Annotated in this window: 60 protein-coding genes (1 of these 60 running past the window's edge); 25 read left to right on the forward strand and 35 right to left on the reverse strand. The window is 74.4% G+C overall.

Annotated elements, in window-relative coordinates:
• Window positions 1-101: 101 nt before the first annotated feature.
• Genes ACYVG5_RS16570 through ACYVG5_RS16585 form a run of 4 tightly spaced genes read right to left on the reverse strand, consistent with a single transcriptional unit; the run spans window position 102 to window position 1,701 of the window.
• Window positions 102-686 (reverse strand): nitrile hydratase subunit alpha, encoded by a 585-nt coding sequence (locus tag ACYVG5_RS16570; protein WP_222046139.1) that lies wholly within the window; start codon window positions 684-686, stop codon window positions 102-104.
• Window positions 683-970 (reverse strand): SH3-like domain-containing protein, encoded by a 288-nt coding sequence (locus ACYVG5_RS16575; RefSeq protein ID WP_222046141.1) that lies wholly within the window; start codon window positions 968-970, stop codon window positions 683-685. The genes ACYVG5_RS16570 and ACYVG5_RS16575 overlap by 4 nt, the downstream gene beginning before the upstream one ends.
• Window positions 954-1,253, reverse strand: a complete 300-nt coding sequence (locus ACYVG5_RS16580; RefSeq protein ID WP_222046143.1) for an SH3-like domain-containing protein — start codon at window positions 1,251-1,253, stop codon at window positions 954-956. Before ACYVG5_RS16580 ends, ACYVG5_RS16575 begins: the two co-directional genes overlap by 17 nt.
• A gap of 28 nt (window positions 1,254-1,281) precedes the next feature.
• Window positions 1,282-1,701, reverse strand: a complete 420-nt coding sequence (locus ACYVG5_RS16585; protein ID WP_222046145.1) for a DUF350 domain-containing protein — start codon at window positions 1,699-1,701, stop codon at window positions 1,282-1,284.
• Window positions 1,702-1,798: 97 nt separating this feature from the next.
• On the opposite strand from ACYVG5_RS16585, the gene ACYVG5_RS16590 reads away from it, so the two are divergent.
• Complete coding sequence (locus tag ACYVG5_RS16590) at window positions 1,799-2,929, forward strand: spore photoproduct lyase family protein (protein ID WP_460683361.1); 1,131 nt, start codon at window positions 1,799-1,801, stop codon at window positions 2,927-2,929.
• Complete coding sequence (locus ACYVG5_RS16595) at window positions 2,902-3,981, forward strand: MsnO8 family LLM class oxidoreductase (RefSeq protein WP_460683362.1); 1,080 nt, start codon at window positions 2,902-2,904, stop codon at window positions 3,979-3,981. Before ACYVG5_RS16590 ends, ACYVG5_RS16595 begins: the two co-directional genes overlap by 28 nt.
• Here ACYVG5_RS16595 and ACYVG5_RS16600 read toward each other — a convergent pair.
• Window positions 3,930-5,138 (reverse strand): App1 family protein, encoded by a 1,209-nt coding sequence (locus ACYVG5_RS16600; protein ID WP_460683363.1) that lies wholly within the window; start codon window positions 5,136-5,138, stop codon window positions 3,930-3,932. The two genes, ACYVG5_RS16595 and ACYVG5_RS16600, sit on opposite strands and share 52 nt — an antisense overlap.
• A 36-nt stretch (window positions 5,139-5,174) precedes the next feature.
• Between ACYVG5_RS16600 and ACYVG5_RS16605 the strand changes: the two genes are divergently transcribed.
• From ACYVG5_RS16605 to ACYVG5_RS16620, 4 genes are all read left to right on the forward strand, one after another.
• Window positions 5,175-6,089, forward strand: coding sequence for an ABC transporter ATP-binding protein (locus ACYVG5_RS16605; RefSeq protein ID WP_222046147.1), 915 nt, complete (start codon window positions 5,175-5,177; stop codon window positions 6,087-6,089).
• Window positions 6,086-7,141 carry an ABC transporter permease subunit gene (locus tag ACYVG5_RS16610; RefSeq protein ID WP_222046149.1) on the forward strand — a complete coding sequence of 352 codons (1,056 nt, stop codon included), beginning with the start codon at window positions 6,086-6,088 and terminating at the stop codon, window positions 7,139-7,141. The genes ACYVG5_RS16605 and ACYVG5_RS16610 overlap by 4 nt, the downstream gene beginning before the upstream one ends.
• Window positions 7,142-7,233: 92 nt before the next feature.
• Complete coding sequence (locus ACYVG5_RS16615; protein WP_246629643.1) at window positions 7,234-8,772, forward strand: DUF2252 family protein; 1,539 nt, start codon at window positions 7,234-7,236, stop codon at window positions 8,770-8,772.
• A gap of 31 nt (window positions 8,773-8,803) precedes the next feature.
• On the forward strand, window positions 8,804-10,300 hold the full coding sequence (locus tag ACYVG5_RS16620) for a phytoene desaturase family protein (RefSeq protein ID WP_222046151.1): 1,497 nt from the start codon (window positions 8,804-8,806) through the stop codon (window positions 10,298-10,300).
• A 185-nt stretch (window positions 10,301-10,485) separates the two neighbouring features.
• Here the strand turns inward: ACYVG5_RS16620 and ACYVG5_RS16625 are convergent, their stop codons facing one another.
• From ACYVG5_RS16625 to ACYVG5_RS16655, 7 genes are all read right to left on the reverse strand, one after another.
• A complete protein-coding gene (locus ACYVG5_RS16625) occupies window positions 10,486-11,310 on the reverse strand; it encodes an ABC transporter permease subunit (protein WP_222046153.1) in 825 nt (274 codons plus the stop codon).
• A complete protein-coding gene (locus tag ACYVG5_RS16630) occupies window positions 11,307-12,224 on the reverse strand; it encodes an ABC transporter ATP-binding protein (protein WP_222046155.1) in 918 nt (305 codons plus the stop codon). The genes ACYVG5_RS16625 and ACYVG5_RS16630 overlap by 4 nt, the downstream gene beginning before the upstream one ends.
• A 229-nt stretch (window positions 12,225-12,453) precedes the next feature.
• Window positions 12,454-13,929 carry a hypothetical protein gene (locus ACYVG5_RS16635; RefSeq protein ID WP_222046157.1) on the reverse strand — a complete coding sequence of 492 codons (1,476 nt, stop codon included), beginning with the start codon at window positions 13,927-13,929 and terminating at the stop codon, window positions 12,454-12,456.
• A 73-nt stretch (window positions 13,930-14,002) separates the two neighbouring features.
• The gene (locus ACYVG5_RS16640) at window positions 14,003-14,221 is read right to left on the reverse strand and encodes an antitoxin (RefSeq protein WP_460683364.1); all 219 of its coding nucleotides are present in this window, start codon (window positions 14,219-14,221) and stop codon (window positions 14,003-14,005) included.
• A 7-nt stretch (window positions 14,222-14,228) separates the two neighbouring features.
• Entirely contained in the window at window positions 14,229-15,740 is a 1,512-nt protein-coding gene (locus ACYVG5_RS16645) for a leucyl aminopeptidase family protein (protein WP_222046159.1), read from the reverse strand.
• Between the two features lie 149 nt (window positions 15,741-15,889).
• A complete protein-coding gene (locus ACYVG5_RS16650) occupies window positions 15,890-16,057 on the reverse strand; it encodes a DUF3117 domain-containing protein (RefSeq protein ID WP_081807929.1) in 168 nt (55 codons plus the stop codon).
• Window positions 16,058-16,183: 126 nt separating this feature from the next.
• Window positions 16,184-16,771 carry a DNA-3-methyladenine glycosylase I gene (locus ACYVG5_RS16655; RefSeq protein WP_460683365.1) on the reverse strand — a complete coding sequence of 196 codons (588 nt, stop codon included), beginning with the start codon at window positions 16,769-16,771 and terminating at the stop codon, window positions 16,184-16,186.
• A 26-nt stretch (window positions 16,772-16,797) separates the two neighbouring features.
• Between ACYVG5_RS16655 and ACYVG5_RS16660 the strand changes: the two genes are divergently transcribed.
• Window positions 16,798-17,856 carry an NAD-dependent epimerase/dehydratase family protein gene (locus ACYVG5_RS16660; protein ID WP_222046160.1) on the forward strand — a complete coding sequence of 353 codons (1,059 nt, stop codon included), beginning with the start codon at window positions 16,798-16,800 and terminating at the stop codon, window positions 17,854-17,856.
• A gap of 55 nt (window positions 17,857-17,911) precedes the next feature.
• Window positions 17,912-19,417 carry a glycosyltransferase family 39 protein gene (locus ACYVG5_RS16665; RefSeq protein ID WP_222046162.1) on the forward strand — a complete coding sequence of 502 codons (1,506 nt, stop codon included), beginning with the start codon at window positions 17,912-17,914 and terminating at the stop codon, window positions 19,415-19,417.
• Window positions 19,418-19,424: 7 nt separating this feature from the next.
• Here the strand turns inward: ACYVG5_RS16665 and ACYVG5_RS16670 are convergent, their stop codons facing one another.
• The 3 genes from ACYVG5_RS16670 to ACYVG5_RS16680 all read right to left on the reverse strand — a co-directional run bounded on the left by ACYVG5_RS16670 (window position 19,425) and on the right by ACYVG5_RS16680 (window position 22,488).
• On the reverse strand, window positions 19,425-19,817 hold the full coding sequence (locus ACYVG5_RS16670; protein WP_246629644.1) for an EAL domain-containing protein: 393 nt from the start codon (window positions 19,815-19,817) through the stop codon (window positions 19,425-19,427).
• A gap of 155 nt (window positions 19,818-19,972) precedes the next feature.
• Entirely contained in the window at window positions 19,973-20,878 is a 906-nt protein-coding gene (locus ACYVG5_RS16675) for a DMT family transporter (protein ID WP_222046166.1), read from the reverse strand.
• A gap of 260 nt (window positions 20,879-21,138) precedes the next feature.
• Complete coding sequence (locus ACYVG5_RS16680) at window positions 21,139-22,488, reverse strand: hypothetical protein (protein WP_222046168.1); 1,350 nt, start codon at window positions 22,486-22,488, stop codon at window positions 21,139-21,141.
• 105 nt (window positions 22,489-22,593) lie between these two features.
• On the opposite strand from ACYVG5_RS16680, the gene ACYVG5_RS16685 reads away from it, so the two are divergent.
• From ACYVG5_RS16685 to ACYVG5_RS16700, 4 genes are read left to right on the forward strand one after another with little or no spacing between them, the layout of a single operon-like run.
• A complete protein-coding gene (locus tag ACYVG5_RS16685; RefSeq protein ID WP_460683366.1) occupies window positions 22,594-23,247 on the forward strand; it encodes a glycosyltransferase family 2 protein in 654 nt (217 codons plus the stop codon).
• Window positions 23,244-23,909, forward strand: a complete 666-nt coding sequence (locus ACYVG5_RS16690) for a TIGR04282 family arsenosugar biosynthesis glycosyltransferase (protein WP_222046172.1) — start codon at window positions 23,244-23,246, stop codon at window positions 23,907-23,909. The genes ACYVG5_RS16685 and ACYVG5_RS16690 overlap by 4 nt, the downstream gene beginning before the upstream one ends.
• Window positions 23,906-25,144: a molybdopterin-dependent oxidoreductase gene (locus ACYVG5_RS16695; protein ID WP_222046174.1), complete on the forward strand. Its 1,239-nt coding sequence runs from the start codon at window positions 23,906-23,908 to the stop codon at window positions 25,142-25,144. Before ACYVG5_RS16690 ends, ACYVG5_RS16695 begins: the two co-directional genes overlap by 4 nt.
• A complete protein-coding gene (locus ACYVG5_RS16700; RefSeq protein ID WP_222046176.1) occupies window positions 25,141-25,617 on the forward strand; it encodes a hypothetical protein in 477 nt (158 codons plus the stop codon). Before ACYVG5_RS16695 ends, ACYVG5_RS16700 begins: the two co-directional genes overlap by 4 nt.
• Before the next feature lie 123 nt (window positions 25,618-25,740).
• Here ACYVG5_RS16700 and ACYVG5_RS16705 read toward each other — a convergent pair whose 3' ends face one another.
• Genes ACYVG5_RS16705 through dapE form a run of 4 tightly spaced genes read right to left on the reverse strand, consistent with a single transcriptional unit; the run spans window position 25,741 to window position 28,560 of the window.
• Window positions 25,741-26,217 carry an SRPBCC family protein gene (locus ACYVG5_RS16705; RefSeq protein ID WP_222046178.1) on the reverse strand — a complete coding sequence of 159 codons (477 nt, stop codon included), beginning with the start codon at window positions 26,215-26,217 and terminating at the stop codon, window positions 25,741-25,743.
• Entirely contained in the window at window positions 26,210-26,599 is a 390-nt protein-coding gene (locus ACYVG5_RS16710; RefSeq protein WP_222046179.1) for a DivIVA domain-containing protein, read from the reverse strand. Before ACYVG5_RS16710 ends, ACYVG5_RS16705 begins: the two co-directional genes overlap by 8 nt.
• Window positions 26,600-26,605: 6 nt before the next feature.
• Window positions 26,606-27,430 carry an LOG family protein gene (locus tag ACYVG5_RS16715; RefSeq protein ID WP_222046181.1) on the reverse strand — a complete coding sequence of 275 codons (825 nt, stop codon included), beginning with the start codon at window positions 27,428-27,430 and terminating at the stop codon, window positions 26,606-26,608.
• Entirely contained in the window at window positions 27,427-28,560 is a 1,134-nt protein-coding gene (gene dapE / locus ACYVG5_RS16720; RefSeq protein WP_460683367.1) for a succinyl-diaminopimelate desuccinylase, read from the reverse strand. The genes ACYVG5_RS16715 and dapE overlap by 4 nt, the downstream gene beginning before the upstream one ends.
• Before the next feature lie 57 nt (window positions 28,561-28,617).
• Here dapE and dapD point away from each other — a divergent pair, with 57 nt between their 5' ends.
• From dapD to ACYVG5_RS16735, 3 genes are all read left to right on the forward strand, one after another.
• A complete protein-coding gene (dapD, locus tag ACYVG5_RS16725; protein WP_222046183.1) occupies window positions 28,618-29,598 on the forward strand; it encodes a 2,3,4,5-tetrahydropyridine-2,6-dicarboxylate N-succinyltransferase in 981 nt (326 codons plus the stop codon).
• Between the two features lie 125 nt (window positions 29,599-29,723).
• Window positions 29,724-30,659, forward strand: a complete 936-nt coding sequence (locus tag ACYVG5_RS16730) for a hypothetical protein (protein WP_222046185.1) — start codon at window positions 29,724-29,726, stop codon at window positions 30,657-30,659.
• Window positions 30,660-30,698: 39 nt separating this feature from the next.
• The gene (locus tag ACYVG5_RS16735) at window positions 30,699-32,312 is read left to right on the forward strand and encodes a zinc-ribbon domain-containing protein (protein WP_222046187.1); all 1,614 of its coding nucleotides are present in this window, start codon (window positions 30,699-30,701) and stop codon (window positions 32,310-32,312) included.
• 133 nt (window positions 32,313-32,445) lie between these two features.
• Here the strand turns inward: ACYVG5_RS16735 and dapC are convergent, their stop codons facing one another.
• From dapC to ACYVG5_RS16780, 9 genes are all read right to left on the reverse strand, one after another.
• On the reverse strand, window positions 32,446-33,570 hold the full coding sequence (gene dapC, locus ACYVG5_RS16740; RefSeq protein WP_222046189.1) for a succinyldiaminopimelate transaminase: 1,125 nt from the start codon (window positions 33,568-33,570) through the stop codon (window positions 32,446-32,448).
• Window positions 33,567-33,887 (reverse strand): ferredoxin, encoded by a 321-nt coding sequence (gene fdxA, locus ACYVG5_RS16745; protein ID WP_222046191.1) that lies wholly within the window; start codon window positions 33,885-33,887, stop codon window positions 33,567-33,569. The genes dapC and fdxA overlap by 4 nt, the downstream gene beginning before the upstream one ends.
• Window positions 33,888-34,364: 477 nt before the next feature.
• On the reverse strand, window positions 34,365-34,814 hold the full coding sequence (locus tag ACYVG5_RS16750; RefSeq protein WP_460683368.1) for a hypothetical protein: 450 nt from the start codon (window positions 34,812-34,814) through the stop codon (window positions 34,365-34,367).
• Window positions 34,811-35,701 carry an N-acetyl-1-D-myo-inositol-2-amino-2-deoxy-alpha-D-glucopyranoside deacetylase gene (mshB, locus tag ACYVG5_RS16755; RefSeq protein ID WP_460683369.1) on the reverse strand — a complete coding sequence of 297 codons (891 nt, stop codon included), beginning with the start codon at window positions 35,699-35,701 and terminating at the stop codon, window positions 34,811-34,813. The genes ACYVG5_RS16750 and mshB overlap by 4 nt, the downstream gene beginning before the upstream one ends.
• 143 nt (window positions 35,702-35,844) lie before the next feature.
• Complete coding sequence (locus ACYVG5_RS16760; RefSeq protein ID WP_222046195.1) at window positions 35,845-36,909, reverse strand: ABC transporter ATP-binding protein; 1,065 nt, start codon at window positions 36,907-36,909, stop codon at window positions 35,845-35,847.
• A complete protein-coding gene (locus ACYVG5_RS16765) occupies window positions 36,906-38,111 on the reverse strand; it encodes an ABC transporter ATP-binding protein (RefSeq protein WP_222046197.1) in 1,206 nt (401 codons plus the stop codon). The genes ACYVG5_RS16760 and ACYVG5_RS16765 overlap by 4 nt, the downstream gene beginning before the upstream one ends.
• A gap of 11 nt (window positions 38,112-38,122) precedes the next feature.
• A complete protein-coding gene (locus ACYVG5_RS16770) occupies window positions 38,123-39,079 on the reverse strand; it encodes an ABC transporter permease (RefSeq protein ID WP_222046199.1) in 957 nt (318 codons plus the stop codon).
• 32 nt (window positions 39,080-39,111) lie between these two features.
• Window positions 39,112-40,101, reverse strand: a complete 990-nt coding sequence (locus tag ACYVG5_RS16775) for an ABC transporter permease (RefSeq protein WP_222046201.1) — start codon at window positions 40,099-40,101, stop codon at window positions 39,112-39,114.
• Window positions 40,102-40,339: 238 nt separating this feature from the next.
• The gene (locus ACYVG5_RS16780; RefSeq protein ID WP_222046203.1) at window positions 40,340-42,079 is read right to left on the reverse strand and encodes an ABC transporter family substrate-binding protein; all 1,740 of its coding nucleotides are present in this window, start codon (window positions 42,077-42,079) and stop codon (window positions 40,340-40,342) included.
• A gap of 398 nt (window positions 42,080-42,477) precedes the next feature.
• On the opposite strand from ACYVG5_RS16780, the gene ACYVG5_RS16785 reads away from it, so the two are divergent.
• A complete protein-coding gene (locus tag ACYVG5_RS16785; protein ID WP_246629797.1) occupies window positions 42,478-42,639 on the forward strand; it encodes a CsbD family protein in 162 nt (53 codons plus the stop codon).
• A gap of 1 nt (window position 42,640) precedes the next feature.
• Here the strand turns inward: ACYVG5_RS16785 and ACYVG5_RS16790 are convergent, their stop codons facing one another.
• Both ACYVG5_RS16790 and ACYVG5_RS16795 read right to left on the reverse strand, forming a co-directional pair.
• Window positions 42,641-43,006 (reverse strand): hypothetical protein, encoded by a 366-nt coding sequence (locus ACYVG5_RS16790; RefSeq protein WP_460683370.1) that lies wholly within the window; start codon window positions 43,004-43,006, stop codon window positions 42,641-42,643.
• Between the two features lie 111 nt (window positions 43,007-43,117).
• On the reverse strand, window positions 43,118-43,876 hold the full coding sequence (locus ACYVG5_RS16795) for a (deoxy)nucleoside triphosphate pyrophosphohydrolase (RefSeq protein ID WP_222046206.1): 759 nt from the start codon (window positions 43,874-43,876) through the stop codon (window positions 43,118-43,120).
• 34 nt (window positions 43,877-43,910) lie between these two features.
• Here ACYVG5_RS16795 and ACYVG5_RS16800 point away from each other — a divergent pair, with 34 nt between their 5' ends.
• The 6 genes from ACYVG5_RS16800 to ACYVG5_RS16825 all read left to right on the forward strand — a co-directional run bounded on the left by ACYVG5_RS16800 (window position 43,911) and on the right by ACYVG5_RS16825 (window position 47,605).
• Window positions 43,911-44,429: an RrF2 family transcriptional regulator gene (locus ACYVG5_RS16800; RefSeq protein WP_222046208.1), complete on the forward strand. Its 519-nt coding sequence runs from the start codon at window positions 43,911-43,913 to the stop codon at window positions 44,427-44,429.
• Between the two features lie 38 nt (window positions 44,430-44,467).
• Window positions 44,468-44,572 (forward strand): putative leader peptide, encoded by a 105-nt coding sequence (locus ACYVG5_RS16805; protein ID WP_460683371.1) that lies wholly within the window; start codon window positions 44,468-44,470, stop codon window positions 44,570-44,572.
• Between the two features lie 99 nt (window positions 44,573-44,671).
• A complete protein-coding gene (locus ACYVG5_RS16810) occupies window positions 44,672-46,345 on the forward strand; it encodes a nitrite/sulfite reductase (protein ID WP_222046210.1) in 1,674 nt (557 codons plus the stop codon).
• A 5-nt stretch (window positions 46,346-46,350) separates the two neighbouring features.
• Entirely contained in the window at window positions 46,351-46,521 is a 171-nt protein-coding gene (locus ACYVG5_RS16815; RefSeq protein WP_222046212.1) for a hypothetical protein, read from the forward strand.
• Window positions 46,518-47,231, forward strand: a complete 714-nt coding sequence (locus tag ACYVG5_RS16820) for a phosphoadenylyl-sulfate reductase (protein ID WP_222046214.1) — start codon at window positions 46,518-46,520, stop codon at window positions 47,229-47,231. The genes ACYVG5_RS16815 and ACYVG5_RS16820 overlap by 4 nt, the downstream gene beginning before the upstream one ends.
• An 80-nt stretch (window positions 47,232-47,311) precedes the next feature.
• Window positions 47,312-47,605 (forward strand): 4a-hydroxytetrahydrobiopterin dehydratase, encoded by a 294-nt coding sequence (locus ACYVG5_RS16825; protein ID WP_222046217.1) that lies wholly within the window; start codon window positions 47,312-47,314, stop codon window positions 47,603-47,605.
• A gap of 95 nt (window positions 47,606-47,700) precedes the next feature.
• Here the strand turns inward: ACYVG5_RS16825 and ACYVG5_RS16830 are convergent, their stop codons facing one another.
• Both ACYVG5_RS16830 and ACYVG5_RS16835 read right to left on the reverse strand, forming a co-directional pair.
• Window positions 47,701-48,111: a DUF3037 domain-containing protein gene (locus ACYVG5_RS16830; RefSeq protein WP_222046219.1), complete on the reverse strand. Its 411-nt coding sequence runs from the start codon at window positions 48,109-48,111 to the stop codon at window positions 47,701-47,703.
• On the reverse strand, window positions 48,108-48,965 hold the full coding sequence (locus tag ACYVG5_RS16835) for a HipA family kinase (protein WP_222046221.1): 858 nt from the start codon (window positions 48,963-48,965) through the stop codon (window positions 48,108-48,110). Before ACYVG5_RS16835 ends, ACYVG5_RS16830 begins: the two co-directional genes overlap by 4 nt.
• A 156-nt stretch (window positions 48,966-49,121) precedes the next feature.
• Here ACYVG5_RS16835 and ACYVG5_RS16840 point away from each other — a divergent pair, with 156 nt between their 5' ends.
• The gene (locus ACYVG5_RS16840; RefSeq protein WP_222046222.1) at window positions 49,122-50,714 is read left to right on the forward strand and encodes a putative bifunctional diguanylate cyclase/phosphodiesterase; all 1,593 of its coding nucleotides are present in this window, start codon (window positions 49,122-49,124) and stop codon (window positions 50,712-50,714) included.
• Window positions 50,715-50,718: 4 nt separating this feature from the next.
• Complete coding sequence (locus tag ACYVG5_RS16845; protein ID WP_222046224.1) at window positions 50,719-51,267, forward strand: DUF1990 family protein; 549 nt, start codon at window positions 50,719-50,721, stop codon at window positions 51,265-51,267.
• Window positions 51,268-51,270: 3 nt separating this feature from the next.
• On the opposite strand, the gene ACYVG5_RS16850 is transcribed toward ACYVG5_RS16845, so the two are convergent.
• The 3 genes from ACYVG5_RS16850 to ACYVG5_RS16860 all read right to left on the reverse strand — a co-directional run bounded on the left by ACYVG5_RS16850 (window position 51,271) and on the right by ACYVG5_RS16860 (window position 53,848).
• Window positions 51,271-52,110, reverse strand: coding sequence for a formate/nitrite transporter family protein (locus ACYVG5_RS16850; protein ID WP_222046226.1), 840 nt, complete (start codon window positions 52,108-52,110; stop codon window positions 51,271-51,273).
• 107 nt (window positions 52,111-52,217) lie between these two features.
• Entirely contained in the window at window positions 52,218-52,949 is a 732-nt protein-coding gene (locus tag ACYVG5_RS16855) for a hypothetical protein (RefSeq protein WP_222046228.1), read from the reverse strand.
• Window positions 52,946-53,848, reverse strand: a complete 903-nt coding sequence (locus tag ACYVG5_RS16860; RefSeq protein ID WP_222046230.1) for an ABC transporter ATP-binding protein — start codon at window positions 53,846-53,848, stop codon at window positions 52,946-52,948. Before ACYVG5_RS16860 ends, ACYVG5_RS16855 begins: the two co-directional genes overlap by 4 nt.
• A 172-nt stretch (window positions 53,849-54,020) precedes the next feature.
• Between ACYVG5_RS16860 and ACYVG5_RS16865 the strand changes: the two genes are divergently transcribed.
• Window positions 54,021-55,379: the 5' portion of a M1 family metallopeptidase gene (locus ACYVG5_RS16865; protein ID WP_222046232.1), read on the forward strand. It continues 84 nt past the right edge of the window; 1,359 of the gene's 1,443 nt are visible here — the first part of the coding sequence; its start codon is at window positions 54,021-54,023; its stop codon lies off the right edge, out of view.

Consider the following 55,379-nt stretch of genomic DNA (forward strand, 5'->3'; position numbering starts at 1 on the left):
GGCCGGCGATCGCCGCGCAGACGGTGGAGGTCTACCGCTCGGTGCTGGCCGCCCGCGCCTGAGCCACCCGCGGACCACCGTCCTCACGGTGCGGTCGGCGGTCAGACCGCGGCGGTGCCGATCAGCCCCTTGCGGGTGACCAGGGCGGCGAGCTCGTCCTCGGCCAGCCCCTCCGTGCCCTCGGGACGGCGCGGCAGCACCAGGTAGCGCGACTCCGCGCTGGCGTCCCAGACCGACACCTGCGTGCCGGCGGGCAGCTCCACGCCGAACTCCCGCAGCACCCCGCGGGGGTCGCGGACCACCCGGGAGCGGTAGGCCTCGCTCTTGTACCAGCCGGGCGAGGGCCCCAGTAGCGCGATCGGGTAGCAGGAGCACAGCGTGCACACGACGACGTTGTGCTCGCCGTCGGTGTTGGCGACGACCTTCAGCCGCTGCTCCTGCAGGCCACCGGCCATCGAGAGCCCGATCTCGCGGATCGCCCCGTTGGCGTCGGCCAGCAACCGGGACGCGAAGCCGGGGTCCACCCAGGCCCGGGCGACGATCCGTGCGCCGTTGGCCGGCGTGCCGCCGGCGAGGAACTCGTCGATGCGGGTGTCGATCTCCCCGGCGTCCAGCAGGCCGCGCTGCTCCAGCAGCGCCTCGACGTGCCGCACCTGCGCCGAGATCAGCGAACTGTCGTGGCTCACGGGCCCTCCACCGGTGTCAGGTAGTCGTTCCACAGCTCCACGGTCACCGTGTGGTCGCCGGCGCCGAAGAGGTCGGCAGCGGCGAACCGCACGTGGTAGACGGTCTGCGGCGGGCCGGACACCCCGCGGGCCCGGTCGTCGGCCAGCGGGTGCACTCCGGCCGGTTGCACCACCACGCCCACCGCGCCGCGCGCGTAGCGAGGCAGCCGGGTGTGCCCGTCGACGTCCACGGTCCGGGTGCGCACCCGGTCGCCGACGGCGAACCGGTCAGTGCGCGGAGTCATCGCCCACCGCCAGGTCGTCCGCCGACGCGACGCCCTTCTCGGCCAGCAGGGTCGTGATCGCGGCGAACCAGCGCTCGTAGTACGAGGCGGCCAGGTACTGCTCGACGGGCAGCCGCTCCTGCGCGTCGCGGAACTCGTCGAGGTTGTAGACGCCCCGCTTGATCAGCGCGCCGTTGAGAGCGAAGACGTGCGCTTCCCAGTCGGCGTGGAACCGTGGTTCGTCGGCCTCCTCGACGATCGCCGGGAACCCGGCCATCCCACCGACGTCGTTGATCCGGCTCATGGCAGCGATCCTGCCCTGCGCGGTCGGGTCAGGGCCAGATCGAGGCCACGATGATCGCCGCGACGGCCAGCTGCGAGGCCGCAGTCACCAGGCTGGCCGGGTGGAAGGGCACCTGCATCAGCATCTCGCCGAGCTTGCCGGGGGTGAGCAGGTCCAGGATCAGGAAGGCAACCGCCTGCAGGAGCACGCCGAGCAGACCGAACACCACGGTGTAGAGCAGCGCCCGGCCGAAGCCGCTGGTCGCATTCGTCCAGATGGTCGTGAACGCGATCGCGCCCTGGCCGAGGAAGCCGGCCGCCAGCGCGATGCCGGCGTTGACCGAGCGTTCCTCGTAGATGTGCCGCGCCAGGTGGCCGGGGGTCAGCAGGTCGAGGGCGAGGGCACCCACCACCAGCAGCAGGAGGCCGACGCCGGTGTAGGCGACGGCGTAACCGATGTTGGCCAGCACGGGGAGACCTCCGGTCGCAGACGGGAACGCGGGAAGCCTAGGGCCACGCCACCGCGGGTTCCGGAATGACGGCCCACTGCGCGGTGCTGCACCCGGCGTGACCGCTGTGGACACGCCGCTCACCCTCTTCGACGACGTCGACGGGGTGGCGCCGGCCGAGACACCGGTGGCCAACCGGCTCTTCGACGTCGCCCGCATCTACGCCGAGCCGGCCGCCGCCACCTCGCCCCGCGGCCGGCAGGTGCTGGCCCGCTTCCCCGCCGCCGAGGTGGTCGAGGTGCCCTCGCACTGGCAGGTCCCCGACCTGCACGGCAACGCCGGCAACATCGACCGGTGGGTGCGGGTGAAGTCCGAGACGCTGGTGCTGGGCGTGAAGAAGTCCCTCGCCGCCCGCCCCAACGGCCGCTCGGCCGACTTCATCGCCCCCTCGACGGCCAACGGCTGCGCCATGGCCTGCGCCTACTGCTACGTGCCGCGGCGCAAGGGCTACGCCAACCCGATCACCGTGTTCACCAACATCGAGCAGATCACCGGGTACCTGCGCCGGCACGTGGCCCGGCAGGGACGCAAGGCCGAGCCGGACCAGGTCGACCGCGACTCCTGGGTCTACGACATCGGCGAGAACGGCGACTGCTCGGTCGACGCGCTGGTCAGCGACAACGTGGCCGACCTGGTGGCCACCTTCCGCGACCTGCCGACCGCGAAGGCCTCGTTCGCCACCAAGTACGTCAACCGCGAGCTGCTCGACCTCGAGCCGGCCGGTCGCACCCGCGTCCGGTTCTCGGTGCTGCCCGAGCGCGACGCCCACCTGCTGGACGTGCGCACCAGCCGGGTGGCCGAGCGGATCGCCGCCGTCGACGACTTCGTCGCCGCCGGGTACGAGGTGCACCTCAACCTCTCGCCGGTGGTGCTCCGCGAGGGCTGGGAGGCCGACTGGGCGGAATTGCTGCGGCAGCTGGACGACGTCCTCTCCCCCGCGGCCAAGGAGCAGGCCGCCGCCGAGGTGATCCTGCTGACCCACAACGCCGGGCTGCACGAGGTGAACCTCGGCTGGCACCCGCGCGCCGAGGAGGTGCTCTGGCGACCGGAGCTGCAGGAACCCAAGCGCTCGCAGAACGGGCAGGACAACGTGCGCTACCGGGCCGGCGTCAAGCGGGCCGGGGTCGCGCGGCTGCGCGAGCTGATCGGCACCCACGCGCCGTGGCTGACCGTCCGGTACGCGTTCTGAGCACCGTGCTGAGCGCCGGGCTGTCCCTGCTCGACCGCTCGCGCACCCGCGCGGGTTCCGATGACGCCACCGCGCTGCGGGCCACCGCCGACCGGGCCCGGCAGGCCGAGCGGCTGGGCTACGACCGGTTCTGGGTCGCCGAGCACCACGGCGTGCCCGGGGTGGCCGGAGCGAGCCCGGCGGTGCTGCTGGCCGCCGTCGCCGCCCGGACGACGTCGATCCGGATCGGCTCGGCCGGCGTGATGCTGCCGCACCACCAGCCGCTGGTGGTCGCCGAGCAGTTCGCCACGCTCACCGCGTTCGCCCCCGACCGGGTCGACCTGGGGGTCGGCCGCTCCCCCGGCTTCACCGCGCCGGTGCGGCGGGCGCTGCGCTCCGACCGCATCCGCGACTTCGGTGCCGACCTGGCAGAGTTGCGCGACCACCTGGCCGGCACCGCCGCGATCACCGCCCACCCCCGGCCGGACGGCGACGTCCCGCTGTACGTGCTGGCCACCGCCCGCGGCCTGACCGTGGCCGCCGAGCTGGGCCTGCCGGTCGTCGTCGGCGGGCCGCTGCTCGGCGTGGCCGACGACCCGGCGCCGGGCCTGGCGGCGCTGGCCGCCTACCGCGACACCTACCGGCCCTCCGCAGCCGCCCCGGAGCCGGAGGTGGCGGTGAGCCTCGACGTGCTGATCGCCGACACGCCGGCCCGGGCCGAGGAGCTGCTGCTGCCCGAGGCCTGGGCGATGGCGCAGGCCCGCACCACCGGGGTCTTCCCGCCGCTGGAGCCGGTGGCCGCCATCCGGTCCCGCGCGATGACGGCCGCCCAGCGGCGCTATGTCGAGGAGACGGCCTCGGCGGGCATCGCCGGCACCACCGAGCAGGTCGGTGCCCGGCTGGCCGAGTTGCTGGAACGGACCGGCGCGGCGGAGCTGGTCACGTCCAGCAGCACCTTCGACCGGTCGGCGCTGGCCGACTCCGACGCGGCGCTGGCCGCGCTGTTCGGGCGCCGGCCGGATCAGTCCAGCTCGGCGAGCGCTGCGGCCAGGCTCGCGCCGTCGGGGGCGTAGACGACCGGCACGGCCCCGACCCGCTCCACCCGCGCCGCCCCGTCCGGAGCGGGAACACCGGTCGCCTCCGCGGTCGCTCCGCTCCTCGCTCGCTGGCGCTCGCTGCGATGCTCACTTCCTGTCGGCGAGGCGGGAACACCGGTCGCCTCCGCGGTCGCTCCGCTCCTCGCTCGCTGGCGCTCGCTGCGATGCTCACTTCCTATCGGCGACTGGACGTCGCGCAGCAGCACCGCCCGCACCCGGTCGGGCCGGGCGGCGACGAAGGCCCGGTAGAGGGCCGGGTCGTGCTCGGAGGTGTCGCCCACCAGCGTCCAGCCCACACCGGGCAGGTCGTCGGCGAGCCGGTGCAGCGCGGACCGCTTGTGCGCCCGGCCGTCCCGGAACCAGCGGGTCGGCCGGGGGCCCCAGTCGGTGAGCAGCAGGGCGCCGGCCGGGAAGCCGGCCCGCTCGAGGAAGCCGGCCAGCGGGCCGGCCAGGTTCCACGGCCCGTTGCTCAGGTACACGACCGGCACGTGCGGGGCACCGGCGGTGAGCTGCCGGAGCAGTGCGGCCATGCCGGGGACGGCCCGCCGGGTGGCCATCGGCTGGACGAACGTGCGCCAGGCCGCCCGCAGCGGGGTGGCGATGCCGGTGACCAGCACGGTGTCGTCGATGTCGCAGACGATGCCGCGGGCGGCGCCGGGTGAGGACAGGTGGACCGGCGCGGTGGCCGACCGGCTGCCGGCCGACAACACGGCGGGCACCTGCCCGCGGTCGCCCAGCAGGCCGGCCGGCACCTCGAGGGTGACGTCGACGAGCCCGTCGGCGTCGCTGCGGACCGTGCGGACGACGCCGGCCACCTCGACGGTGACCTCGGCGTGCGGCGCCTCCAGGGTGAGGAACCGCTGCCACCCGGGCAACGCGCGCCGGTCCTGCGGAGAGGCACCGGGCGGGGCCAGCAGCACCCGGCCGAGCACCCGGATCCGCCCGCCGCTGCCGTAGCCGGGGTAGGCCAGCACCGCCGGCGTCCAGCCGCGGCGGCGGGCCGCCCGGGACAGCACCTCCCGCAGCGCGGAGTCCCCGCGTCGGGCCAGTCCGGACAGCGAGCGCACCGGGGCAGCCTGCCACTGCGACGACGCGCGGCGCAGGTGGTGTCCCCCGGTCTGGCGTTGTGCCACCGTCGTTTCCCGTCCCCGCCCGACCGAGGAGGACCCGTGCCCGCGGTGGAACTGCACGCGGTGACCAAGACCTACACCCGCCTGGGCCGTCCCCCGCGGCGGGCGCTGGACGACCTCCACCTGGTCGTCGGAACCGGTGGTGTACACGGCTTCCTGGGGCCCAACGGCTCGGGCAAGACGACGACGATCCGGGTGCTGCTGGGGCTGGTCCGGCCCGACGCCGGCGAGGTGCGGCTGCTCGACCGTCCGGTGCCGGCCGAGCTGCCGCAGGTGATCGGGAGCGTGGGGGCCCTGGTGGAGACGCCGCTGTTCTTCCCCGGCTTCTCCGGCCGGCAGAACCTCCAGCTGCTCGCCGCGACCGCGGGGATCCCCCGCAGCCGGGTCGAGGAGGTGCTGAAGACCGTCGACCTGCGGAACCGGGCGACCGACCGGTTCCGGGGCTACTCGCTCGGGATGAAGCAGCGGCTGGGCATCGCCGCCGCGCTGCTGAAGTCGCCGCGGCTGCTGCTCCTCGACGAGCCCAGCAACGGCCTGGACCCGGCCGGCATCCGCGACGTCCGCGAGCTGATCCGCCGGCTGGGCTCCGACGGGTCGACGACGGTGCTGCTCTCCTCCCACCTGCTGGCCGAGATCGAGCAGGTCGCCGACTCCGTCTCGATCATGGCGCAGGGCCGGTGCATCGCCTCCGGACCCGTCGCCGAAGTGCTGGCCGGCCGCTCGACGGGCGACGTGCGGATCCGGGTGCCGGCGCTCGCCGAGGCCACCGCGGTGCTGACCGCAGCCGGGTTCGCGGTGACCCCTGCCCCCGACGGGTTGCTGGTGCACGGCGTCGCCGACCCGGGCGCGGTCACCCGGCTCCTCGCCGAGCACGGGCACTACCTGGAGGAGCTGACACCGGTGTCCGCGGACCTGGAGAGCACCTTCCTCGCACTGACCGCGCCGCCGGCATGAGCACCGCCGTCGACACCGCGTCGCCGACCGCACCGGAGCCGCCGACCCGGCCGGCCGGCCGGTTCAGCGAGCTGCTGCGCGCCGAGGTGCACCGGCTGCTGGCCCGCAGCTTCATCCGGGTGGTGCTGGCGCTGGCCGTGCTCGGCTGGCTGGGCGCCGTCGTCCTCGCGCTGACCCAGTTCTCCTCCCCCACGCCCGAGCGGCTGGCCGAGGCCCGGACGGCGATGCAGCAGTCCGTCGCGCTCAGCGAGCGGTTCCGGCAGGACTGCCTGGACGACCCGGCCCGGCCGGCCGAGATCTCCGGCGACGACTGGTGCGGGCCCGCGCAGACGGTCGCGGACCTCCGGGCCGCGGACTTCCTCGACCCGCCGGCCTTCTCGCTGGCGGCGGCCGGGGTGGAGGGGGCGATCGCCGTGGGTGTGCTGTCGGCGATGCTCGCCTTCCTGCTCGGCGCCACCTTCGTCGGCGCGGAGTGGTCGAGCCGGTCGATCGTCGCGCAGCTGTTCTGGGAGCCGCGCCGCGCCCGGGTGATGGGCGCCAAGCTGCTGGTGGCCGCCGCGGCGAGCGTCGTCCTCGGGGTGCTGGCCCAGCTGGCCTGGCCGGCGACCGCCGGGCTGCTGCAGGCCCTGGTCGGCGACGGCGCCCCGCTGCCGGACGACTTCTGGCCCGAGCTCGCCGCGGCCGCCGGTCGCGGAGTCCTGCTGACCCTGCTGGCCGGGCTGCTGGGCCTGGGGCTGACCAATCTGGTGCGCAACACCGGGGCCGCGCTGGGCATCGGCTTCGTGTACTTCGCCGTGCTGGAGACGGCGGTGAACGTGCTCCGCCCGGCGTGGCAGCCGTGGCTGCTCACGAACAACGCCGCGGCGCTCGCGCTCCCCGGTGGGCTGGAGCTCTCCCGCCCGGTCGAGACCGTCGACGCCGCGGGCCGGCCGGTGCTCGAGTCCGCGGTCTACGTGCTGGGCAGCGTGCAGGCCGGGGTCTACCTGGGCCTGGTCACCGCCGCGATCACCGGGCTGGGCGTCGTCCTGTTCGCCCGGCGGGACGTGCACTGAGCCGACGCGCACCGCCGGCCGGGAATGTGACGATTGGTCGACGCCTCGCGCCGGGTGGTGCTCCGGCCGCGGCCCGCGGGTAGCGCGGGATGATGGAGAACGTCACCTCGCTCGAGACCGCAACCCGCCCCGCCCTGCTGCGCCACGCCCGGGAGCAGGAGATCCCCGGTGCGGCCGGCATGACCAAGCGGCAGCTGGTCGCCCGGCTGCGGGAGGAGTCGACCGGGTCGGGCAGTTCGGACGGAGGTGCGGGCTCCCGCCACGGGGACGGGCGGCAGGTCGGCTCCCGGGTGGACGCCTTCCGGGAGCTGGCCGAGGCGCGGGCCAGGGGTTCCATGGTGGCCATCCCCCGGATGCTGCGCGGCAACGACCGCCGGCTGCACGTGCGCGAGACCGTGCGGGAGGACCACGAGACCCGCATCGCCAGCCACGACCTGGAGGCACGGGCCAAGTTCGACAAGCTGGCGGGGTCGGTCTTCCACTTCTTCCGCGGCACCAACCTGCTGTTCTACCGGGACCTCGTCGGGGAGGACGCCCGGATGCCCACCGTCCTGGCTCTCGGTGACGTGCACCCGGGCAACTTCGGGGTGATGCCCAGCGCCGACAACGTGCCGACCTTCGGGGTCAACGACTTCGACGACGCGTACTACGCACCCTTCACGTGGGACCTCAAGCGCGGCGCCGTCGGCTTCCTCCTCGGCGCCGCGGAGAAGGGCGGGTACGGCGCCACGAAGCAGCGGGCCATCGCCCGCCGCTTCGTGCAGGGGTACATCGCGGGCATCGCGTCCTACGCCGCCGACGGGACGGAGCAGGACGAGCAGCTCCGGCTGGACAACGCCCCGCCCCTGATCGCCGATCTCATCGCCAGCAGCCTGGCGCGCAGCCGCGCCGACTGGCTGGCCGGTCTGCTCGACGAGTCGCGCAGCGGTTTCCGGGCCGACGAGGAACTGGTGCCGGTCAGCAGCCGGCGGTCGGAGTTCCAGGAGATCGTCGACCGGTTCGTCGCCGAGAACGAGATCCCGGTGCCCGAACGGGCCGGCCGGATGCAGGTCAGGGACGTCGCGGAACGCAAGGGCGCCGGGACGGCGTCGCTGGGGCTGACCCGGTACTTCGTGCTGATCGCCGGCCCCTCCGCCGACGGGACCGACGACCTGCTCCTGGAGTTCAAGCGGGCCCGCCGGTCGGCCCTGGCCGGGCTGGTGCCGCCCTCGGACTACGAGGTCGACGGCCAGGCCGACCGGATCCGGCACGCGCAGCGGGTGCACCTGGTCAACGGGGACGTGTTCTACGGCAGCGTCGACATCGACGGACACAGCTTCCTGGTGCGGGAACGGGCCCCGTTCCGCGACGACATCAGCCTCGGCTCCCTGTCGGGGAGCCAGTGGAAGGACTACGCCGAGATCTGCGGGCGGGTGCTGGCGCACACCCACGCCATGTCCGACGACACCGGGAACGTCGACTACGACGTCGAGCCGGCCATCCTGGAGGCCATCGGCGGACGGGAGCTGTTCGTCGACGATGTGCTGCGGTTCGCCGGGGAGGCCGCCGACCGGGTACGGCAGGACCACGGGTACTTCGTCGCCGACCACGAGCTGGGCGCCTTCCGCACCGTCGACGTCGTCTTCCGCTGAGTGCCGGCGGCGCCCCGGCTACCGTGGCGGCGTGGCCCGGGTCGTCGTCATCGGCGCCGGGCTCGGTGGCCTGGCAGCCGCTGCCCGGCTGGGCGCCGCCGGCCACGCCGTCACCGTGCTGGAGCAGGCGCCGCAGGTCGGCGGGAAGCTCGGCTGGTACGCCCGCGACGGGCACGGCTTCGACACCGGCCCGAGCCTGGTCACGCTGCCGCAGGTGCTCGAGGAGCTCTTCGCCGCCACCGGCGCACCCCTGTCCGACGTGCTCGACCTGCAGCGGCTGGACCCAGCGGTCGGCTACCGGTTCGCCGACGGCACGCCGCTGGCCATGCCCGGCCGGCTCGACGCCGTTCCCGCCGCGCTGGACGAGGCCCTCGGGGCGGGCACCGGCGCCCAGTGGTCGGCCTTCCTCGACCGGGCAGCCGCCATGTGGGCGGTGACCGAGCAGCCGTTCCTCCGTTCCCCGCTCGCCGGGCCGGCCACGCTGCTGCGGCTCGCCCGGCGCACCGGCGACCTGGCCACCATCGCGCCGTGGCGGTCGCTGCGCGGGCTGGGCGGGCAGTACCTCACCGACCCGCGGCTGCGGGCGCTGCTGGACCGGTACGCCACCTACTCCGGCTCCGACCCCCGGCGCGCGCCGGCCGCGCTGGCCACCGTGCCGTGGGCCGAGCAGGCGTACGGCTCCTGGTACGTGCGCGGCGGGCTGCGCCGGCTGGTCGAGGCGGTGGCCCTCCGGGCGGCGGACCACCGCGTCATCGTCCGCACCGGGACGCCGGTGGCCGAGGTGCTGGTCGACGGCGGGCGCGCGGCCGGGGTCCGGCTGGCCGACGGCGAGCGGGTGCCGGCCGACGTCGTCGTCTGCAACGCCGACGCCACCGCGCTCTACCGGGATCTGCTGCCCGCGCAGGCCCCCGCGCGGCGCGCCCAGGCGGCGCTGCGCCGGGTGACCCCGTCGTCCTCGGGATTCGTGCTGCTGCTGGCGCTGCGCGGCCGCACCCCGGGCCTGGCCCACCACACGGTGCTGTTCCCCGCCGATTACGACGCCGAGTTCGACGCCCTCTTCGGCGTGCAGGGCCCGAAGCGGCCGGTCGAGGACCCCACCGTCTACGTCAGCGCACCCGACGACCCGGCCACCCGGCCCGACGCCGCCAGCGAGTCGTGGTTCGTGCTGGTCAACGCCCCGCGGCACGAACCCGGGGACGGCGTCGACTGGGACGCCCCCGGCCTGGCCGACTCCTACGCCGACCGGGTGCTCGCCACGATGGCCCGCCGGGGCCTGGACGTGCGCGACCGGGTCCGGTGGCGGGTGGTGCGCACCCCGGCGGACCTGGCCCGGGAGACCGGCAGCGTCGGCGGCTCGATCTACGGGACGTCCAGCAACGGCGCCCGGGCGGCGTTCCTTCGCCCGGGCAACGCCGCGGCGCTGCCCGGGCTGTTCCTGGTCGGCGGCTCGGCGCATCCCGGCGGCGGGCTGCCGCTGGTCACCCTGTCGGCCGAGATCGTGGCCAGCCTGGTGGGGCCGGCCTGCTGAAGGACCCCGCTGCCCCCCCCCATCACTCGCAAGCTCGCGCCGGGCCCCTGCAGCGGGGCCGCCTTGCACGCGCCGAGGTCGCGTTGCACGCGGGGCAGGGCGTGCAACGCGACGGATGGGCGTGCATGGCCCCCTTCAGGGTCCCGCCCCGAGCTTGCGAGGGGTGGGGGGAAGGAGGTCCTTCTTCAGGCGTCGCGCCGCTGGAAGACCAGCCATCCGACCAGCAGCAGCGCCGCCACCTCGGCGGAGAACACCGCGAAGCCGATCCACGGGTCCAGCAGGAGCGGGTTGAACGGAACCGGGGTGGCAACCGGCGAGCCCGCGTTGCCGGGCAGCAGCTTCGCCGTCCACTCGCCCCAGCTGCCCGGCAGCAGGAAGGCCATGTTGCCGACGACGAACACCAGCGCCAGCACCAGCGACAGGGCGGCGGCGGTGTGCCGGAGCAGCAACCCGGCCGCGGCGGCGAACAGGCCCAGCCCGGCCATGTACAGCCCGCTACCGACCAGTGAGCGCAGCACTCCCTCGTCACCGAGGTCGACGCCGATCCCGGCGGCGGCCAGGAACGCGTTGCCGCCGAGGTAGCCGGCCACGGCGGTGACGACGCCGGCCACGAAGAGGGTGCCCGTGAGCACCAGCGCCTTGGTGGCGAGCACGGCTCCGCGCCGCGGGGTGGCGGCCAGCGTGGCCCGGATCATCCCGGTGCCGTACTCGCTGGTCACCGTCAGGGCGCCGAGCACCACGGCGGCGATCTGGGCGAACATCATCCCGAAGGTGACGAACGACCCCGGCGACTCGCCCTCCCGGCCGCTGGCGAGCCCGTCGGCGCTGGTGGCGCAGACCAGCACGGTCAGGCCGGCGCCGAGCACGAACATCGCGCCGAACGACCAGGTCGTCGACCGGACGGTCCAGAACTTCACCCACTCGGCATGCAGCGTCGACCCGAAGCCAGGGGTGGCGGCACGGTGCTCCGCGGGTCGGGAGGTGGCCCGGTCGGTGGTCACGGCGGTCATCGGGAGGCTCCTGCGGTGTGCGCCGCGAACTCCACGCTGTCGGCGGTCAGGGTCATGAAGGCGTCCTCCAGGGAGGACCGCACCAGGGTCAGCTCGTGCAGCACCAGGCCGCGGGCGCCGACCAGGTCGCCGATGCCGGCGGCGTCCAGGCCCTGCACGTGCAGCTCCTCGCCGGCGGCGGTGACCTCCAGGCCGTGCCCCCGCAGCAGGTCGGCGACCTGGCCGCGGTGCGGGCTGCGCACCCGCACGAAGGAGGCGGCGTGCCGGCCGATGAAGTCCGCCGTCGAGCAGTCGGCCAGCACCTTGCCGCGGCCGATGACGACGAGGTGCTCGGCGGTCAGCGCCATCTCCGACATCAGGTGGCTGGAGACGAACACCGTGCGGCCCTGCCGGGCCAGGTCCTGGGCCAGCGTGCGCACCCAGCGGATGCCCTCGGGGTCCAGGCCGTTGACCGGCTCGTCGAGGACGACGACCGGCGGGTCGCCGATCAGCGCCGCGGCGATGCCCAGCCGCTGTCCCATGCCGAGGGAGAAGCGGCCGACCCGCTGGTCGGCCACCGAGGTGAGGCCGACCAGGTCGAGCACCTCGTCGACCCGCGCCCTCGGGATGCCATTGCTGGCGGCCATCCAGCGGAGGTGGTCGCGCGCCGACCGGCCGGGGTGGACGGCCCGGGCCTCGAGCAGCGCGCCGACCTCGCGCAGGGGTGCCGGGAAGTCGCCGTAGCGGTGGCCGTTGACGGTCACGCTGCCGGCGGTGGGCCGGTCCAGGCCCAGGATCATCCGCATGGTGGTGGACTTGCCGGCCCCGTTGGGGCCGAGGAAGCCGGTGACCCGGCCGGGCTCGACGGTGAAGCTGATCCCATCGACCGCGGTCCGGCCGGCATAGGTCTTGGTGAGCTGCTGCGCGACGATCACGTGGTCGCCCCGGGGCAGGAGGTGGGGTGGGGAGTCATGGCAGGAAGCCTCGCCGCCACCGGCCTCCCGCCGCATCGGGGAGAGCCCTGAACCCGTCCCTGACGCGACCCTGACCTCGACCCTGAGCCGGGTAGCCGAAACCGGCGTCCTCCCGCACCGTGGCGCCTCCTACCTCGTGGCGCGCCGTGAGGTAGGAGCCCGGGGACCAGGCGGCCTGGCCCCAGGGAGCTCAGCCGCGGGCCGCACCGAGGCCGAGGGCCGCGGCCAGCCCCAGCACGCTGCGCGGGGCGTAGGGCGTACGCCAGAGGCCACCGTGGGCGGCGGCGTACGCCTCGTCCTGCCAGGGGTGCTCGTGCGCCGGACCGCCCCCGGTGTGCAGATCGTGCACCAGCAACGCGGCCATCAGCACGTTGGACGTCGCGGGTTCGAACACCTCCACCCCGAACCGGTGCGCGCCGGCGTAGGCAGCGGCGAGCGCCCGGTTCTTGACCACCGAGCGCGTCCGGGTCGGCGGAGCGACGTTCATCGACACCGTGCGCCCCTCCGCCCGGGCGACCGAGGCCCGCCACCGCTGCAGCCGTTTGGCCAGCGCGTAGTTGGGGCCCTGCTGCGGCACCAGGCTGTCGGCGATCCCGGGGTCGGCGCCGGGCAGGTAGGCGCGCCGGAGCAGCCGGCCGGCCGACAGCGTGCGCAGCGGCCGGGCCAGCAGCTTGGCGGACCGGGAGCGCTGCGCGTAGCCGGTCACCGATGCCTGCACCGCCTCGGCGGGAACGGCGAACACGTCGGTGGGGGTGGCCAGGAAGGCCAGCGTGGTCTCGGGGCGCCACCCGGCCACCCGCTCGGTGAGCGCATCGACGGCCACCGACACCCGGACGTTGGTGGCACCGTCGGCGTAGACGTAGTTGCCCAGCACGGGGGCGCCGGGCAGCCCGGCCACCCAGTCGGCGACCGCCGGCACCTCGCCGATCAGGTCGGCTCCGGCGCGCGCGGTCAGGTCCCGGCCGCCGTCGCCGACGGGGATCAGCAGCGTGCCCGCGCCGCGCCGGGCGGTGTCCAGCACCCGCGACCACAGCTCCGGCCGGGGCAGGTCGACCGCGGCGACCGTGGCCCCCCAGCGCAGCAGCGCGGGCAGCGGCCCCATTTCCGCGCCGGCGCCCAGCACGGTCACCGTGCTGCCGGGCAGCGACAGCCACTCGGGGTGGGCCGCCACCGTGCGCACCGCCTCGGCGCAGGAGGGCTCCACGACGCCGCCGTCGACCCAGGCGTCCAGCCGGCGGAACAGGTCGTCCCCACGCAGCCGCTGCCCCCGGTAGGGCAGGGAGAACTCCTCCTCCGGGGCCGCGGTGCCGGGAATCGCCTCGGTGGCCAGCGACCGCCCCGCCGGCGCGCTGCGCAGCACAGCGAGCTCCTGCTCGCCGTCGGGGCCGGCCACCCGCATGCGGTCGGACAGCGACTGCAGTCCGGCACCGGCGATCGACAACGCCGCCTCCCGGGATGCCAGCCCGGCCTCGACGGTGCGGCGGACGTGGCCGAGGTAGCCCGCCCGCCAGTTGGTCTCCTGCTCCGCGGCGCGGGCCCCGGGCCGGTCGGCCGGACGCAGCGCGTCGGCCACCACCGCCCGGCCCAGCGCGGCGGTGCTCCGCCGGCCGTCGGGGCCGGCCGGGAACACGACCCCACTGGTGTGGTCGTCGTAGGAGTCAGCCATCGGGTGGATCCTGCCCGATGCGGCCGCCCGACGGCGGCTGAGGTCGGCCGACCCCAGCCGCCGGCGCGGTCGGCTACTGGTTGCCGAGCTTGCCGTCGGCCAGACCGCGGCCCTTGTCGACCTGCGCGTCGTGCGTGCCGCCGGTCTTCTTGTCGGCCAGCTGCTCGCCCTTGTCCAGGCCCTTGTCGCTGACCTGCTCACCCTTGTCGCTGTTCAGGGCGTCCTTGGCCTTGTCCGCCATCCCCACGGTGTGTCCCCCTCGGGTCGTGTCGCGCCGGGCGGCGCGGCTCACCTGGCTCTCATGCCCACGACAGGCCGACGGGACACCCTCGGTCGAGATCGACGTCGCCGGGCCGCTCCACCGGCGCCCCGGCTTCCAGCCAGCGCAGCAGGGTGCGGGCGGCGAAGCCCGTGCCGCCCTTGACGACCTCGGCGTCGTCGCTGCCGGCCCGGGCGGGACCGGCGACGTCCAGGTGCGCCCACGGCAGGTCGCCGGCGAACGGCTGGAGGAACAGCGCGGCGGTCGTGGCGCCGGGGTTGCCCGGGGCGTTGTTGGCGTCGGCCACCGGGGAGTCCAGCAACGGGCGCAGGTGCCCGACGTGCTCCTCGGTCAGCGGCATCCGCCAGAACCGCTCACCGGTGTGCGCCCCGGCGGTCAGCAGCGCGTCGGCCAGCCCGTCGGCGGTGGCGTAGAGCCCCGCGGTCCGCGCCCCCAGCGCGGTCCGCATCGCGCCGGTGAGGGTGGCGACGTCGACCAGCACGGTGGCGCCCAGCCGCAGGCGCGCGTGTGCCAGTGCGTCGGCGAGCACCAGCCGGCCCTCGGCGTCGGTGTTGCGCACCTCCGTCGTCCGGCCGCCGACGTGCCGCACGATGTCGGCGGGCCGGTAGCCGGCCCCGGAGACGGCGTTCTCCGCGGCGGCGACCACGGCGGTCACGGCGCCGGGCAGCCCCAGCCGCGCGGCGGCGTCGACCGCGGCCAGCACGGCGGCGCCGCCGGCCATGTCGGTCTTCATCTTGCGCATACCGGCGTTGGTCTTGATCGACAGGCCACCGGTGTCGAAGGTGATGCCCTTGCCGACGAGGACCGGGTGCGCGGAACCGGCGGCCGGCGGCCGGTAGGTGGCGACGACGACCCGCGGCGGGGACGCCGATGCCGCACCGACGGCCAGCACGCCGCCGAAGCCGCCGGCGCGCAGCTCGTCGGCGCCCAGCACGGTGACCGTGACGTGCGGGAGACCGCCGAGCCGGTCGACGGCCTGGTCGGCCAGCCAGGCCGGGTTCTTGGTGCTGCTCGGGGTGTTGACCAGGTCGCGGGCCCAGGCGACCGATCCGGCGGTGACCCGGCCGGCCTCGGCGGCGGCGGCCACGGCCGGGTCGTCGGCGTCGACCGCGACGACCGTGACCCCGGTCAGCCGCGGCGGGTGGGCGGTGGAGGTGTGGCGGAAGCGGTAGCCGGCGAGCAGCGCGGTCTCGACGGCGGCCCGCACCTCGTCGGCGCCGGCCGGGGCGGCCGCGGTGTCGAGCGGCAGCACCAGGCGGCGGGCGCCGTGCTCGGCGAGCGTCTGTGCCCGGCGGACGGCGACGGCGGCGTAGGAGCGCAGCTCGGGCAGGGTGGCGTCACCCACGCCGACCGCGACGACGCTGCGCGGCCGACGGCCGGCGACCGGCACGTCGGTGAGGCCGCCGGGCTTGCCGCCGTTGCCGGTGTCGGTGAGCGCACCGGCGAGGAACCCGGCGTTCACCGCTGGCCGGGTGCCCGGCGCCGGGTCGGTCAGCCAGGCGGGCAGGGCGCCCGAGGCGCCGACCGGCACGGCGAGGACGTCGTCCTCGGCCAGCGGCGGCAGCGCGGCGCTGACCTCGACCCGCGGAGACGGCGCGGCCCCGGTCGCCGGCGGGTTGCCGGCGGCCGGGGCCGTGTCGTCGTGCGCGGGGCTGCCCGGAGGCAGGCTCGCCGCGGTGTTCAGCTGGTCGCGCCCTTCAGGGCTTCGGAGAGGGCGGTCGCCTCGTCGGGGGACAGCTCGACGACCAGCCGCCCGCCACCTTCCAGGGGGACGCGCATGACCAGGCCGCGGCCCTCCTTGGTGACCTCGAGGGGACCTTCACCCGTGCGCGGCTTCATGGCCGCCATGCGTGCCTCCTTCACCGGCCACCCACGCGCCTGCTGGCCCGTGGTGTGGCGACTGTTCGTGCAGAGCTCGCACCAATGATCCCGTATCGCGCAGCGTTCGACCAACCTGACCCCCCGCCGAACCCGTTAGAGGTGCTCAGCAGAACTCGCGCGGAAGCAGCCGGCCACGTGGTCGTCGACCATGCCGGTGGCCTGCATGAGGGCATAGGCGGTGGTCGGACCCACGAACGCGAAGCCCCGCCGCTTGAGCTCCCTGGCCATCGCGACCGACTCCGGAGTGGTCGCCGGCACCTCGGCCAGGGTCCGCGGACGCGGCGGCCGCGCCGCCGGCGCGAACGACCACAGCAGGTCCGACAGGCCCTCGGGCAGCTGCTGCGCGGCGCGCGCGTTGCCGATCGCCGCGCGGATCTTGGCCCGGTTGCGGACGATGGCGGCGTCGGCCATCAGCCGCTCGACGTCGGGTGGCGTGAATGCGGCGACCGCGTCGATCTCGAAACCGGCGAACGCGGCGCGGAAGGCCGGCCGCTTGCGCAGGATGGTGATCCAGGACAGCCCGGACTGGAACGCCTCCAGGCAGACCCGCTCGAACAGGGCGTCGTCGCCGGTGAGCGGTCTCCCCCACTCCTCGTCGTGGTAGCGGACGTACTCGGGTGCGCTGTTCGCCCACGCGCACCGCTCGACGTGCCCTGCTCCGTCGTCCACCGGGTCGGCCACGGCCGACGAGGCTAGCGTCCTTCCTCGTGCGCGTGCTGATCACCGGAGGGGCGGGCTTCATCGGCTCGCACGTCGTCGCTGCCTGCGCCACCGCCGGGCACGAGGTGCGCGTGCTCGACGCGCTGCTGCCCGCCGTCCACCCGGCGTACCCCGGCGGGGTCCCGAACCTGACCGGCGTGGATCTGCTGGTGGGCGACGTCCGCGACCGGGACGCCGTCGACCGGGCGCTGGACGGGGTGGAGGCGGTCTGCCACCAGGCGGCGATGGTCGGCCTGGGGGTGGATGTCCAGGACATGCCCGACTACGCCGGCATCAACGACCTCGGGACGGCGGTGCTGCTGGCCGCGATGGCCCGCGCGGACGTCGGCCGGCTGGTGCTGGCCAGCTCGATGGTCGTCTACGGCGAGAGCCGTTACGAGTGCGCCGAGCACGGCGTCGTTCCCGCCGCGCCGCGCCGCCGCGCCGACCTCGACGACGGCCGCTTCGAGCCGCCCTGCCCGGTCTGCGGCCGGCAGCTCAGCTGGGGCGCGGTCGGCGAGGACACCCCGCCCGACCCGCGTAACACCTATGCCGCCACCAAGCTCGCCCAGGAGCACCTGGCCGCATCCTGGGCACGGTCGACCGGTGGCGGCGCGGTCGCGCTGAGATACCACAACGTCTACGGCCCGCACATGCCGCGTGACACGCCCTACGCCGGGGTGGCCTCGATCTTCCGCAGTGCCCTGGAGAGCGGCCGGGCTCCGCGGGTGTTCGAGGACGGCGGCCAGCAGCGGGACTTCGTGCACGTCACCGACGTCGCGCAGGCCAACCTGCGGGCGCTGGAGGCCGAGCCGCCCGACGGGGCGCTGCGGGCCTACAACGTCGCCTCCGGGGTGCCGCACACCGTCGGGGACATGGCGGCCGCGCTGGCCGAGGCGTTCGGTGGGCCCGCGCCGGTGGTCACCGGGGAGTACCGGATCGGCGACGTCCGGCACGTGGTGGCCGCTCCGGCGCGGGCGCAGGACGAGCTCGGCTACGCGGCCCGGGTGACCTTCGCCGACGGCATGCGCCAGTTCGCCACCGCTCCGCTGCGCCCCGCCCCCTGACCCCTCGACGGCAGGAATGGCCATCTCTGCCCGATCCTGCCGCTAGGTTCCCGGCGTGCTCGGCATCGCGCCCTCTCCGGCCACCGTCGTCCGCCGTCCGGACGTCGCCTGGCGGGGGCTGCTCGCGGTGGCCGGTGCGCTCGTCGCGCTGCTGCTGGCCACCGCCGGCCGCTACGGGTACCACCGGGACGAGCTGTACTTCCTGCGGGCGGGCCGGGAGCTGGCCTGGGGGTTCGTCGACCAGCCGCCGCTGACCCCCTTCCTGGCCCGGGTGATGGACACCGTCGCGCCCGGGTCGCTGGTCGGCCTCCGGCTGCCCTCGGCGCTGGCCGCCGGGCTGGTCGTGCTGCTGGCCGGGCTGCTGGCCCGGGAGTTCGGCAGCGGCCGGGCCGGCCAGCTGCTGGCCGCCGCATCGACGGCCGGCGCCGCCGTGCTGCTCGCCGTCGGCCACCTGCTGTCGACGTCGACGCCGGACCTGCTCGGCTGGACGGCGCTGAGCTGGCTGCTGGTCCGGGCGCTGCGCGACGGCGGCCGGGTGTGGCTGGCGGTCGGCGCGGTCGCCGGGCTGGCGCTGCTGAACAAGACGCTGCCGGCGTTCCTGCTCGCCGCGGTCGCGGTCGGGGTGCTCGCCGTCGGCCCCCGGCCGGCGCTGCGGTCGCCGTGGCCGTGGCTGGGCGCGCTGCTGGGCGCGGCACTGTGGGCTCCGCACGTCATCTGGCAGCTGGCCAACGGGCTGCCCCAGCTGGAGCTGTCCCGGGCCATCGCGGCCGGCAGCTCGGGCACCAGCGAGCCCTGGTACCTCTTCCTGCCCTACCAGCTCGTGCTGGTCAGCCCGGTGCTGCTGCCGGTGTGGGTGGCCGGCTGGCTGCGGCTGCTGCGCGACCCGGCGCTGGCGACCTGGCGGGCCTTCGCCGTCGCCTACCCGCTGCTCGCCGCCGCGTTCGTGGCCACCGGAGGCAAGCCCTACTACCTGGCCGGGCTCTACCCGCTGCTGCTGGCGGCCGGCGCCGAGCCCGCGATGGCGTGGGCGCGGCGGGGCGCGGCCCGGCTGCGCGGTGGCCTGCTGGCCGCCGCGCCGGTACTCAGCCTCGGGATCGCGGCGGTGCTCTTCCTGCCGGTCGTCCCGGTGGCCCGGCTGGCCGGCACCCCGGTCCCCGACGTCAACTACGACGCCGGGGAGACGGTCGGCTGGCCGGCGTTCGCGGCCGTCCTGGCCCGGGTGCGCGCGGGGCTGCCCGACGGCGAGCGGGTCGCCGTCCTGACCGGGAACTACGGCGAGGCCGGCGCCGTCGACCGGTACCTGCCCGAGCTGGCCCCGGCGTACAGCCGGCACAACTCCTACTGGACGTGGGGCCCGCCGCCGGAGGAGGCCACCACCCTCATCTCCGTCGGCATCGCCGAGGTGGAGCTGCGCCGGTGGTTCGGCCGGGTCGAGCAGGTGGCGCGGATCGACAACGGCGTGGGGCTGGACAACGACGAGCAGGGCCGGCCGGTCTGGGTGCTGCGCGACCGGCGGGCCGGCTGGCCGGAGATCTGGCCGGAGCTGCGCCGGCTGGCCTGAGGCCCGCTCAGGCGGACCGCGCCGGCGCTGCCGGCGCCCGGGCGTCGAGCCAGCGCTCCAGCTCCGTGGCCGGCAGCGGGCGGGTGAGGTGATAGCCCTGCACCAGGTCGCAGCCGAGGACGGCGAGCGCGTCGAGCGTCGCCTGGTCCTCCACCCCCTCGGCGACCAGCACCAGCCCCAGCGCGTGGGCGAGCTGCAGCGTCGAGGTGACGATGGCGGCGTTGCGGGGACTCTCGGTCAGCGAGCCGACGAAGGCCCGGTCCAGCTTGAGCTCGGTGACCGGCAGCTCGGCCAGGTACGCCAGGCTGGAGTAGCCGGTCCCGTAGTCGTCGATGGCGATGCCCACGCCCATGGCCCGCAGCCGGGTGAGCACGCCGGCGGCGCGCTCGCGGTCCTCCATCCGTCCGGCGGCCTCAGGTCCATGGACAGGTGATCGGTTCCCGGGACCTGCGGATTGACCCGTCTCCCACCGGAGGGGGAGACGGGCCCGTGCTGCCCGCCACGGACGGCACCGGCACGGGTCGGGCATTCCCCGGCTGCGCTCGCCAGGACGGGTCAGGGGACGGCGCTGTCGACGTCGCTGAGCTCGGACGGTGCGGTGCGCACCGGGTTGCGCCGGGTGGCCAGCATGCAGCCGACCAGGATCAGCGGCAGCCCGACGGCCAGGCCAAGGGTGAACGGCTCGTCGAGGAGCAGGACGCCGAGCAGCACGGCGACGGCCGGGTTGACGAAGGTGAACACCAGCGCCCGCTGCGGGCCGGCCTCGCGGATCAGGGCGAAGAACAGTGCGAGCGCCAGCGCGGTGCAGACCACCCCGAGCACGAGCAGCGAGACCAGCGCGTCGACCGAGGCGTCGGCCGCCCGGCCCAGCTGGGGCACCGCGAAGGGCGCGTAGACCAGCGCGGTGACCACCAGCGCGAAGGCGCTCGCGGTCACCCCCGAGACGTCGGGCAGCGACCGGCTGACCACCAGCGGCGCGGTGGCGTACCCCAGGATGACCAGCGCGATCGCACCGATGGCGGCCAGCTGCGCACCGGCCACGTCGAGGCCCAGCAGAACCGCGATGCCGACGACGCCCAGCAGCATGCCGCCGATTCGCACCGGGGAGAGCCGCTCCTCCTCCCCGGCCAGCCGGGCCGCCAGCGCGGCGACGAACGGCACGCCGGCGACGAGCAGCCCGGTGAGCGAGGACGACAGCGACTGCTCGGCCCAGGACAGCAGGAACCAGGGCCCGGTCATCTCCAGCACGGTGAACAGCAGCAGCGCCCGCCAGTGCCGCAGCGCCCGCCGGAACCGCCCCCGGGCGAGCGCCCAGGGCAGCAGCAGGAGGGCGCCGACGAGACAGCGCAGGAAGACCACGACCACCGGGGAGAGCTCCTCGACGGCGACCTTGATCAGCAGGTACGGAAGGCCCCAGATCAGCGACATGGCGGCGAACAGCAGCCACCCCCGCCGGCTCACGAATCCTCCTCGCCGGCGCTCGTCAGCCGCGTTCGCGGAGCTGCTGTGCCCATGCGTGAGCTCGCGAGCTCGCTCACGAGTCCTCCTCGCCGGCGCTCGTCAGCCGCGTTCGCGGAGCTGCTGTGCCCATGCGTGAGCTCGCGAGCTCGCTCACGTGGGCACCCCGGACCTCGTCGTCACCGGGCCATCATGGCCGAGCCCACCGACATCCCCGCCCGGGGCTTCCGGCAGCGAAACCCCAGGGCCCGGAGCCCGTGAGGTCACCACTCGGTGCGGACGCCGACCTCGATACCGACCGCGAGGGCGGCCGACGCCGCCAGCCACCCGCGCCGTCCCCGCGCGGGCAGGAACGCCGTGGCCACCAGGACCCACACGTAGAAGGGCAGCCAGATCCGCTCGGTCTCCCCACGCACCAGGCCGGTGAGGTCGCTGACCGCGATCCCGGCGAGCGCGGCCAGCGGCAGCAGCGCCGGCGGCTGCCGCCGCAGCGAGGCCAGCCCGGCCACCGCCGCCGGGCCGAGGGCGAGGGCCGCCGCGGCGAGGTTGGCGACCAGGAAGAAGGCCAGCGGCCGGTTGGCGTAGGACGGGCCCGAGCGCACCCGGTCCCCGGCCGCGGCGAAGCCCTCCACCCACCAGTAGCCGCCGACCGCGAACAGGACGACGACGGCCAGCACTCCGGCCGCCCCGACGGCGAGCACCCGGATGACGCCGCCGCGGCCGAGCCGTTCCCGGTGCACCCCCACCACGGCGAGGGCGACCAGCCCGAGGGCGGTGAGGCCGAAGGACAGGAACAGCGCGGCGCCCAGCAGCAGTCCGCCGGCGACGGCACGCAGGTCCGACGCCGGCCCCGGGGCGCGTGCGGCGGCCGTCGCCAGCAGCGCGACGCCCCAGGCCGCCACGCCGGCGAAGAACGCGTCCGCGCTGGTGGCGACCCACAGCGCGACCGGGGCGAACACCAGGAAGGGCGCCGCGCGCCGGGCCGGCTGCTCTCCCCCCACCGCCCGCACGGCCACCAGGACGGCGGGCACCGCGAGCGCGCCCCCGGCGATGCACAACGCCGCGGCCCAGCCCAGGCCGCCCAGGCCCAGCCGGTCCAGCAGCACGAAGGCCAGCAGGGCGCCCGGCGGGTGACCGGCCACGTGCGTCGTCCAGGGATCGGCCGCGTCGGCCGGCACGGAGTCCACGAAGGTGGCCAGGAACGTGCCGAGGTCACCGACCCGGGGCACGTCGTAGGGGTACTCGTACCGGACGGAGAGCGGCTCGGGCAGCCGGGACCACCCGGAGGACAGCGCCAGGGCCACCGCCCAGCCGGCGGCCGCGACGGCGGACCCCGGCAACAGCACCCCCCACCGCAGCCGGGCGGCCAGCGCCGGGCCCCAGAGCACCCCGGCCAGGCCGACCGCGACCGGCAGCAGCACCCGCGGGGTGAGGACGACGTCGAACCTGCCGCGCAGCACGTACCCGCCGGCCAGGTGCAGCACCGTGCCGTCCTGGGTGAGCCGGCGGCCGACCTCCGCGACGGCGAGCACGACGGCGGCCACGGCGAGCACCGCGATCCAGCCGCGCCGGCCCACCCCGGCCGCCGGTGTCTCGGCCGGGATGGGGGTCACGGTGTCGGAGCGTAGGTCGGCCCGCCGGGCGGCGCTGGTACACCCGGCCCGGGCCGGCGGTGCGGACACCGGGCGATGACCAGGTCCGCTGGGTACGGTCCGCGCGTGCCGGATGTCGTCTTCCCCTGTCTCGACGAGGCGGGGGCCCTGCCCTGGCTGCTCCCCCGGCTGCCCGCCGGCTACCGCGCCATCGTCGCGGACAACGGGTCCACCGACGGCTCCGCGCAGATCGCCGCCGAGCACGGCGCGACGGTCGTGCACGTGCCGCAGCGCGGCTTCGGCGCCGCCGCGCACGCGGGGCTGGTGGCGGCGACCGCCGACGTCGTCTGCTTCTGCGACGCCGACGGGTCGATGGACCCCGCGCAGCTGCCGCGGGTCGCCGAACCGGTGCTCGCCGGGAACGCCGACCTGGTGCTCGGCCGCCGCCGGCCCACCCAGCGGGGTGCCTGGCCGGTGCACGCCCGGGTGGCCAACACCGCGCTGGGCGTGCTGCTGCGCCGGCGCACCGGGCTGGCGTTGCACGACCTGGGCCCGATGCGCGCCGGACGGCGGCAGGCCCTGCTGGACCTCGGCATCACCGACCGGCGCTTCGGCTACCCGCTGGAGATGGTCACCAGGGCGGCCGACGCCGGCTGGCGGATCACCGAGGTCGACGTCGGCTACGCACCCCGGGCGGAGGGGACGACGTCCAAGGTCACCGGCACGGTGCTCGGAACGGTCCGCACCATCCGCGACATGCGCGAGGTGCTGTCCCGGTGACCGCGCTGCTGGTGATCACCAAGGCGCCCGTGCCCGGCCGGAGCAAGACCCGGCTCAGCCCGCCGTGCACGCCCGGGCAGGCCGCGGAGATCGCCGCCGCGGCCATCGGCGACACGCTGGACGTCGTGCGGGCCACGCCGGTGCAGCGCCGGGTGGTCGCCCTCGACGGCGCGCCGGGCGCGCTGGACCTGTCCGGGTGCGTCGTCGTCCGACAGGTCGACGGCGACCTCGGCACCCGGTTGGCACAGGCCTTCACCGACGCGATGGCCGGCCCCGAGGGCGACCTGCCCACCCTGCTGATCGGCATGGACACCCCGCAGGTCTTCCCCGACCTGCTCGCCGCGTCACTGGCCACGCTGGTCGCCGCCGGGCCGGGCACGGCGGTGCTGGGCGTCGCCCCGGACGGCGGCTGGTGGGCGCTGGGCGTGCACTCCCCCGACGGCGCGGCGGTCCTCCGCGACGTGCCGATGTCCCGGGCGGACACCGCCGTGCTCACCCGGGCGGCCCTCGAGGGTGCCGGGCTGACCGTGCTCGACCTGCCCCAGCTGACCGACATCGACCACTTCGCCGACGCGGTGACGGTCGCCGCGCTCTGCCCGCCGGGCAGCCGCACCCGCCGGGCGGTCGACGGGGTCGTCGCGGGGCCGGCGGGAACGGCATGACATCCGCCCTGGACCGGGCGCTGGGCGCCCGGCTGCCGGCGCCACCCGACGCCCTCCGCCGCGGGCCGTTCCGGCCGGGCGCCTTCCGCAGCCCGCTGCACTCCGAGCGGCGGTCGGCCCGGGTGGGCGGATTCCTCGGGGCCGCCTTCCTCGTCTGCTTCCTCACCGGGCTGCTCAGCCACCTGATCCAGCACGCCCCGGGCTGGTTCGTCTGGCCGGCGTCGCCGGTCTGGCTGTACGGGGTCACCCAGGGCCTGCACGTCACGACCGGCCTGACCGCGATCCCGTTGCTGCTCGTCAAGCTGTGGACCGTCTACCCGAAGCTGTTCGAGTGGCCGCCGGCCGGGTCGCCGTCGCGGGTGGTCGGCCGGCTGTCGATCCTGGTGCTGGTCGGCGCCTGCGCCATGCAGCTGGTCACCGGCCTGCTCAATACCGCGCAGTGGTACCCGTGGGGGTTCTTCTTCCCCGACGCGCACTTCTGGACCGGCTGGATCGCCATCGGCGCCGTCGCGGTGCACGTGGGCGCCAAGGCGCCGGAGATCCGCCGCGGGCTGGCCCGCCGGGGATCACCCGGCGCGGTGGCCGGGCTGACCCCGGAGCAGGCCGACGAGCGGACCGCGGTGGACGGTGCTGCCGAGCAGCAGCCGGTGTCCCGCCGGGCCTTCGTCGTGGCCGCCGGGCTGGGTGCCGGCGCGGTCACCGTCACCATGGTCGGGCAGACCTTCTCGCCGCTGGCCGACGTCTCGGTGCTCGCTCCGCGCCACCCGGGCGTGGGGCCGCAGGACCTGCCCGTGCGGCAGACCGCCGAACGGGCCGGGGTCACCGGGACCGCCCTCGACCCGGCCTACCGGCTGACCGTGGAGGGCCCCGACCGGCTCGATCTCACCCTGGCCGACCTGCGGGCCTTCCCGCAGCACACCGAGCAGCTGCCGATCACCTGCGTGGAGGGCTGGAGCGCCGGGGGAACGTGGACCGGGGTACGGCTGGCCGACCTGCTGGCCGCGGCGGGGCTGCCGCGGGGCACCGCCGTGACCGTCGAGTCACTGCAGCCCGGCGGGCTGTACCGGGCCTCGACGGTGGCCCCGCCGCATGCCCGCAGCCCGCGCACCCTGCTGGCCCTGCAGCTGGAGGGCGAGCCGCTGCACCTCGACCACGGCTACCCGGTGCGGCTGATCGCCCCGAACCGGCCCGGGGTCATGCAGACCAAGTGGGTCACGCGGGTGGCGCCGGCATGAGCCCGTCCGCCGACCCGTACGCCGGCGACCCGGCCCGGCCGGTCACCTCGGGGCTCCGGCCGTGGTGGCGGTGGCTGTTCCTGCTGCCCGGCCTGGCCGCGGTGCTCTACGGCGGGTACGGCCTGCTCACCGCCGGCAGCCGGATCCCGCTCTCCTCCTGGGCGACCTGGTTCCTCGGCAGCGCGCTGCTGCACGACCTGGTGATCGCCCCGCTGTGGATCGGGCTCGGCTGGCTGGCCGCCCGGTTCCTGCCGGGCCCGGCCCGGGCCCCCGTGGTGGTGGCCGCGGCGGTCAGCGGGGTGCTCACGCTGGTGACGCTGCCGTTCCTGCTCACCCCCGGCAACAGCCCGGCGAACCCGTCGTTCCTGCCCCGCGAGTACGGCCGCAACCTGCTGCTGGTGGTCCTCGCCGTCTGGGTGGTGGCCGCGGCCTGGTCGGTGGTCGCCGTCCGCCGCGCCCGCACCGCCCCCTGACCCCCATCCGGACTGCCGGCCGACCTGCCGGGGCCCGCCGCGAGTGGAAGGACCCGCTCCTCCCCGACCCTCGCAAGCTCGGGCCGGGCCCCTGGAGCGGGCCGGGGGCCGGTCGGTCCTCCTTCAGGCGGGGTGGGCGGCGGCGTAGGCGGCGAAGCGCCTCAGCGAGTACCGGACACCCGCCACCATCGCCGGCCGCACCAGCGGCCAGCCGAGCTGCCCGAGCCGGCCGAGCGGCAGGTCGAGGGACTCGGTCCACACGAACGTGGACGTCGACTCCCCGCGGGGCACCACCTCGAACGTGCCGGTGCCCCGGACCACGCGCCCGAGGTGCCGGACGTCGACCCGGCGCGGGGCCTCCCAGCTGGTGATCAGCATCGGGTCGAGAACGCCCAGCCGCCGCCCGCCGGGCAGCGGGACGCCGGTGCGGGCGACGAGCCGGCCACCGACGCCCTGCGCGCCGGGCACCCGACCGTCGCCGTCCTCGGTGCGCACGTCGGTGAGCAGCATCCACCGCCCCTGCGTCTCCCAGTCGACCAGCGCGGCCCACACCTGCTCGGCCGGTGCGGCCACGTCCACGGACAGGTTCACTTCAGGCATCGGCGTGCTCCTCGTCGTCGTCGACGGTCGCCGCGGGGACGCCCTCGGGGTCGGTGTCGTCTCGAGCGCGGGCCGCGGTGCCGACCCGGGCCGCCGTTGCGGCGCGGAGCGCCGCGATCGCGGCGTCCCGCTCGTCGAGGGTGCGCGCCAGCTGGTCGAGCAGCCAGTCGACCTCGGCCATCCGGTAGCCCCGGAAGGCCGGCGAGATGCGCAGCGCCCGGACGTCGTCGCCGGCGACCGGGCGGTCGTCGGGCAGCTCGACCGGTGAGCGGTCCAGGTCCGCCGGCGGCTGCGTCTCGCCGCGGCCCAGCAGCAGCGAGGCCCCGAGGAACAGCAGCCCGCCGACCACGAGCAGACCGAGGACGAAGACGACGGCGGACACCGGCGGTCAGTCGTCGAGGGGAGCGGGCCGGGCGACCGTGCCGTCGACCCCGCGGGCGGCGGCCTCCCGCTCCACCTCGGCCGCCTCGATGACCGCAACCACCTCGGCCACGTCGTCGGTGACGTGCAGCAGGTCGAGGTCGCCGGGCGACACCGTGCCGGCCTCGATCATCGTGTCGCGGATCCAGTCGACCAGGCCGCTCCAGTAGGCGCTGCCGAACAGGATCACCGGGAACCGGGTGACCTTCCGGGTCTGGACGAGGGTGAGGGCCTCGAAGAGCTCGTCGAGGGTGCCGAAGCCGCCGGGGAGGATCACGAAGGCCTGCGCGTACTTCACGAACATCGTCTTGCGCACGAAGAAGTAGCGGAACAGCACGCCGACGTCGACCCACTCGTTGAGCTCCTGCTCGAACGGCAGCTCGATGCCCAGCCCGACCGACATGCCACCGGCGTCGCAGGCGCCCTTGTTGGCTGCCTCCATCGCGCCCGGCCCGCCGCCGGTGATCACCGCGTACCCGGCCTTCGCCAGCTCGCCGCCGACCTGCTCGGCGGCCGCGTAGTACGGGGAGTCGGGCTTGGTACGGGCACTGCCGAACACGCTGACCGCGCGCGGCAGCTCGGCCAGCAGGCCGAACCCCTCGACGAACTCGGCCTGGATCCGCAGGACCCGCCACGGGTCGGCGTGCACCCAGTCGCTGCCGCCGCGGCGGTCCAGCAGCCGCTGGTCGGTCGTCGTCCCGGCGGTCTGCGGGTCGGGCTCGCCGCCCCGCAACGTGATCGGGCCGCGGTGCCGCGCCGGGCGCCGCCGCCGGCCGTCTGCTGTCTCGCTCATGTCCCACTCCCCCGAGGGTCGGTCAGATAGGCGACGAGGGCGTCCTCGGCCGGCTGCAGCCGGTCGATCCGGACGTGCTCGTCGACGGTGTGCGCCTGCTGCGGGTCGCCGGGCCCGTAGTTGAGCGCCGGGATGCCGAACGCGGCGAACCGGGCGACGTCGGTCCAGCCCAGCTTGGCCCGGGCCGGCCGCCCCACGGCCGCGACGAAGGCAGCGGCCGCGGGCTCGGACAGGCCGGGCAGCGCGCCGCCGGCGGAGTCGGTGACCTCGAGGGTCACCCCGGCGGCCAGCGCCTCCGCGAAGACCTCCCGGACGTGCGCCAGGGCCTGGTCCTCGTCGCGGTCGGGCGCGAACCGGAAGTTGACGGTCACCCGGCAGGAGTCGGGGACGACGTTGCCGGCGACCCCGCCCTCGATCCGCACGGCGTTGAGGCCCTCCCGGTACTGCAGGCCGTCGATCTCCACCTCGCGCGCCGGGTAGGCCGCCAGCGCGGCGAGGATCCCGGCCGCCCCGTGGACGGCGTTGACCCCGAGCCACGAGCGGGCGCTGTGCGCCCGCCGGCCCGGGACGTCGAGGACCACCCGCAGCGTGCCCTGGCAGCCGCCCTCGACGGCACCGTCGGTCGGCTCGAGCAGGATCGCCAGATCGCCGTAGAGCCAGCCACGCAGCTCCCGGGCGACCCGGCCGAGGCCGTTGCGGGTGGCCTCGACCTCCTCGTTGTCGTAGAAGACGAAGGTGAGGTCGTGCGCGGGGGCGGCGCCCGGAACGCCGAAGCGCCCGGCCAGCCGGAGCATCACCGCGTCGCCGGCCTTCATGTCGCTGGTGCCGCAGCCGTACAGCAACCCGGCTGCCCCGTCGACCCGGCTGGGTACGTTGCCGGCGACCGGAACGGTGTCCAGGTGGCCGGCGAGCACCACCCGGGAGGGCCGGTCGAGGTTCGTCCGGGCCAGCACGGTGTCGCCGACCCGGACCACCTCCAGGCCACCGAGTGCCCGGAGCGCGGCCTCGACCGCGTCGGCGAGCACCCGCTCGGAGCCCGAGGCCGACGGGACGTCGACCAGCGCGCGGGTCAGGGCCAGCACGTCGGCGGACAGGTCGAGCACGGGGGGCGGACCGGCAGGGGCTGTCACGGGCACTGAGCCTAGGGGCCGCCCGCGGTGCGGGCCGCCTCGGTAGCGTGGCCCACCGTGACCACAGCCACCGCCTCCCCGTCCGGCGCGACCGCCGTCGGCATCGCCACGGTGACCACCGCCGGCACCGTGCTGGACACCTGGTACCCCGCGCCCCGGCTCGGTGCGCCGCAGGGCCTGCCCACCGGCACCCGGCAGATCGGGATCCTGGAGGCCGAGGGCGAGCTGGGCCCGGACTACGGGGGTCTGGTGCGCACCGACGACGCCCGGGGCGTGCAGGTCTTCGCCGTCCGCACGGCGATCGCCGACCTGGCCGCCCCGCCGGTCGACGCGCACGACGTCTACCTGCGGCTGCAGCTGCTGTCGCACCGGCTGGTGCGCCCGCACGGGATGAACATGGACGGCGTGTTCGGGTTGCTCACCAACGTGGCGTGGACCAGCGCGGGGCCGGTCGAGGCGGCCGGGTTCTCCGCCGTCCGGATGCGGGCCGCGCTGGGCAACCTGACGGTCTTCTCCGTCGACAAGTTCCCGCGGATGGTCGACTACGTCGTTCCCTCCGGCGTGCGGATCGCCGACGCCGACCGGGTGCGCCTGGGCGCCCACCTGGCCGAGGGCACCACCGTCATGCACGAGGGGTTCGTGAACTTCAACGCCGGGACGCTCGGCCCCTCGATGGTGGAGGGCCGGATCAGCGCCGGGGTCGTCGTCGGCCCCGACTCCGACATCGGCGGCGGCGCCTCGATCATGGGCACCCTGTCCGGCGGCGGCAAGCAGGTCGTCTCGATCGGCGCGGGCTGCCTGCTCGGCGCCAACGCCGGCATCGGCATCTCCCTGGGCAACCGGTGCGTCGTCGAGGCCGGCTGCTACGTGACGGCCGGTTCGCGGGTGACGCTGCCCGACGGTTCGGTGGTCAAGGCCGCCGACCTCTCCGGCCGCGACGGGCTGCTCTTCCGCCGGAACTCGGTGTCCGGCGCGCTCGAGGCCATCCCGCGGGACGGCGACTGGGGGGCGCTCAACGCCGCCCTGCACGCCAACTGAGAAAGGAGCCCCTGCCCCCCACCGCTCGCACGCTCGCGGCGGGACCCTGCAGGGGCCCGGCCCGGCGCGGCGCGCGGCGCCGGCTCACCGGGTCCGCACAGCTGACGCACCTACCATCGGCGACGATGACCAGCGCCCCGGTGACGCCCCGTCGGCCACCGGCCCGGAGTGGCTCCACCGCGGTGCGGCCCCGGCAGCCGGCCCGCCGCGGGGGCCGACGTCCGGCCCGGCGGTCGCGCCGAGCTCGGCGTGCCGCCGTTGGCCGCGGGCTCGGCTGGCTGGCCGCCGTCGCCGCGCTCACCCTGGTGGCCGTGCTCGCCGTGCACCGGGATGCCCCCGGGACCACCCCGATCGCCGGCCGCTGCACCGTGGCCGGCTCCGACCTGACCCTCACCACCGCGCAGGCGGCCAACGCCGCCACGATCGCGGCAGTGGCCCGCAGCCGCGGGCTGCCGCAGCGGGCGACGGTGATCGCCCTGGCGACGGCGCAGCAGGAGTCGCGGATCCGCAACCTCGACTACGGCGACCGCGACTCCCTGGGCCTGTTCCAGCAGCGCCCCTCGCAGGGCTGGGGCAGCGAGGCGCAGGTGCAGGACCCGGTCTACGCCACCGGCAAGTTCCTCGACGGGCTGGTGAAGGTGCCCGGCTGGGAGACCGGTGACCTGACGACTACCGCGGACGCGGTGCAGCGCAGCGCGTTCCCGCTGGCCTACCGACAGTGGACCGGCATGGCCCAGACGCTGGCCGGCGCGCTGCTGTCGGACTCACCCGCGCAGCTGTCGTGCACCTTCAGCCCGCCTCAGGCGAGCGGCCCGGTCGAAGACCGCGCGGCCGCCGTCGCCGACGTCGTCCGCCGCGAGGCCGGTACCCCGACCGTCCTGCCCGGCGGTCTCGTCTCGGTGGCCGCGGCCGGGTGGCCGGAGGCGAGCTGGGCCGTGGCGCACGCCGAGCGGCTGCAGCTGGCCGGGGTGCGCTTCGCCGACTGGTCGTGGAGCCCGGGCGGCGGCTGGGTCCAGACCGGCGAGGTCGTCGGTGATCTACAGCTACAGCTGGCCAACTGAGAGATCGGAACTGTCGTAGCCGCTGGACAGACTCGGCTCGTGATCGATCCGAGGGAAGCCAGACCCCAGCGATGGGACGACATGACCCGGGACGCACTGGAAGAACTCCTCGCAGGCGGGCTGACGCCCGACCGGATCGGCGAGCTCTACGCCCGCAGCGGCTCCCTCGTCCGGCTGGTCGCACGCCGCTGGGGACTCGATTGCCGAGCGCTGCGTGCCCGGTCGCTCGGTCTGAGCATCACCGATCCGGACATCGCGGCGCAGTTCGTGCGTGTGGTCGACGGGGCACCGTTGAGCCACCTGCCGGCTGACTTGATGTCCGGGAGCGGGGCCCGGTGTCGATGGCGGTGCCCTGACTGTGCCGAGGAGTGGGTCACCTCCGTGGCGAACCGCACCAAGCGGAAGTCTGGTTGCCCAGCATGTGCACGGGAGCGCGGGCTCGCACTGGCGCGATCCCGGGTCGCAAAGTCATCGCCGCTGTCCGTGGCCAGACCAGGACTCGTCGCTGAGTTCGTGACGAACCTCAGCCGGCCGGACCGAGGCCTCGAGAGCACGCCCAGCGGGTCACATGACCGCGTGCGCTGGCGCTGCCGCCGAGGACACGAGTGGGAAACCACGGCACGTCAGCGCGTGCGGCACGCTACGCAATGCCCCACGTGCCTGGCCGGCCTCTGGACGAGCCGCCTGGAGTTCCAGGTCGCCGAACTCGTGCAGGCCAGCACGGGTGTCACCGTGAGCGTCGGCGCTCGCGTGCGTCGAACCGACCGCGCGGCGGACGAGCACATCGACCTGCTGATCGACTCCCTCGACCTGCTCATCGACCTCGACCCCAGTCGCTGGCACTCGTCTCACGAGTCGGTGGAACGAGACACTCGCAAGCTCGAACGGCTCGCGGGACGCCAGTACGTCCGGGTGCGGCCGAGGACTCTCGGGTTGCTGCGTTCAGGGCGGGCAACCGTCGAGCAGCAGATCTTCCTGTCAACGGACGACGAACACGACCCGTGGTCGTGGTCCCTGGCCGTGCTGCAGGTCGTGGCGGCGATCTCGCCATCGACACGGATCCAGGACCTCACGCCCCTCGCGGAGGATGCGGCGCTGGCTCGTGCTGACCGCCGGTGGCGGGCCCTTCGAACAGACCCACGGCGACGGAGTCTGCGCTCGGAGCACCCCCTCGTGGCCGACCAACTCGTCGAGGTGGTCGGACGTCCAGGTCTCACTGCAGCCGACCTCACGCCCGCAGGCGAGGACCGGGTCCTGTGGATGTGCCCGGAGTGCGGACACCGATGGGAGGCGCGCGTGGCGAATCGCACGCTGCTCGGAACCGGCTGCCCACCCTGCTCCTACCGCCGAGGCGCCGCTCGATCTGCGAGGCCACGACCGGGGCGCAGCTTCGCTGATCGCCACCCACTGTTGGCCGGGTACTTCGTCGACAACGTGACCCACCCCGGCGTGGGGCCGGGCCAGCTCAAGCCCAACAGCATCGACCGCTGCTCGTGGACCTGCCCGCACTGCAAGGGCCCATGGATCGCGACGCCGCACGCGCTCAACCAGCGACCACGAGGCGGTTGTCGCGGTTGTTCGTCCACGCGGATGGCATCCAGCCGCCGACAACGCCCATCGGGCTCCGGCGCGGTCCAGCCGACGATCGGCTGAGCACGACGCGGCAGCGAACGCGGTTTCGGCCGCGCTCGACGGTCACGCCCATCGCCGGTTGGACGAGCTGCGGGCGGCCCTCCAGCAGCACGCTCGCCCGGGCCGGCTGAGCGGCCGTCGCGGCCGGAAGCGCTCAGCCCGCCAGGCGCGCGACCGCCGCCTCGATCCGCTCGTCGGAGGCGGTCAGCGCCATCCGCACGTGCCGCGAACCGGCCGGGCCGTAGAAGCTGCCCGGTGCGGCGATGACGCCGAGCCCGGCCAGCCAGTCGATCGTCGTCCAGCAGTCCTCGTCCCGGGTGACCCACAGGTAGAGGCCGGCCTCGGAATGGTCGATCCGCGCGCCGGCGGCGCGCACCGCCGCGGTCAGCTTCGCGCGGCGGCGGCCGTACCGGGCCCGCTGCGCCTCGACGTGCTCGTCGTCGGACAGTGCGGCCACCATCGCAGCCTGCACCGGCGTGGGCACCAGCAGCCCGAGGTGGCGGCGGGCCTCCCAGACCCGCCGCACCAGCGCCGGGTCACCGGACAGCAGCCCGCCGCGGTAGCCGGCAGCCGTGGATTGCTTGGACAGCGAGTGCACGGCGAGCAGGCCGGTGTGGTCGGGACCGGCCACGGCCGGGTGCAGCACGGAGCGCGGCGCGACGTCCCAGCCCAGCTCGACGTAGCACTCGTCGGCGACGACCGGGACGCCTTGCTCGCGGCCCCAGCGCACCCAACGGGCGAGCTCGTCGTCGGAGAGCACCCGGCCGTGCGGGTTCCCCGGCGAGTTCAGCCAGGCCAGCACGACGTCGGCGGCGTCGTCCGGTGGGGTGTCGGTGCGCAGCACCTGCAGCCCGGCGACGATCGCGCCGACCTCGTAGGTGGGGTAGGCGACCTCGGGGACGACGACGGTGCCACGGCCGGACAGTCCGAGCATGGTCGGCAGGAACGCGACCAGCTCCTTGGAACCGATCGTGGGGATCACCGAGGGGTCGGCGCCGAACGGATCGGCCAGCGTGACGCCCAGCCGCCGCTGCAGCCAGCCCGCGGCGGCGCGGCGCACGTCGGCGGTGCCCAACGCGGTCGGGTAGCCCGGCGCGTTGCCGGCCGCCGCCAGCGCCTCGACCAGCACCTGCGGTGTGGGGTCGACCGGCGTGCCGATCGACAGGTCGACGACGCCGCCGGGATGCTCGGCCGCACGGGACCGGGCCGGCGCCAGGGAGTCCCAGGGGAAATCCGGCAACCGGTGGGCGGCCCCCGCCCGAGGTGCCGCCGCGGTCACTCCGCCTGCGGCGGAAGGGCGGCCACCAGCGGGTGGTCCTTGGGGATCTTGCCCGTCTTGGCGGCACCACCGGGGCTGCCCAGGTCGGAGAAGAACTCCACGTTGGCGTTGTAGTAGTCCTTCCACTTGTCCGGGACATCGTCCTCGTAGTAGATGGCCTCCACCGGGCAGACCGGCTCGCAGGCACCACAGTCGACGCACTCGTCGGGGTGGATGTAGAGCATCCGTTCGCCCTCGTAGATGCAGTCCACCGGACACTCGTCGATGCACGCCTTGTCGAGAACGTCGACACAGGCCTGGGTGATGACGTAGGTCACGGGGTTCCTCCGGGGGCGCACGGGCGGCGACCCTGGCCACGGCCAGGGTCGGTTCGATCGTGCCAAGTATCCCCTGCCCCTGGTCGGCCTGCGAAAGGGGTGCCCGGACCCGCCGACCGGCTCCGCGCGGCCGCCGACGGAAGGTCACCCCCAGGGGAGGGCGAAGATCGCCGCTCGGCGTGGTCGACCTCGAACTGCTGGCCGGGCGCCGACGGCCGGGCCTGGAGGGCGACCGGCTCGGCGAGTGGCTGCTGCGCGCCGGCGGTGGCTCCACTGCGGGCCAACTCCGCCCTGGTGGCGGGCGCGCCCCCGGACGACGCCTGGCTGACCGGCTACCGCGACGGGGCCTGGCCACCGAGGTGATGGCGGGGCTATAGCGGGCTGCAGCACTGGGGGCCGGACGCGGCGCCTGCTCGGTGCACCTGCGGGTCGTCGCGGCCAACCGGGCCGCCCTCGCCCGCTACCGGCGGTCGGCCTTCATCGGGCACCATCGCTGCCGCTACCGGCGCCGCCGCCCCGGCTGACGGCCTGCGCCGCGCCCGCGGGCGGGCGCGGCGGCGCGCCCAGCATCCGGCCGACGGCGAGCGACGCCGCGACCACGCCGAGCAGCAGGAACGCCAGGTTGACCAGTTGCGTGGCGCCGTCCCCACCGGTGATCAGGAGATCCCCCTCGGGCCGGCGGACCGAACCGCCGACGGCGATGACCAGCCACACCACCGCCGGCAGGGCGCCGACCAGCCGGGAGCCCGACAGCCGGTGCGCGGCCCGCACGAGCACCAGGTTGCCGGCCACCGCGGCGAGCACCGACACCGGCACCGGGACGCCACCCACCCGCCACGGCAGCCAGAAGACCTCCACCAGAGCCAGCCAGCCGGCCACCAGGACGGCCAGCAGCGCCCAGCCGAGCCGCCGCAGCGACCGGCTCACGGCAGGCCGGCGAAGAGGTCGTCCTCCCAGCCGGCCGCGCCGGCGCCGGCCGGGCCACGCTGCCCGCGGACCAGCCGGTAGTACTCGGTGGCCATCACTTCCAGGCCGAGGTTGTTCGACAACGCGAAGAACGGGCCGTCCACGGTGATCTGGGTGGGGTGGGAACGCATCGCGGCGTCCTTGTCCGCCGCGTGCGCGCTGCCGTCGACGGCGGCGGTCACCAGCTCGTCGGGCACCGCGAAGGGCACCTCGTCGATGTCACCGAGCCCCTCGAACGGGGAGGCCTCGCCGAGCGCGGCCATGGCGGCGATGCCGTCGCGCAGCACCGAGCGGGGCATGCAGCACCAGTAGACCTTCGCGACCTCCCAGGCCTCGCCCAGCTCGGGCCGGTGGGTGGGGTCGGCGGCCAGTTCCACGGCGCGCATCGCGACCCGGTGGGCCTGGATGTGGTCGGGGTGGCCGTAGCCGCCGTTCTCGTCGTAGGTGACCAGCACCTGCGGGCGGACCTCCCGGACGACGGCCACCGCATGGTCGGCCGCCTCGTCCAGGTCGGCGTTCCAGAAGGCGCGCGCGGCGCCGTTGGCCGGCGTCCCCATCATCCCGGAGTCGCGGTACCGCCCGGCGCCGCCCAGGAACCGCCAGTCGGTGACGCCGAGCGCGGCCATGGCCGCGGCGAGCTCGCTGATCCGGTAGCCGCCGAGCTGGTCGGCCCGGTCAGCGGCGAGCTGCCCGAGCTCGGGCACCAGGACCTCACCCTCCTCACCGAGCGTGCAGGTGAGCAGGGTGACGTGCGCCCCCTCCGCGACGTAGCGGGCCATGGTGGCCCCGTTGTTGATCGTCTCGTCGTCGGGATGGGCGTGCACGAACAGCATGCGGTGGTCTGTCACGCGAGCCATTACATCGCGACCCTTCGGGCCGCACCGCGGCCAGGTGCCGTTCCCCTGTCGCGGGGAGCCGTTGCGTCGAGCTCCGGCGGGACCCTCCGGGTCCGCGCCGGATCACGACTGGACTGCCCGTGGTCGTCGGTTCCCTACAACACCCTGGCCGGCTCGGCGTAGTGGCAGGCGTTGAGGTGGCCGGCCCCGCGGTCCTCGAGCGCGGGGTCGGCGGTGATGCACAGCTCGCGCTGACCGTCGGTGAGCACGTTGGCGAACTTCTGGCACCGCGTGCGGAAGCGGCAGCCCGACGGCGGGTTGGCCGGGCTCGGCACGTCGCCGGAGATGATGATCCGCTGCCGGGCGCGCTCACGACGGGGGTCGGGCAGCGGGATCGCCGACAGCAGAGCCTGCGTGTACGGGTGCGCCGGCCGCTCGAATAGCTCGTCGCGATCGGCGATCTCGATGATCCGGCCCAGGTACATGACGGCGACCCGGTCGGAGATGTGCTTGACCACCGACAGGTCGTGGGCGATGAACAGGTAGGACAGCCCCAGCTCGTTCTTCAGATCTTCGAGCAGGTTGATGACGCCGGCCTGGATGGAGACGTCCAGTGCCGACACCGGCTCGTCGAGCACCAGCACCTTGGGCTGCAGGGCCAGCGCGCGGGCGATGCCGATGCGCTGCCGCTGTCCACCGGAGAACTCCGAGGGGTACCGGTTGGTGTGCTCAGGGTTCAGCCCGACGGTCTCCACCAACTCCCGGACGCGGGACCGCAACTCGGCGTCGTTCTTGGTCAGGCCGTGGATGATCAGCGGCTCGGCGACGATGTCGAACACCGGCAGCCGGGGGTTCAGCGACGCGTAGGGGTCCTGGAACACCAACTGGATGTCCCGCCGTAGCGGGCGCATGTCTCTGCGGGACAGCCCCACCAGCTCGCGTCCCTGGAACGTCACCGATCCGGCGGTCGCCGGCTGCAGGTTAAGGATCGCCCGGCCGGTGGTGGACTTGCCGCACCCTGACTCGCCGACCAGGCCGAGCACCTCGCCGGCATACAGATCGAGGTCGATGCCGTCCACGGCGCGGACCGCGCCGACCGTGCGCTTGAGCAGGCCGCCGCCCTTGATCGGGAAGTGCTTCTCCAGCCCGCGGACGCGCAGGATCGGTTGACCGGGCCGGGGGGCGGCGTCGCCGGTGCGCTGCGTGCCGGCGGCGGTCATGCCCGATCTCCGTTCCTGGTCCCGGTCGTGGCCCGCGCGTCCCCGGCCGGCTGCGCGTCCCCGGCGGTCTGGTTGAAGACCTCGCCGGCGCGGCCGTGCGCCTTGGCCACCTCCTGGGTGCGGATGCAGGCCGCGGTGTGCCCGGCGCCCACCTCGAACAGCGGCGGCTCGGCCTCGTCGCACTCGGTGACGTGCAGCGGGCAACGGGGCGCGAAGGGACACCCCGGCGGCATGTTCAGCAGCGAGGGCGGCGATCCGAGGATCGGGGTGAGCCGCTCCTTGGTGGTGGAGTCCAGCCGCGGCAGGGACCCGAGCAATCCGAGGGTGTAGGGCATCCGGGGCTCGTAGTAGATGTCCTCGACGCTGCCCACCTCCACCGGCCGCCCGGCGTACATGACCAGCACCCGGTCGGCGATCCCGGCGACCACACCCAGGTCGTGCGTGATGAGGACCATGGCCGCGCCGGTCTCCTGCAGCGCCGTCTGCAGCACCTCGAGGATCTGCGCCTGGACGGTGACGTCGAGCGCCGTCGTCGGCTCGTCGGCGATGATCACCTCCGGCTGGTTGGCCATGGCGATGGCGATGACCACCCGCTGGCGCATTCCGCCGGAGAACTCGTGCGGGTAGGACTTCACCCGCTCCGCGGCGTTGGGGATGCCGACGAGTTCCAGAAGCTCGACCGCGCGCGCCCCGGCCGCCTTGGACGACAGCGACCGGTCGTGAGCGCGCAGCGTCTCCTCGATCTGGTAGCCGATCCGGTACACCGGGTCCAGCGAGGTCATCGGGTCCTGGAAGATCATCGAGACGCCCTTGCCACGAACCCGGGACATGCTGCGGTCCTTCTGCCCGAGCAGTTCCTGCCCGCGGTACCGGATCGAGCCGGCGACCCGGGCCGACGCGGGCAGCAGACCCATGACCGCCAGCGACGTCACCGACTTGCCGGAGCCGGACTCACCGACGATGCCCAGCACCTCACCGGATCGCAACGTGTAGTCGACACCGCGGACGGCGTGGACCAGCCCGTCCTCGCTCGGAAAGCGGACGTTGAGGTCGCTGACCTCCAGCAGCGGCGCCGAGGGATCGAAGCCGCCGAGGCTGGTGGTGCGGGAGCCGGCCTGGCTCAGGGTGCCGGTCGAGGTGGCGCCGGCAGCGGTGGCACCGGACGCGGACGCAGCGGGGCCCGGGGTCCCGAGGGTGGACATGGAACTCCTGTTCAGGCCCGCACGCGGCGGTTGCTCGGGTCGAAGGCGTCGCGGATGCCGTCGCCGATCAGGTTGATCGACAGCACGATGATGATCAACGTGAGGCCCGGGAAGTAGAACAGCCAGGGTCGGGTGCTCGCGGCCTGCACCCCGTCGGAGACGAGCCGGCCCAGGCTCGTCTGGTTGGCCCCGTTGACCCCGAAGCCCAGGTAGGTCAGCGACGCCTCGAGGATGATGGCCACCGCCGCGGCGAGGGTCGTCCAGACGATCAGCGAGCCGAGCGCGTTGGGGATCAGGTGCTTGAAGATGATCCGCCGGCTGGAGGCGCCCATTGCGTGCGCCGCCTCCACGTACTCCTTCTCGCGCAGCGAGAGGAACTGGCTGCGCACGATGCGGGCGAGGTCGAGCCAGCCGAACAGCCCCAGGATGATCCCCACGCCCAGCGGCGTCCGCGACCCCGGGAAGTTGCTCGCGACGACGATCAGCACGACCAGGAGCGGCACGGTGAGGATCAGGTCGACGAGCCGCATGAGCACGCTGTCGACCCACCTGCCGAAGTAGCCCGCGAGCGCGCCCACGAGCAACCCGATCGGCAAGGCGATGACGACGAACAGCAGCACGATGAACAGGGATCGCTGGACGCCCTGCATCAGCCCGGCCAGCAGGTCCCGGCCGATCTCGTCGCTGCCGAAGAGGTAGTCGGCGGTGCCCGGCGGGACCGACTGGGCACCGACATTCTGATCGGCGTAGTCGACCCCCTGGATGACCGGCCCCAGGAAGCCGAAGCCGAGCATCAGCACGAAGATCGCCAGCCCGGTCATGCCGACCTTGTCGTGCAGGAACCGCCGGACGATCTGCTGCCGCTGGCTGCGCGCCTTGACGGTGAACTCGCGCTCGACCCCGCCCCCCTCGGGACTGCTCGGTACGCCGGGGACGGCGGGGCCGGTGGACGTCTCGGTAGCCACCATGTCTGCCTCTTCTCTCTGCGCCCGTACGCCGGTCAGGACAGTCGGATGCGGGGGTCGAGGACCGCGTAGAGGATGTCGGCGACCAGGTTGAACAGCACGACGAACACCGCGCTCACCAGGAGCCAGCCGAGCACGACGTTGATGTCGTTGTTCCCGATGCCGTTCTGGATGAGGTACTCACCCATGCCGTGCCAGACGAACACCTGCTCGGTGATGATCGCGCCGCCGAAGAGGGTGCCGACGTAGAGCGCCACCACGGTGGTCAGCGGGATGAGCGCGTTGCGCAGCCCGTGCCGGACGACCGTGCGCCGATAGGTGAGCCCCTTGGCCCGTGCCAGCCGCATGTAGTCCGATCCCAGGACGTCGAGCATGGCCGACCGCTGGAACCGGCTCCAGGCGGCGAAGGCCAGCAGCGCCAGGCTGACCGTGGGCAGCACCAGGTGCCCGAGCCGGTCCGACCACAGCTCCCAGCCATCGGCGTACAACGCCAGCCCGGGCGTCTCCTCGCCGATCGTGTAGAGGATCTGCTCACCGAACAGGTCGTTGACCCCTCCGGCGACGAACTCCTTCAGCAGCGCAGCGAACCAGAAGGTCGGCAACGCGATCAGCAGGTACACGAGGAACGTCAGGACGTAGTCGGAGGCCTTGTACTGCCGGACCGCGCCGATGACGCCCACGATGATCGCCAGCACGATGGCGATCACCATGGCCAGCAGGATCATCCGGCCGGTGACCAACAGCCGGCTGCCCAGCTGCTCGGCCACCGGGGTGCCGTTGACCGTCTCGCCGAAATCGCCGGTGAGGGCCCCGGTCAGCCAGTTCCAATAGCGCACGAAGAAGTTGTCGTCGAGCCCGAGCTCCTCCCGCAGGTTGGCGAAGAACGACTCCGGCGGGCGCGGCTGCAGCGTGTAGTAGCGGGCGAGCGGGTCGAAGCTGGCGGCGCAGAGCGCGAACACCAGGAAAGAGCTGGCGAGCAACACGAAGACGGACGCGATGATCCGCCGGATCGTGAAGAAGAACATGCGGTGACCTTACGCCGGGAGCGGAAGTCGTCCGGTCTGGAACGACCAGTTCAGCGGCCCGCCGGGCGCGTACGCAGGTCGTGCGCACGACGCGGCGAGGAGCGGGCGACCCGGCCGGTCGGGGGCCACGGCGGCCACGTGGCGGGCGTGGCGTCGGAACCTCGACTCCGGACACACCGCGGCCCCCGGGAGGTGCTCCCAGGGGCCGCGGGCCGGGGTCAGGTGCTGACCGCAGCGGTCACTGGAGGGTCCAGGTCTCCGAGTTCCACAACGGACCGGCCTGGGTGGAGTTGTCCTCCACGCCTTCGATCGCGCTCTGGTAGGCGATGAAGGTCGGCTTCTGGTAGAGCGGCACCGTGGCCATCTGCTCCCACAGCAGCGCGTCGATCTGGTTGCCCAGCTCGGCCTGCGCCTCGGGGTCCGGCTCGGTCACGAACTGCTGGAACAGCGCGTCGATCTCCGGCGTGCCCTGCCGCGAGTAGTTCTGCTGCACGTTGTCGCCCTGCGGGGAGCTGTAGATCGACTGGGTGGCGGCGCGCAGCGGCGAGCCCACCCAGGCGAACAGCGCCGCCTGGAAGCCACCGGCCGCGAGGGAGGTCGGCTTGTCGACGTTGGCGAAGATGTCCGGGTTGGCGTTGTACGTGGCGTTGATGCCTGCCTCACGCAGCTGCGGGATCATCACCTCGATCGTCGTCTGGCGCAGCGGGTTGTTGGCCGTCGTGTCGATCTGGATGTTCAGCGGGCCGCGCTCGGGGTGGACGTAGATCCCGTCCGGGCCGGCGGTGTAGCCCGACTGCTCCAGCAGCTGGCGGGCCATCTCGACGTTCTGGGTCTGGTACTCATCGGGCGCGGTCGCCTCGTACTGCGGCTGGTTGTTGAAGTAGATCCGGTTCTGCAGGACCTGCGCGTCGGAGGAGAACTGACCGACGGTCTGCTCGACGATCTCCTCCCGGTCCAGCGCCATGGCGAACGCGCGCCGCACGTTGATGTCGGCCAGGTGCGGGTCCTGGGTGTTGAAGTCCAGGTGCTCGAACGACAGACCGAAGGTGATCTCGCTCTCGACGTTGGGCTCCAAGCCCTGGACCTGCTCGACCAGGTCCAGCTGCGGCTGCGGGTAGATCACGCCGAGCTCGCCGCTCTGGATGCCCTGCACCGCCGTGGTCGGGTCGTTGCCGATGTTCTGGATGACCAGCTGCTCGAGGTTCGGCCCGTCGCCCCACCACTCGGGGTTCGGCGTGAGGACGACGATCTGACCCCCGACGTCGATGTTCTCCGCCAGCAGCTGCCACGGCCCGCCCGAGATGTCGCTGGGGAGCCCTTCGCTGATCGGCCAGCCGGCGGTCAGCGACTCGCACAGCGCGACCGGGTCCTCGTCGTCCATCAGGTGCGCCGGCAGGATGCCGCCGCCGAAGTCGCCGCTGAACAACCCCTGCCAGTCGGCGTAGGGAGTTGCATAGGTGACCGTGACCGTCTTGCCGTCGTCGGAGCCCTCGACCGACTCGATCTGCTCGTAGCCCGTGGTCGACAGCACCGAGGCACAGCCGCCGGCAGCCGGGTCACCGCTGCGGCTGCTCCGCCAGGTGAACTCGAAGTCGTCGGCGGTGATCGGCGTGCCGTCGCTCCACACGGCCTCGTCCCGGATCGTGTAGACGTTGACCTGGGTGCCCCCCTCGGTCTCGAGGGTGGGCTCCTCGGCCAGCAGGTTGTCGTTGTACTCGACGCTGAAGTCCGGGAGAGCGTTGAAAGTGCCCGGGAGGATGCCGTTCAGGATGTTCGCCGTCGAGACGGCGTTGCCCGCGGCGATGTTCGGGAAGAGGTTCTCCGGGAAGTCGGTCGCCTCACCGAACACCACGCGGCCCGACTGGCCACCGGAGCCGTCCTCGCCTCCGCCGTCATCACTGCCGCCGCACGCCGACAGCACCAGGGCGCCGGCGACGCCGGTGGCGACGAGCGCCGCACTCCGCTTGCTGAACTTCACGTTCGCTTGCCTCCTCGACCCGCATGCGCGGGCGGAATGATCAGGTCGACCGACCCGGGATCGGCCGGATGGGCCGGGGACGGACTCGTCACAGTGTGTCGTAGGGCTCGGCCGGCCCGAGTGAGCAGGCCGTGACTACTGGACAGTAGGCAGCGCCGGAGAACGCCGTCCACGGCCGTCACCCATTTGTGATCTGGGCTCGCGAGCACCGCCCGGAGCCCGCAAGAAGTGCGTCGCCAACCGCACTTCGCCGGGCGATTTCCAGACGCAGGACCGTCCCGGTGCACGAATTGGGTGCCACCGGCACGCTCCGCCCCGCGCCGATGTGTCAGACCGGCCACCGGGGGTATCGATCCCGCTGACTGGATCGCAGCACTCGAGGAGGAACCGTGAGCGGCATGGACAAGATGAAGAACAAGGCCGAGGAGCTCGCGGGTCAGGGCAAGGAGGCCGCCGGCAAGGCGACCGACAACCGCGACCTCGAGGCGGAGGGCCACGCCGACCAGGCTTCCGGCAACGCCAAGCAGGCCGGCGAGAAGGTCAAGGACATCTTCAAGTGACCTACCGACTCATCCACTGAAGAAGCCGGGCGGCGGCGGCCGCCCGCGACAAGAGCGCCGTCCCCGGCCCGGTCAGGGACGGCGCTCCCCCGCATCCGCACCCCGCACCCGCGCCTTTTCGGCCGTCGACGAGGGCCACGACGCCGGCCGCCCGCTTGCTCCGCCACTGCCCTCGCCGACGCGCCACCTCGGCCACGAACGCCTGCTCGCTGAGCCGGCCGGCATGCAACATGCCATCGATGAAAGCGACCGCCGTCCCGGTCGTCTCCAAGGTCGCCAACTCCCACGCGCTGCGCTGTGCCGAGGTGACACGGACGCCGTCCTCTGCCATCCAGGTGTCCGCCGGCCCGAGGTCGGTCTTGTGCACCCGCACACCGCGGGGTCCGTCCCACGGACAGCCACGGGGCACGATCACCAGCACCGGGCCCGTCACGGAACTGAACGGGCGCCGAACCACCCGGCTGCCGACCGGCGGGGGTCAGCGGCGGGCGAGGAGGGCGCGGACGGCGGGGAGCAGCGGCCGGTCGGCGGGGATCCAGTCCAGCGCCTCGAGGTCCGCGCCGGGCAGCCAGCGCAACTCGCTGTGCTCGGCGGCGGACAGCTCGCCTCCGGCGATCCGGCACCACCACACCCGCAGGGTCGAGGCGCCCGGGGCCCCGCCGGCGACGACGCCGTCCAGCGGGACCTCGCCGACGAACGCCCGCGGGACGACGACGACGCCCAGCTCCTCGCGACACTCCCGGACCAGGGCGGCCAGGTCGGTCTCGCCGCGCTCGACCTTGCCGCCGGGGAACTCCCACAGCCCGGCGAGGGAGCCGGTGCCGCGCTGGGCGACCAGCACCCGGCGCTGCTCGTCGACCACCGCCGCACCCACCACCTGGGTCACCGCCAGCGCACGGAGGGCGGCGGCCGCGGCGTAGGCGTCCAGGTGCGCCTGCATCGCCCGCAGCAGCCGGCGTCGCACCACCGTCCGGTCGACCAGCCCACCGAGCACCCCGGGGAGCCCCGTGCACCAGTCGACCTGCTCGACGACGAGCGTGCCGGCGCCGGTGGCGGCGAACGAGCGGGTGTGCGTCCGGGATCCCGGGCCCGGGGCCGCGGCGTAGACGTCCCGGTACGGGCGCAGCGACTCGACCTCGCGCAACGGGCGCGGCCAGGGCCGGCCGAGGGCGCGCGCGACATCGAACGCGACGGTCGACGGCGCCTCCACCAGAGTGGTGAACCGCAGCTGGGGCACCGCGGCAGCCTCTCAGACACGGCAGGATGGGGCCGTGCGCATCTCCGCCCGAGTCGACTACGCGGTACGGGCGGCCATCGAACTGGCCGCCGTTGCGCCCGACGCCCTGACCTGTGACCGCATCGCCCAGGCACAGGGCATTCCCTCGCGGTTCCTCCAGTCGATCCTGGGCGACCTGCAGCACGCGCGGCTGGTCACCAGCCAGCGCGGCCGCGAGGGCGGTTACCGGCTGGCGCTGCCTGCCGAGCAGGTCTCGATCGCCCGGGTCATGCGGATCGAGCAGGGCTTCCTCGCCGAGGTGCACGGCCAGCGCCCCGAGGACGTCGAGTACCCCGGTGCCGCCACGGCCCTGGCCAGCGTGTGGGTGGCGGCCCGGGAGAGCTACCGCCAGGTCCTGGAGCGGGTGACCCTGGCCGACGTCGTCGCCGGCACGCTGCCGGCCAACGTCACCGAGCTGGTGGAACTGGAGGGCGCGTGGCGTTCCTTCGGCGCCACCGGCAGCCAGGACGACGGCGGGGCGGCCGGCGAGAAGCCGGCGACGGCAGCCGGCTGACCGGCGACGCGCCGGGGCCACGGGCCCATCGCGGCAACATGTGGGACGATCAGGGTGTGACTGACTGCGGCTCGCTCCTCGTGGCGCGGCTGCACATCGATCTGGCGCGGGTCTCCAGCGCCGCGTGTCGCACCGCGCGCTGACCCGGTTCCGCCCGCAGCCACCGCTGCACACCCCCCCATCGGCAGCACCCCGGTAGCCCGCCCGTGCGGCGCGCGCCGGCGCAGAGGAGAAGTACTGACGTGTCCTCCCCCACCCGCACCAGCAACCGCCCCGTCCGCGGGCAGGGCCAGTGGGCGCTCGGTTACCGGGAGCCGCTGAACCCCAACGAGCGGATGAAGAAGGACTCCGACGGCCTCGAGGTCCGCCAGCGGATCCTCGACCTGTACTCGAAGAGCGGGTTCGACGGCATCGACCCCGGCGACCTGCGCGGCCGCATGCGCTGGATGGGCCTCTACACGCAGCGGGCCCAGGGCATCCCCGGCGGCAAGACCGCCGTGCTGGAGCCCGAGGAGCTCGAGGATTCCTACTTCATGATGCGGGTGCGCACCGACGGCGGCGCCCTGAGCAGCGAGCAGCTCGGCGTCATCGGCGGGATCAGCACCGACTTCGGCCGGGACGTCGCCGACATCACCGACCGGCAGAACGTGCAGCTGCACTGGATCCGGATCGAGGACATCCCGGAGATCTGGCGGCGGCTGGAGGCCGTGGGCCTGACGACGACCGAGGCGTGCGGCGACACCCCGCGCGGGATGCTGAACTGCCCGCTGGCCGGCGTCCTGGCCGACGAGGTCCTCGACGCCAGCGGCGTGATGGCCCAGACGGTCGAGCGGTACCTCGGCGACCCGGCCTTCAGCAACCTGCCCCGCAAGTGGAAGACGTCGATGTCCGGCTGCGTCGACCACTGCACCGAGCCCGAGCTGGACGACGTCTCCTTCGTCGGCGTCCGCAACGAGGCCGGCGAGGCCGGCTACGACCTGTGGATCGGCGGCGGCCTGTCGACGAACCCGAAGCTGGCCCAGCGGATCGGCGTCTTCGTCCGCCCCGACCAGGTCACCGACGTCTGGGCGGCCGCGACCTCGATCTTCCGGGACTACGGCTACCGCCGGCAGCGCAACCACGCCCGGATGAAGTTCCTGATGGCCGACTGGGGCCCGGAGAGGTTCCGTCAGGTCCTGCAGGACGAGTACCTGCACGCCGCCCTGCCCGATGGCCCGGCCCCGGCCCCGGCGGCGCACGACCAGCGCGACCACGTCGGCGTGCGCAAGCAGAAGGACGGCAGCAACGCCCTCGGCTTCGCGCTGCGCACCGGCCGCATCAGCGGCTCGTTGCTGACCCGGGTGGCCGACCTCGCCGCCGAGTACGGCAACGGCCGCATCCGAACGACGACCCAGCAGAAGCTGGTCATCCTGGACGTGCCCGATGAGCGGGTCGAGGACCTGGTGGACACGCTGGCCCGGCACGACCTGCTCGTCCGCCCGAGCGCCTTCCGTCGCGGCACGATGGCCTGCACCGGCCTCGAGTTCTGCAAGCTGGCGATCGTCGAGACCAAGCAGCACGCCCAGGATCTCTACTCCGAGCTGGAGAAGCGGCTGCCGGACTTCGACGAGCCGATCGGGATCAACGTCAACGGCTGCCCGAACTCCTGCGCGCGCTTCCAGACCGCCGACATCGGCTTCAAGGGGTCGATGGTCAAGAACGACGAGGGTGAGATGGTCGAGGGCTTCCAGGTCCACCTCGGTGGGCATCTGGGCGTCGAGGCCACTTTCGGCCGCAAGTTCCGCGGTCACAAGGTGACCAAGGACGAGTCGGCCGACTACTGCGAGCGGATCCTCCGCGGCTACCTGGAGCGCCGCGAGCCCGGCGAGCGGTTCGCCGCCTACGTCGCCCGGGCCGACGAGGCCTGGCTGCTCTGAGCCCCGTGAGCGAGCCCACACCAGGAAGAGCGCGGCAACTGCCCCCGTTCCACTGCCCGTACTGCGGGGACGAGGACCTGACGCCGCACGGCGACGCCGGGGCCGAGTGGCACTGCGGCGCCTGCCTGCGCACGTTCATCATCCGACTGACCGGAACAGGGGTGTCCCACTCGTGACCACCGCCGTCGTCCGCCCGACCCCGGAACTCGCCGCCGGGGCCGACGCCCTGTTCGAGGGCATCACCGACCCGGTGCAGCAGGCGCTCGCCGTGCTGAAGTGGGCCGGCGACACGTTCGGCGACGACTTCGCGGTCACCTCCTCGATGGCCGACGGGCTGCTGGCCCACCTGGCCAGCACGGCGTTCCCGGGCGTCCGGGTGGTCTTCCTGAACACCGGCTACCACTTCGCCGAGACGATCGGCACCCGCGACTGGATCACCGGCGTCCTGCCGATCACGCTGGTCGACGTCCAGCCGTCGCGGACGGTGGCCGAGCAGGACGCCGAGCACGGGGAGAAGCTCTACGAGCGCGACCCCGACCTGTGCTGCTCGCTGCGCAAGGTGGAGCCGCTGGCCCGGGCGCTGTCCGGTCTGCTGGCCTGGGGCTCGGGTGTGCGCCGCGACGAGGCCGCCACCCGGGCCGGCACGAAGCTGGTCGACTGGGACGCGAAGCGCGGGATGATCAAGGTCAACCCGCTGGCCGCCTGGACCCAGGACGACGTCGACGCCTACGTCGCCGAGCACCAGGTGCCGGTCAACCCCCTCGCCGAGCTCGGCTACGCCTCGATCGGCTGTGCGCCCTGCACCCGGCCGGTGGCCCCGGGCGAGGACCCGCGCGCCGGCCGGTGGGCCGGCAAGGGAAAGACGGAATGCGGCCTGCACCTCTGATCAAGGACCTCGTCCCACCCCACGACACGCTTCGCGCGCCACGGGACCCTGGGACGAGGCCTGAGGGGCAGGATGGGGCCATGCCCCGCCCACCGAAGCTCTCCACCGACGAGGTCGCCGCCGCGCTGAGCCGGCTCCCCTCCTGGTCCGGCGACGTCGACGGCATCGAGCGGACCGTGGAGCTGGCCGACTTCCGGGCGGCGGTGGACACGATCGTGGCGATCGCGGCGGCCGCCGAGGAGATGGACCACCACCCGGACATCGACCTGCGGTGGCGCACCCTGCGGATCGCCGTCGTCAGCCACTCCGCCGGCGGGGTCACCGAGCTGGACCTGGAGCTCGCCCGTCGGGTGGATGCCCTGCTGCCCGGCTGAGTAGCCCCACCCCGCCGCGCTGCCTCGGCTGCTGGCTGATCGGGGTTCCCCACCGAGGGAGACCCGGGGAACGCGCACTCGGTGCGCCGGCAGCGTCAGTCCGCGACGGGCAGCACCAGCAGCCGCAGCAGCCGGTCGGCCTCCGCGTCGGGGTCGGCGGTCAGCCCGGTGTGCACCGGGCCGGGCTGGACGACGGTGCTCCGCGGCGCGGTGAGCCACCGGAACCGTGAGCCCAGCGCCTCCCGCCCGGCGGCACCGGACACCGGCGCGGCGGCGCACACGTCGGCGGCCACCTGCAGCGCCGCGGTGATGGCCGCGGGATCGGCGGTCGGGTCCAGCGCCCGCAGCCGGTCGGCGTCCAGGTGCACCCGCGAGCCGAGGTAGTCGCGCTGCCGGCAGTAGACCAGCACCCCGGCGTTCAGCGACTCCCCCCGCTCGACCCGCGGCACGACCCGCAGCACCGCGTACTCGAACGTGTTCTTCGATGTCGTGGTCTTCCCGGTCACCGCTGGCTGACCCCCTCGGGTGGCGGCGGCCCCAGCCAGGACGGCCGGTTCTGCCCCCGCGGCGCGGCGCGGCGACCGGTCGCGCCGGCGGCGACCGCGGCGACCAGCCCGGGCAGCCAGGCGTTCCGGGCGGCCAGCCGGGCCAGCAACTGGTCCACGTACCGGGCCCGGACGTCGGCGGGCGCCTCGTCGGGTGTGGGCCCCTCCAGCCAGGCGTCGGGCACCAGGGCGAGCACCTCGGTGAGCAGCGACTCGGTGACCAGCGGAGCCAGCGCGGCGTCGGCGGCGCGCACGTCGGGATCGCATTCGACCAGCGCGTGCTGGGCGACGTCGTACGAGCGGGCGACCGCGGCCGGCGCGCCGGGCCAGTTGTGGTGGAAGGTCAGCGTCGCGCCGTGGTCGATCAGGTACAGCCGACCGTGCCAGAAGAGCATGTTCGGGTTCCGCCACGACCGGTCCACGTTGCCGACGAGCGCGTCGAACCAGATCACCCGGCCGGCCAGCTCGGCGGTTCCGGCCGCGATCCCGGCCTCGAGATCGAGGGCCCCGGGGAGGTAGTCCATGCCGAGGTTGACCCCGGCGGAGTTGCGCAGCAGTTCCTGGACCTCCTGGTCCGGCTCCCCCACCGCCAGCTCGGGGGCGACGTCGACGGTCACCAGGGCAGGCACCGGCAGCGCGAGGCGGCGGGCCAGCTCCCCGCACACCACCTCGGCGGCGAGCACCTTCACGCCCTGGCCGGCGGCGCGCCACTTCACCACGTAGGTGCCGAGGTCGTCGGCCTCCATCAACCCGGGGAGCGAGCCGCCCTCACGCAGCGGCGTGACGTAGCGGGTGGCGGTGACGGCGGGAAGCACAGTGCGCCGAACCTACGCCGACCGCCGGACCACCCCCGGAAGGGGGACGGTGGGCCGTCGACGGCGCCGCCGGGCTCCAGCAACCGCGATCGACGGCCGATTCCGTCGGGACGGCGCCGATCCGCGCGCCACCACGACCGGCGGACGGGAGGTCGCGTGGCCGACGACGACCGGACCGACCTCCGCCGCGGGGTCGCCTGCGAGGCCGCGGCGGTGGTGGCGCTGACCGCGGGCGTGGTCGCGGCCAGTGTCGCCTGGAACCTGCCGGGCCTGTTCGTCTCCTGGTCGGCGGCCGGCTGGCCGGTGGACCACGTGGTGCTGGTGCTGGGCGTCTCCCACCTGTTCATGATGGTCTTCGGTGCCCGGCGGGGTGCCCAGCTCAAGCGCGAGCACGATGCCCGACGCGCAGCAGAGACCGAGGCGGCGCACCGGGCGCAGCACGACCAGCTCACCGGGCTCCCCAGCCGCACGGCGTTCTCCGCCGCGCTCGAGGACGCGCTGGCGGCGGCCGGGGACGGCCCGACCCCCGTCGTGGCGCTGCTCGACCTGGACCGCTTCGGCGACGTGAACGCCACCCTCGGGTACCAGACCGGGAACGCCCTGCTGCAGGTGGTCGCCGAGCGCCTGCGCTCCGCCGTCCCCGCCGGAGCGGCGCTGGCCCGGCTGGGCGGGGACGAGTTCGGGGTCCTGCTCACCGGCGTCGACGCCGACCAGGCCGGGCTCCTCGCCGAGGGGCTGCTCGCCTGCGTCTGCCGGCCGGTCGAGCTGGACGATCTGGAACTGGACGTGGAGGCCGCCATGGGTGTCTCCGCGGGCACCGCCCACGACGCCCAGGAAGTGCTGCGCCGGGCGGACGTGGCGTTCTCGGCCGCCCGTTCGGGGCGTTCCGGGATCGCCAGGTGGTCGCCGGGGATCGACACCTTCGATGCCGACCGGCTGCGGCTGCACGGGGAGCTGCGCCGGGCCTGCCGGACCGGCGAGCTGCGCGTGCACTACCAGCCGCAGGTCGAGCTGCGCAGCGGCCGGGTCGTCGCCGTCGAGGCACTGCTCCGCTGGGAACACCCACGCCGCGGCCTGCTGCTGCCCGGGGCGTTCATCGACCTGGCCGAGCAGACCGGTCTGGTCCGGGAGCTGACCGACGTGGTGCTGCGTCAGGCCCTGGCCGACAGCACCCGCTGGCGTGCCGCTGGGCTGTCGTTGCGGGTGGCGGTGAACCTGTCCGCGCGGAGCCTCACCGACCCCGACCTGCCCTCGCGCGTCGCCGTGCTGCTGGCCGAGGCGGGCCGGTCCCCCCGGGACCTGGAGCTCGAGCTCACCGAGACCGCGGCCATGGAGGACCCGGTGCGCGCCGGGGAGGTCCTGGGCCGGCTGCGGGCGCTGGGCGTGGGTCTCGCGGTCGACGACTTCGGCACCGGCCACGCCTCGCTGGCCTACCTGGCCCGGCTGCCGGTGCACACGCTGAAGATCGACCGGTCGTTCGTGCTGACGATGCACGACCAGACGGGGTCGCGCACGATCGTGCGCAGCATCATCGACCTGGCGCACGGCCTCGGGCTGCGCGTCGTGGCCGAGGGCGTGGAGACCGCGGACGCCTGGCTGGATCTGGTCGCCCACGGCTGCGACGACGCCCAGGGCTTCTGGATGTCACCGGCCGTGCCGGCCGAGGACCTGACCCGGGTCGTCGCCGACCTGGAGCAGCGGCTGGGGGTCACGGCATCACCCGACCGCGCCGGCGCCCCTGCACACTGAGCCGGTGGCACTCCTCCGGCGGACGACACTCGAGCAGTTGGCCGACGCACCGTTCACCTACGCCGAGGTCGGGGCCACCCGCGAGGGGCCGCTGCCCGGCGGCTACGACCACGTGGACCGCCAGGAGGTGGTCGGTTCCGGCCGGGGCGCCTTCGACCGGGCCGCCGCGGCGGTGTTCCGCTGGGGCGCCCAGCGCGGCGCCGGGCTGCGCGTCCTGGCCAGCGGCCCGGCCAGCACGCCGGGCACCGTCGTCCTGATGACGGCGGGGCTGCGCCGACTGGGGCTCGACATTCCCTGCCGGGTGGTGTGGGTCGTCGACGAGCCCGACCGCCGCGGCTTCGGCTACGGCACGCTGCCCGGCCACCCGGAGAGCGGCGAGGAGTCCTTCGTCGTCTCGCTCCGCCCGGACGGCGAGGTCTCCTACGCGCTGCGCGCCTTCTCCCGCCGGGCCACCCGGCTGGCCCGGCTGGGCGGGCCGGTCAGCGCGCGGGTGCAGTCGCTGGCGCTGGACCGGTACGTCGCGACCATCCGCAAGGCCGCGGAGGGCGGCTGACCGTCAGCCGCCGGCGCGGGCGTCGGCCCGCTCCTCCTTGAGCATGTCCTTGCTCCGCACCAGCCGGAGCAGGGTGACCACCAGCAGGCCGCCGGCCATGTTGAGCAGCGCGCTGTACCAGAACCAGGCCAGCCAGTCGGCGTAGCCGAACGGCGCCCCGGCGTGCAGCGCCGCAAAGATGATCAGCGAGTCCAGGACCGAGTGGAACAGCTGCAGCCCGGCCAGCAAGAGGGCACCGGCGAAGGCGGCGACGATCTTCGCCACGTCCGATTCGGTGCCGTGCTGCATCCGGGTCATCAGGGTGATCGCGATGCCGGCGAGGACGGCCAGCGCGGCCGACTGCAGGTTCAGCGGCGCATCGACGAAGTGCCTGCCGCTCTCCACGGCCGTCGCCCGCAGATCCGGGAACGCCCGGACGATCAGCCACATGAACAGCCAGCCGCCGAGCAGGTTGGCGAGCAGGGTGCCGCCCCACAGCTTGCCCAGCTGGGCCACGCTGGCCCGGCCGGCGGCGACCGCGGTGACGGGCACCAGAAAGCCCTCGGTGAACAGCTCGCTGCGGGCGAGCAGCAGGGCGACGAACCCGACGCCGAAGGCCAGCCCGGCGAGCAGGTGGCTGCCGGTCTCGGCGTAGACGGCGAACAGCAGCAGGATGCCGGCCCCCACCTCCAGCCCACCGGCGAAGCCGGTGGTCAGGATCTCCCGCCAGCTGCGGTGCAGCCGCTGGGCCCCGTCGCTGACGATGGTGTCGAAGGCGTCCTGCAGCTCGTCCTCGGTCGGCCCGTCGGTCTCACCGAGCTCCTCGCGTGCGCTGTCCTGGTCGTCCTGCCGTGCCTGCACCATGCGCCGGACGTACCCCGGGCGCGAGGTGCTGGAACGGCCGGGTGACCGGCCCTCCTGCAGGGGCCCGCCGCGAGCTTGCGAGCGGTGGGGGGCAGGAGGGTCCTTCCTCAGATGTCGCGGCGCACCAGCAGCACGGCGGCCAGCGCCCAGACCACGCCGGCCCAGCCGGCGGTGACCGCCAGCCCGACGGGCCAGCTGGTGTCGACGGCGAGGAACGAGTCCCCGCCCACCCGCAGCGCCGGCAGCGCCTGGGAGAGCCGCCCGGCGACGGGGCCGCCGGCCAGCGCCAGGCCCGGCGGGAGCACGAACACCAGCGCGATGCCCAGCCCGACGCCGCCGGCGGTGGAGCGCAACGCCGTCCCGAGGCCCACCCCGAGCACCGCGAGCAGCCCGGCCCCGAGGGTCTGCAGCAGCAGGGGCCGGAGCACCGGCCACTCCGCCAGGGGCACCCCGCCCGGCACCTCGGTGAGGGTGCGGGCGGCCAGCGCGCAGCCGGCGGCCAGCAGCAGCGAGACCAGCGCGGCGGACCCGGCGACGACGGCGGTCTTGGCCACCAGCAACCGCGCCCGCCGCGGCACGGCGGTGAAGCTGGCCAGCGCCATGCCGGTGGCGAACTCCGAGCCGGCGGCCAGCACGCCGAGCACGACGACCACGAGCTGCCCGAAGCCGAAGCCGGTGAGCGCCACGCCCACGGCGAAGTCGGCGGCCGGCGCGGTGGGCGTGGTGGCGGCGGCCAGCCAGCCGACCCCGCCGACCCCGAGGACGTACACCGCCAGCGCCCACCAGGTGGATCGGACCGACCGCAGCTTCGTCCACTCCCCGGCCAGCAGACCGGTCACCGCTCCCCCGCCCGGTACTCGACGTCATCGCCGGTCAGCGCGTAATAGGCAGCCTCCAGCGAGATGGTCAGCCGGGTCAGCTCGTGCACCGGCAGCCCGGTGGCGAAGGCGACGTCGCCGATCCGGTCGGCGACCAGGCCGCGGACGGTCAGGGCGCCGTCCGGCTCCAGCTGTACCTGCCCGCCGGCCCGCTGCAGCGCCGGGGCGAGCAGCCGGGGCCGCGGGGTGCGCACCCGAACGGCGGCACCGGAACCGAGCAGCTCGGCCATCGGCACGTCGGCCAGCAGCCGGCCTCGGCCGAGCACCACCAGGTGGTCGGCGGTGTCCTGCATCTCGCTCATCAGGTGACTGGAGACCAGGACGGTGCGCCCCTCGGCGGCCAGCTCCCGCAGCAGGTGCCGCACCCAGCGGATCCCGTCGGGGTCCAGGCCGTTGACCGGCTCGTCGAACAGCAGCACGTCGGGGTCGCCGAGCAGCGCGACGGCGATGCCCAGCCGCTGCGCCATGCCCAGGGAGAAGCCGCGCACCCGCTCGTGGGCGACGGCACCCAGCCCGACGAGGTCCACCACCTCCGCCACCCGGTCGCGGGACAGCGCATTGCTCTGCGCGAGCGCGCGGAGGTGGTCGTGCGCGGTGCGCCCGGGGTGCCGGGCTCGGGGGTCGATGAGCGCGCCGACCCGGCGCATCGGCTGCGCCAGTTCGGCGTAGGGCACGCCGAGCACCGTCGCCGTCCCGGCGGTGGGGCGGGTGAGCCCGAGCACGCAGCGCATCGTCGTCGTCTTGCCCGAGCCGTTCGGCCCGAGGAAGCCGGTGACCCGGCCCGGCAGCACCTGCACGGTGAGGTCGTCCACCGCCGTGCGGGCGCGGTAGCGCTTCGTCAGCCCGTCGAGCTCGATCACCGCTGCACCTCCTTGCCGGTCCGGTCACCCAGCCCAGCAGACATCACCCCGTGCACTGACGCCGACACGCTGCGCTCGCTCCCCGCCGCGCCGCCGGCGGCGGGCCTGTACCGGGTGAACAGCCGGGCCTAGCGTCCGGCCAGGTCCGCGGGCGGCGCATCCGGAGGTGGCCATGTACCGGCGACTGGCAACGGTGGGCCTGACCACCGCCGTGACCCTGGGGCTGCTCGCCGGTCCGGCGGCCGCGACGCACGACCCCACCCCGGGCGCGCCCGGCATCGGCGATCCGTACTACCCGCTGGCCGGCAACGGGGGCTACGACGTCGGGTCCTACGATCTCGCCCTCACCTACGACCCCGCGACCGACCTGCTGCGGGCGACGGCGACCATCGAGGCGCGAGCCACCCAGTTCCTGTCCAGCTTCAACCTCGACCTCGAGGGGCTCGACGTCGAGTCGGTGACCGTGGACGACCGGGACGCCGCCTGGGGCCGGGTGGGTGGCGAGCTGACCGTCACACCGCAGGGGCCGCTGCCCGCCGGCCGGCACTTCACCACCGCCGTCACCTACTCCGGGATCCCGCAGCAGCTCGCCAGCCCGCTGGGGTCCACCGGCTTCACCCACACCGACGACGGCGCGCTGGTGGCCGGCCAGCCCGACAGCGCCGCCAGCTGGTTCCCGTCCAACGACCATCCGCTCGACGCCGCCTCCTTCGACGTCCGGATCACCGTGCCGGAGGGTCTGGAGGCGGTGTCGAACGGCGTGCTGGAGGGCCGGCGGACGGCGGCCGGCTGGACCACCTGGCACTGGCGGGCCCCCGCGCCGATGGCCACCTACCTGGTGGTCCTGGCGATCGGCGAGTTCGACCTGCGGGCCTACGAGGTGGCCGGGGTGCAGTACTGGGACGCCCTGGACCCCGACCTGTTCACCCCCCTCCCCGAGCTGCCCGACCTGCCCCCGCTGGGCGTCACGGCCGAGGCGTCGCTGGCCCGGCAACCGGAGGTCCTCGCCTTCCTGGCCGAGCTGTTCGGCCCCTACCCGTTCCGCGCAGCCGGCGGCATCGTCGACGATCCGGCCGAGCTGTCCTTCGCCCTGGAGACGCAGACCCGGCCGGTCTACGCGTCGGGCTTCTTCGCCGACCCGATCGGCGGCGACCTGGTGGTCGTGCACGAACTGGCGCACCAGTGGACCGGCAACCTCGTCCGGCTCGCGGCATGGGAGCACTTCTGGCTGAACGAGGGCTTCGCCACCTACGCCGAGTGGCTGTGGCTGGAGCGCGAGGGCCTGGTTCCCGTGCAGCAGCAGTTCGACACCCTGATGAGCGACCTGCTGCCCGCCGACGACCCCTTCTGGACGGTGCTCCCCGGCGACCCCGGCCCCGACGCGCTGTTCTCGGCGGCGGTCTACATCCGCGGGGCGCTGACCCTGCACGCCCTGCGCCAGGCGGTCGGGGACGATGACTTCTTCCGCACCCTGCGCACCTGGACGTCCGCGCAGGCCGGCGAGGCGGTGACCACCGCGGACTTCGTCGCC

It is taken from the genome of Modestobacter lapidis (assembly GCF_054780755.1).

Bases quoted from the DNA above. Each gene is read 5' to 3' on its own strand.
- ACYVG5_RS16575 (WP_222046141.1), bottom strand. From the start codon at position 970: ATGACTCCGCGCACTGACCGGTTCGCCGTCGGCGACCGGGTGCGCACC.
- ACYVG5_RS16580 (WP_222046143.1), bottom strand. From the start codon at position 1,253: ATGAGCCGGATCAACGACGTCGGTGGGATGGCCGGGTTCCCGGCGATC.
- ACYVG5_RS16610 (WP_222046149.1), top strand. From the start codon at position 6,086: ATGAGCACCGCCGTCGACACCGCGTCGCCGACCGCACCGGAGCCGCCG.
- ACYVG5_RS16615 (WP_246629643.1), top strand. From the start codon at position 7,234: ATGGAGAACGTCACCTCGCTCGAGACCGCAACCCGCCCCGCCCTGCTG.
- ACYVG5_RS16625 (WP_222046153.1), bottom strand. From the start codon at position 11,310: ATGACCGCCGTGACCACCGACCGGGCCACCTCCCGACCCGCGGAGCAC.
- ACYVG5_RS16635 (WP_222046157.1), bottom strand. From the start codon at position 13,929: ATGGCTGACTCCTACGACGACCACACCAGTGGGGTCGTGTTCCCGGCC.
- ACYVG5_RS16650 (WP_081807929.1), bottom strand. From the start codon at position 16,057: ATGGCGGCCATGAAGCCGCGCACGGGTGAAGGTCCCCTCGAGGTCACC.
- ACYVG5_RS16670 (WP_246629644.1), bottom strand. From the start codon at position 19,817: ATGGAGGACCGCGAGCGCGCCGCCGGCGTGCTCACCCGGCTGCGGGCC.
- ACYVG5_RS16695 (WP_222046174.1), top strand. From the start codon at position 23,906: ATGACATCCGCCCTGGACCGGGCGCTGGGCGCCCGGCTGCCGGCGCCA.
- ACYVG5_RS16700 (WP_222046176.1), top strand. From the start codon at position 25,141: ATGAGCCCGTCCGCCGACCCGTACGCCGGCGACCCGGCCCGGCCGGTC.
- ACYVG5_RS16705 (WP_222046178.1), bottom strand. From the start codon at position 26,217: ATGCCTGAAGTGAACCTGTCCGTGGACGTGGCCGCACCGGCCGAGCAG.
- ACYVG5_RS16715 (WP_222046181.1), bottom strand. From the start codon at position 27,430: ATGAGCGAGACAGCAGACGGCCGGCGGCGGCGCCCGGCGCGGCACCGC.
- ACYVG5_RS16730 (WP_222046185.1), top strand. From the start codon at position 29,724: ATGACCAGCGCCCCGGTGACGCCCCGTCGGCCACCGGCCCGGAGTGGC.
- ACYVG5_RS16760 (WP_222046195.1), bottom strand. From the start codon at position 36,909: ATGACCGCCGCCGGCACGCAGCGCACCGGCGACGCCGCCCCCCGGCCC.
- ACYVG5_RS16765 (WP_222046197.1), bottom strand. From the start codon at position 38,111: ATGTCCACCCTCGGGACCCCGGGCCCCGCTGCGTCCGCGTCCGGTGCC.
- ACYVG5_RS16770 (WP_222046199.1), bottom strand. From the start codon at position 39,079: ATGGTGGCTACCGAGACGTCCACCGGCCCCGCCGTCCCCGGCGTACCG.
- ACYVG5_RS16775 (WP_222046201.1), bottom strand. From the start codon at position 40,101: ATGTTCTTCTTCACGATCCGGCGGATCATCGCGTCCGTCTTCGTGTTG.
- ACYVG5_RS16785 (WP_246629797.1), top strand. From the start codon at position 42,478: ATGGACAAGATGAAGAACAAGGCCGAGGAGCTCGCGGGTCAGGGCAAG.
- ACYVG5_RS16805 (WP_460683371.1), top strand. From the start codon at position 44,468: ATGTGGGACGATCAGGGTGTGACTGACTGCGGCTCGCTCCTCGTGGCG.
- ACYVG5_RS16825 (WP_222046217.1), top strand. From the start codon at position 47,312: ATGCCCCGCCCACCGAAGCTCTCCACCGACGAGGTCGCCGCCGCGCTG.
- ACYVG5_RS16850 (WP_222046226.1), bottom strand. From the start codon at position 52,110: ATGGTGCAGGCACGGCAGGACGACCAGGACAGCGCACGCGAGGAGCTC.